The sequence below is a fragment of the Flavobacterium sp. CG_9.1 genome, assembly GCF_015751645.1.
In the GTDB taxonomy this organism is placed as follows: domain Bacteria; phylum Bacteroidota; class Bacteroidia; order Flavobacteriales; family Flavobacteriaceae; genus Flavobacterium; species Flavobacterium xanthum.
Window position 1 is genome coordinate 1 of sequence record NZ_JADOVC010000001.1, and the last position, 57,671, is coordinate 57,671.

Sequence of the window (57,671 nt, forward strand, 5' to 3'; positions counted from 1 at the left end):
AAAAAGGTAGTAGAAAAATTAAATAATAGACCTCGAAAAAGGCATCAATTTGATTCTCCAAATGAAGTATATTTACAATTATTAAACAATAATCAGGAATTCGCATTTATTAATTGAATCCACCTCGCCAAAAAATATATAATTAAATGTATTATCATTTATCGGGAAATTTTTCTTCAATGAATTATCATAAACACTACTGGTAATTTTCTTTTTACTAATCTTAAAAATATTTGCAATACTATCTATTTCATCATATGACATGCCTAATTTCCCATATGAAAAATTTTCAATGTTTATTGTTTCGAAATTATTTGTTTTGTTATGTTTCAAACTACAGGAAGTTAATATAAGCAATATTAAATAAAATATTTTTTTCATAATTAGAAATGTTTGTTTGTTTGTTTGTTTGTTTTCATATTTCTGGTTGGTTTGCTATTATTCTATAAAAATAGGAAATATTTTATAAGTTACAATACCCACTTTTAGTGATATTAATTAAAAATAAAAAAACCGTCCTGCTATTGCAACAAGACGGTTTGTCAATTATAATGTATAGGAATTTTACACCTTCATAATTTCGGCTTCTTTCACCACTAAAAGTTCATCTATTTTACGGATATAACTAATTTTGTATTACAGACAATTGAAATATAAAGTACAATCTTGAAATCGTCGAATTATTGAAATTAATATAATTTGTCAATATTAATCTCTAAATATCTGATTTTCCATTTTTATATGTTTCTGATAAGCTTTTTTAGCAATTGAATCTAATTCTCTACTCGCATAATAATGTAAACACGAGGCGGAAATAAAATTTTTTTCAGATATATCTTCGTCATCAGATTTAATAAAAGCAGGAGGTAAATTTTTTATTATTTTTATACCCAAAGTCCTAGCATTTTTTGCGTTTTTCAAATTGACTATAAATTCTGAAGAATTAAAAAGATCTTTTTTGCTCATTAATTTAAAAATACTATCATTTTTATAGCCTTCCTTAATACATTCATAAAACATTTCATCTTTAAAGATTTCAATCCAAAATGTTTTTTCATTACTATTACTACCTCGATATTTAAATCTTTCACGTTGATAAGGCTTGCATGAAACTATTAGAAAGCAAATTATAATTATAAAAAGTTTATTAGTCATAAATGTTAATTTAATATCCATATGTCAATATATTCAATTGGTACTATTTGTAGTTTTTCATCGTAAAAATGACATTTAAATGGACATATTTGGTCAAAAATTAAATCTGCATGACCGCTTGCCCATGAATCCTTTATTTCTAAAGGTGAGACCATTGAATAAATACCCTTCAAACCCTTTACTAAATTAGGGAAATTTTCTCCTCTATTTCCTCCTTGATTTTTCGTGAAGTTTCTATAATTTGGATTGTTTTTATCGGTTCCAAAAATTAATCTCATCCATTTATTTAATGCTTTAGCATTTACAAAATAATATTTGCCATCTTTACCTTTGAGAGTATTTGGAGTTTTTGGAATTATTATGTCACTATAATTTAATGCTCTAGATACTTTTAAGGCACATGACCCATTTGCAAGATGTGGATAATCAAGATATGCCTGATAAACTTCATCACCAACTAATGGATACAGATCTATTCCAAGCATATAATTTTTTCCATCTAAATTTTTCGGATATGCGTTTAAGAATTTTGATAATGTAGGTAAGTTTTGTTGCTGAAAAGTCAAATTAGGATCTTCCCAAAAAGCGGCATCATAGTCACCATCGATTCCTTCTGAGGTTCCCATAAACCAGTTTTCAATCTGTGCCCAACTTGCTGCAGGATTTTCAATCATAAAATTGACTATATTATTGATTAGTTCAATTTGTTTTAGGCTCGTAATACTTTCTAAAATACTTTTTTGAGTTGTGGGATCTAGATTTGACAAAAATTCACCATGATAAAGTAAAAATTGAAACACACTAAACTTAAAATTATTAATTTCGATAGGTTCATAACTATTGCCATTATATTGGTTGAATAGCGTTGGTATGTTATTAAAAGAATAAGTGAGTGCAAGTTGATTTTGAGTAGCTTAACCACCATTTGTACCAATCCAAAACTTTCTCGCCAATACTAAGATATTCAATCTCGAAATTCTGCATTAACTAAACGAAGCAGGTGCACCTTCATGAGTTTGTACCCATTTCCCATTTTTCTTTTTGTATATGATGATAGCTGAATTATAATATTGAGGAGGAAATACAGATCCATAAGAACAATAAAAAATAAGATACTCTTTATTTTGGTAATATATTGGATTTGAAAAATTAAAGAAATCATAATAATCAGTTCTATAAAAATATTTTATTTCATATGCTTTTGCGCCAAATTCTACTTCTTCAATATTTATATTTTTATTGATAAAATTCTCTGACACCCAAAAGCATTCACTTCCTATATAGGTGGCATCTTCTATTTCAGAAATGGTGTTTTTGCTATATTTTTTTCTTGCTTTTTCCCATTCTTCATCTTTATAGAATGTTTTATCCTGTTTATATTTTCCAGTTACGGAGTCCAAAGAATAAATATCATTAAATCTAAGAATTTGTAAGATCATGTCAGTATTGATTTTTTTATTCATAATAATAATTTTATTAGAGCGATTATTAATTTTCTTGTCTAAAAAATCATTAATCACTTCGATTTTATCACTAATAGAATCATTGAAAATTAAAACTGGTTTATTGTCCATTGCCCTATTATTCTTGGAACCACAACTTATTATAAAAATTAAAATTATACTGTACACTAATTGCTTTTTCATTTCTAATTGATTTAATTACATGGTTTTGCAATTGCATATTGTCCTTCAGAGTAAACTCCGTTTAATTCAGCACTAATTCTTACCAATATTCTATTGTCATTTATGCTTTCTTTAGGAAATTTTGCATTATATACATCAGTCCCTTGTAAACCGCTCCAAGCCATGTCTTCAAAAACTTGTTTGTCTGCCAGAGAAAAAGGAATTCCGTTATTTGCTTGATACGCCTCCAATGCAGATGCAATCGCACTAACATACTTATTAGCCATATCCTCGTGCTGGGCTATAACAGAGTTGCCTACACCAGCATTTAAAGCATATAAATCAAATAATTTAGGAAACCCGTTAAAAGGATCATTAGTTGGATAACTGTAACTATTGTAGTCGTCTACCACGCTTAACATATATGCATGAATCATTTCGTGCAACATACCAGTGGCTTTATATAGTTTTGTTGCAGTTGTAAAACTGTCATCTGTGACAGTTATTAAATAGTTATTTTTTGAAATTTTTGTCGTTTTGGCAAAATTGTTTGGCTTTGTAATCCCCATTTTCATTGTTACATTATATATGTTACTGGGCACAAATTTCTGCATTACTTTAGTAATGTCGGTGTTTGTTGCATTTTTAAGTTGTGTCATAATCCCCTTAGCGCATGGATCAAGGTTAGTGTCATCAATGTTATCTTTAATGGCTTGAGCGATTATTGCATCTGTAGCTGGAACACCAGTCAAACTATTATTCCCTTCAAAAGTATATAAAAAGCCATCCCATTTTAATACTTTTTAGCCAAAACGAGGATATTCAATTTCTGAAATTCGCGCACAAGCCTCAGGAACATTTTTTATCATTAAAGGAGGTAAAGAAATGAAAACAATGTCCCAATTGTTTCATGACGCATTCAATTTAATCGTGTAAATACACCATCCCTATTTGTAAAATCGAACAAATTATCAGTGGAAGTAACAAAAGGAAAAACAGGCACTTTATTTAAAGATCATTAACTAAATAATCTACTATTTGGTGTGGGCTCTTACCTGTTATAAAGAGAGGTTAAAAAAAGGTTTTTGTTTAGTTGAATACTCCATCATAATAATAATTTACTTGTTCCCATTTGTTATTTACTTTTCTCATTAATACGGTAAAATGATTTATGGATTTAAAACCAAGTTGTCCATTTCCTATCTCAAAACTGATGAAGGCATTATTTTCATCAATGATTAATGGTTTGGATAAGTATATGATAATACGACTTGAAAATTTACTGTATAGTCCTGTGTTTATGATAGTTTTTAACTCTTCATATTTAAGTAAATTCACTTTAAAGTATTTAAAATCAGATATTTTCCATTTGTACACGTCCTCTTTTTCTAATTTTATTTCCATTTTTTTTATTTGCAAAGTATCTAAAAGAAACCTATTTTCAAGGTCACCATTTTTGTTAATTCTATTCATAGATATCCACTCATCACGAGAATATTTGTATGTTTCAATAGATTTGCGTTTTTGTAATGCTTCTTCAATTACTACAATTTCAAAATCTTTATAATTTTTATATCGGTCTTTTTTTAATTCAAAATCTATAAGGTCATTAATGATGTTGCCTTCCATGTCAGTTAGTTTACTATCTGTAGAAATTGAAGCCACATCTTCTTTATTGAGTTTATCATATTTATTTACGGAACAAGAAAATGACGTCATAATAAAAAATAGTATCATTGAAATTTTTACTGGTCAAAAATCCATAAAGTAATTCTTTTTATTAGTTTGAAAAAAACAGTTAAAAGCGCTCACGTCAATGAGCGCTTACTGCTGAACACAAACAATATTACATTTTCTTTAATAAAACACTCTAAATACAGGCAGCGACTAAAATTATAGCAGTTTGTAACAAGGATTATCATCGCGACTCCACTGTCAGCGGGACGTTAGAGTTGACTTTCTATTCCACACTTCCATCCCAATAGCCAGCTCGAATTTCCCACTTTTTATTGACTTTTTTCATTAATGCTGTGTAATTACTAATTGTGGTAAAACCTAATCTGCTACTGCCGGATCTAAAACTTATTAAAGCACTATTGTTATCAATCATTAATGGTTTTGTAATATAAATAACAATCTTTTCTGGTAACTTTATATATTCACTGGATCTTATAATATTCATAAAACTTTCTTTCTTCATTATTTTAACTTTAAAGTTTTTTATATCAGAACTCTTCCAATGATATTGTTTTTTGTCAATATATTTATTTTTTAAATCTTTAATTTGTATTGTGTCAAGAATCCAACCAAGTCTTTCATTAATTTCGGCTGTTGACTGATAACCATCACTATGAAAATCTTTATAAGCATATTCATAAACCACTAAATTTTCAATGCCATTACCAGCTTCTTCAATTACGATAATTTCAAGATTACGATCATTTTCATATCTTTCAGACGCTAATTCTAAATTTAAGAAATCATTTACAATATTGCTTTCTTCTATCGTTAAAGTATCATCTATTGATTTTAATTGTTTCAATAACTGTAGTTCTTCGTATGCGGCAGTAGTTTTTTGGGATGTGCAAGAAATAAGGACTACAATTAATAATAAAAAAAATATTTTTTTCATAATTTATCTATTTAATCACAAGTGTTACCTATTGGTGTTTGTGCGTTTGGTGTTCCTGCACCTATCGTTGTCCCATTTTGTTCACATGCGACTCTATTGATTATCCTTTGTCTATTTGGATTTCCTACTGGATAAGTAGCATCAAATATAGGAGTTCTATTTAATCCTCCCCAAGCTAAATCACTATATATTTGTTGTGGGCTTTCGCCCGCTGCAACAGGAATACCAGTTTGAAATTCTTGTAAAGCTCTAGCAATAGCATCTACATAATAATTTGCCATTTCTAAATGATGTAAATTTTGGGACATACCCGGTGCTGGCGGATATTTTTTATCACAATAAGCTTGAAATAGCGAAGGGAAACTATTTAAATTGTACAGGTTTTGATTATTATTAGGATTTGATTTATAATCATCTACAATACTTAAAAAATAGGCATGTATTAATGAATTTGCGATAAACAACTTTGTTTTTCCTGCGTAATTAGTACTAATTTGTATCGTATAATTAAATCGAGATGTTGGAAATGTTGTTGCTGGATTTCCATTACTCGTTACTTCGGATTTTAGGGTCGTATTATAAATTGATTTGCTTGCATTAAGTTTAGCCAAAACTTGTGCGATATTGTAGTTAGTTGTGTTTTTTACTTTATCAAAAACTCCTTTTGCACATGGGTTTAGACCACTATCGTTAATGGAATTTACTATTGCTTTGGATATTAATAAATCTTTAGCGTCAAAATACGTTGCTGCAGGATTTTCAATCATAAAATTGACTATATTATTGATTAGTTCAATTTGTTTTAGGCTCGTAATACTTTCTAAAATACTTTTTTGAGTTGTGGGATCTAGATTTGACAAAAATTCACCATGAAAGAGCAAAAATTGAAATGCACTGAACTTAAAATTGTTAATTTCGGTGGGTTCATAACTATTACCATAATATTGGTTGAATAGTGTTGGCATGTTATTAAAAGCATAAGTGAGTGCAAGTTGATTTTGAATAGATAAACCTCCATTTGAACCAATCCAATAATTGGTATAGGCTAAAAGCCACTCTGTATTATCTATGACTCCCTTAATTTCATTACTCGAATTGCATAAAGTAGAAATGAATTGATTAATTTGTAGCATATTCTGTACAGCAGGATCATTTAAATCGCCACTTCCAAAATAATTCGGTGCATAAATATTTATGCCGGTACTTTCGCCAGCTCCACCACCACCAGAGGTTGACCCTGTAGTTTCTGAATAAGGATTACTAGGAGAGGTATTGTATTGATTCCATTGCGATGCTAGAGGGATAAAATCTGAAACTCCACCAGTTGAACAAGCACTTTCTATAACATTAAAAACTCTAATTGTAGCTCTAGTACCGTCACTGTTATAACAACGCGGTCTGTTATCAAGATTACCTTGACATAATTCAACTTCGCTATAACACCCTACTTGCAAACAACCACCGATAGTAGTTCTACCAGATTTAAACTGGTTGTCTATTTTTATGATTGATGTACTTTTTATTGAATTGATAAAATCATTACTATTGTTAATTTGGTTTACTTGCTTATTTAGATAATAGGTTATTAAATAGGTTTTGGGTTTTTCATTTTTTTTACATTCAACTATAATGTTTTGCTGAAAAGTTGCATTAGGAACCTGATAAATACGAAAAGAGAAAGTTTCATCATTATTTTTTCTTTTGATATATCGAATACTTTGTAAATCTATATCATAGTTAGCACCTATGTTTTTATCAGTACTCTTATTTGGATACACTACTTCTTTAAGCTTAGCAACCTCAATAAAAGCTTTATCATTTATCTTTTTTAAGTCTTGAAAAGTAATTTCTTCATAACTATAATCCCTTATTTTATTGTTTAATTCATTTTCTAAAAGCAACTCTTCCGTACTGCAAGAATGCAAAACACACAAAACTAATCCAATAAAAAGTACATAGACTATCCGCTTTAAATCAAGAGTTTGTTTGTTTGTTTGTTTGTTTGTTTGTTTTCATATTTTTTTTGGTTAATTAATATTTCATAAAAATAGGAAATATTTTATAAGTTTCAATACCCACTTTTAGTGATATTTCTAAAATACAAAAAAACCCGTCCAATTAGAATAAAGGGACGGGTTTAATATGAGTTGAAAGGGAATTACACCTTCATTATTTCGGCTTCTTTCACCACTAAAAGTTCATCTATTTTACGAATGAAAGCGTTGGTTAAGTTTTGAACCTCCTCTTCGGCAGTTTTACAAATATCCTCTGAAGTTCCGTCTTTCTCTAATTTTTTGATTTCGGTATTGGCATCTTTACGAGCATTTCGAATACCTACTTTAGCATCTTCGGCTTCTACTTTGGCTTGTTTGGCAAGATCGCGTCTTCTTTCCTCTGTCAATGCGGGAACGCTAATGATAATTACATCACCATTGTTCATTGGATTAAAACCAATGTTTGCAATCATAATTGCTTTTTCAATGACTTGCAGCATGTTTTTTTCAAAAGGCTGTAAAGTAATGGTTCTAGCATCTGGAACACTAATTTTTGAAACTTGAGATAGCGGTGTTGCAGATCCATAATAATCTACAAAAACACTTCCAAGCATGGCTGGAGATGCTTTTCCGGCACGAATATTCAAAAATTCTTTTTCTAAATGCGCAATAGAACCCGTCATAGATTCTTTAGTACTGTCTAATATAAATTCAATTTCTTCGGTCATAATTTCTTAATATTCAGTGTTCGGTATTCAGTGTTCAGTTTTACTGTATTGTGAACACTGAAAAGTTTATTTATACGTTTACTACAGTTCCTATGTTTTCTCCTGCACAAATTTTCAATAGATTCCCTACTTTGTTCATGTCGAAAACTACGATTGGTAATTTGTTTTCCTGGCTCAAGGTAAATGCAGTGGTGTCCATTACATTCAATCCTTTTTTAAGCACATCATCAAAGGTGATCGTATCAAATTTAATTGCAGCGGCATTTTTCTCTGGATCACAATCATACACTCCATCCACACGAGTTCCTTTTAGGATTACATTAGCATTGATTTCTATACCGCGTAAAACAGCAGCGGTATCCGTTGTAAAATAGGGATTTCCTGTACCTGCGCCAAAAATCACAATTCTTCCTTTTTCAAGATGACGATCTGCTCTTCTTTTGATATAAGGCTCTGCGATGGACTCCATTTTTAATGCGGTTTGCAAACGGGTTTTCATCCCTTTTTCTTCCAGTGCTCCTTGTAATGCCATTCCATTGATAACAGTGGCCAGCATTCCCATGTAATCGCCTTGCACACGATCCATTCCTGCACTAGCTCCGGCAACTCCTCTAAAAATATTTCCACCACCTATAACAATGGCAATTTCTACTCCTTTGTCATGAATTTGCTTGATTTCGTCAGCATATTCAGCCAATCTTTTTGGGTCAATTCCGTATTGCAAGTCGCCCATTAAAGCTTCGCCACTTAGTTTCAGAAGAATTCTTTTGTATTTCATGTGTGTGTTGAGTTGATTGGTGCAAATATAGAATATTCTTCTTTTCTAATATAATGTTGCTTAAATTTTATAAAGTAAGTTTTTCGTGTGATTTTTTTGCGGCTTCATAGCCAATGTTGAAAACGGCATTCATTTTTACTTTGCTAGTTTCAAAGGTGCTGTATAAACACAAATCTTTGGGCTCTATAACCCAATCACAAATATTAAATTTATGCCTATTTGAATTTGCCGAAAGAATATCAAAAGCTCGAGTAGTAACTGCCTTGATAGAATTGAGATCTTTAGCTTCAATTTTTTGAATTGGACTCACATAAACCCCTATTACCGTTTCACATTGTCCTTGTAAAATATCAGTAGGAAAATGATTTAGAATGCCACCATCACTGTAAATATTACCATCTATTTCATACGGGGATAAAATTCCAGGAAAGGCTGATGAAGCTAAAATTGCATCAACAATTTTTGTGCTTGGACTAAATATTTTTAGTTTCCCCCGAATCATATCCGTAGCCGTTATTTGAATAGGGATTTTTAAATCGCCTAAAACGGCATCTTTGAAAATACTGTGAAAATAACTTCGAAAGGATTCAGAATCAATTAGTCCTGCTTTTTTGAACGTTAAATGCTTCCAATGAAAAAGATAAATGGATTTGAAAAATTCTAAAATTTCTTCCGGACTTTGTCCCCAAGCATATAATGCACCAACAATGGATCCCGCACTCGTGCCTGCTATTTGCGAAGGCTTAATATTTTGTTCTTCTAAAAATTTTATAACTCCAGCGTGTGCTAAACCTTTAGAGCCCCCGCCAGAAAGCACCAATCCTATCGACTTTGTTTTTAAATCCATTGTAACTATTTGTTATAAAATTACTCTTTTTGACCAATTGAATGTGATATTTGTCATGATTAAAATTCAAATTTATGGTAACTTTGTTAAAAACAAAATATTCATTATGAAAATTCCAATAGCTAAAGCATTGTTTAATAGTCATTCCTATTTAGAATATAGAAAATTAATTGCCGATTTATTGCTTGAAAAAAAATCAACCGGAAACGAACAATCAGAGGATTTAACCCATTATAGTGAGTTGAATGAAACCCGAATGAACCGTTTAGACAAAACGATTAAAATAACAGACGAAACTACCTCTAAACTAAAGGCGCTAAACGGAGAATACATTTGGTTGATAATTTCTGAAGGTTGGTGCGGTGATGCTGCACAATTGCTTCCTATCATGAATAAGATGGCAGTGGAATCTGGTAAAATAGAATTGAGAATTGTGCTGCGAGATGAAAACGAAGAGTTAATGAATTTGTTTTTAACTAATAATAAAAAAGCAATTCCCATAGTAATATTTTTAGATAAAGAAACAGGAAGTGCTTTAGGGAAGTGGGGTCCAAGACCGCAAGCTGCAGTAGAATTGGTAGCGGATTATAAAAAAGAATTTGGAGTTATTGATGAAACATTAAAAACCAATTTGCAACTTTGGTACTTGCATGATAAAGGCATTACTACTCAAAAAGAGTTGGTGGGCGCAATGCTAGAATTAGATGCATAAAAGGAACGCTAAATTTATTTCCGAAGCTTACAACTAACACTATTTTATTTGAAGGAAGAATTAATACGATCCTTCAAACTCAAATCCATTAGACATTTTCTCGAATTTAAATTTTTATACAGCGAAAAATTTCGTAAATTGCTCTTTGCCAACCAAGTCTATTATTTGATTTACTTTTTTATGGATGTTTAACTATTGTATAACAATTAAAAAAACATCATTATGAAAAATTTATTGGAAAGAGTTTATGATTATTTATCGTACTTGCTATTTGGAGGTAAAGACGTAGCTAATTATTAACAAAAGACAGTAGCCGGTTAAACGAAAAAAGTATGGTTTAAAACTACTGTAATTTTTTAGAAAAAGCACATCGCAAGTTCAATTACAGGATTTGTCATGTGTTTTTGCTTTTTGATAAGGATTTTACTTTAAAAAGTGATTAGAGAAAGACCTAAACTAATGCTTCCATTCTCTTTTAGATTGCCAAAAGGAATCTTAAATTGATTTAGTTCAATAAATATAAGGAGGTCATCTGCAGTTTGTACACCCAAGTTTATTTTTTTATAACCTCCTGTTAAAGCGCCGCGACCCAGAGCAATTGCTTTTCCTGAACCCAATTGTAGCGCAAGTCTGGTATTGTCCCCTATTTTTGGACTTAATTTCACATTAATAAAAACAGGAACTATAACTAGTTTGTCGTACCATTTCCAATCTATTCCGGAGTGAATGCCTAAAGCAATCCACTGATTGTAATGCAATCCAAACCCTATTTTACTGCTCAGACCATCAGGAAGGAACCACGACTTATTTGTATTGCCATTGGGGTTTATTTCTTCGCGATCTGGGTTTCCTTTTAGAGGTACGGCTACGTCAAATTGTAGGTAAGTGCGATTATCATTTTGCGAATAAGCAAAACAGGTGATCAGGAAAACGTAAAGAATAGAAATTCTCAAATTATTAGGTGCTTTCCGTTAGACTAGCTTCAAATTGAACAACATCTACACCGTTGTTTACATCGTAGTCACCAATTTTAGTTCGGCGTAAAGCAGTTAAGTGAGAGCCGGAATGCATTGCTTTACCAAAATCATAAGCCAAAGAACGAATATAGGTTCCCTTGCTGCACACCACTCTAAAATCAATTATTGGAAGTGCTATCTTGGTAATTTCAAATTCGTGAATGGTTGTTTTTCTACTGGCAATTTCAATGATTTCTCCTGCCCGAGCATGCTCATACAAGCGAACTCCATCTTTTTTTATAGCAGAATAAATCGGCGGTTTTTGGTCTATTTCGCCTAAAAATTGTTTGACAGTTTCATGAATTAAAGCTTCATCAATATGTACTGTTGGGAAAGTTTGGTCGATTTCCGTTTCTAAATCATAGGAAGGCGTAGTTGCGCCAATATAAAATGTTCCGGTGTATTCTTTGGCTTGACCCTGAAGTTCAGTAATTCTTTTGGTAAATTTTCCGGTGCAAACTAATAATAATCCAGTAGCCAAAGGATCTAAAGTTCCGGCATGGCCAATCTTAAATTTCTTTGGAAGTCGCAGTTTATTGATTAGGGCATATTTCAATTTATTTACCGCCTGAAAGGAACTCCAATGTAAAGGTTTGTCAATGAGTAAAATTTGTCCGTTTTGGTAGTCTTCGGCTGTTTTCAAAGGGAATTATTTAAAATATGAAAAGTAAATCAACAAAAATATTCCTACTATTATGCGGTACCAACCCCAAGGTTTAAAACCGTATTTTTTAATGATTTCGATAAAAAATTTAATCGCTATAATGGCAACTATAAAAGCAACAACATTTCCTAATAAGAACAATTGTATGTTTTCATTTGATTTTAAAATCAATTCATACCCTTTCATCTGTGAGGTTTCGTACGTTTTCAAGAATACGGAATAACAGGTCACGGCCATCATGGTAGGAACCGCTAAAAAGAAAGAGAATTCTGCGGCTACATGACGCGTTAATCCTTGTTGCATTCCTCCAATAATGGAAGCAGCAGAACGACTTGTTCCTGGCATCATTGCCAAGCATTGCCAAAAACCAATAATTACTGCTTTCTTTACAGTGATGTCTTCTTCTTTGATAACCGTTTGGTTTTGAAACCGACTGTCGATAAAAAGTAAAATAATCCCACCCAGTATCAATACAATCGCAATAGGAATTGGATCACCAAGGATGGCTTCAATTTTATCATCAAATAACTTTCCTAAAACCAACGCTGGAATTACAGCAAATACAAGTTTAATATAAAAGTTGAATTTGGAGAAATCGAAAAATTTTTTCCAATACAAAGCCACAACAGCCAATATGGCTCCAAACTGAATAGAAACTTGAAATAGTTTTACAAAATCATCCTCTTGAATTCCAAAATAAGAACTCATAAAAACCATGTGAGCAGTTGAAGAAACAGGAAGATATTCCGTTAATCCTTCGATAATGGCAATTAAAAAAGCCTGTATTATATTCATTTATGCTTTTTTTGGATTTTTAAGAATCGCATAAATGGTAATTCCAAAACCAATTAAAACGGTAGTTGGCGCCAATCGAATTCTTCGGAAGTTAAAGATTTCCTCACTAAATACATTAGGATCGTCACTTCCGCCTCCCGACATTAGAATAAATCCTAAGGCAATTACTCCAATTCCAATCAGTAGAATTTTGTAATTTATTTTATCAAAAAGAAATTCGGGTTGCTGTTGGTTATTTTTCATTTATGCTGAATTTTAATACTTTTTTTTAAATCTGTAGTCTAAAATAGTTTGTCTACACTCTAAAATTAATAAAGGTCATCTGTTCTTAAATTCAAGAAACGTTGCGTTGCAAAGTAAGTACTTAACCACGTGATTAGTATCCCAATACCTAAAACCGTTAATAATACTAGTCCAATCATTGCTTTGTCTTCCAGTATACCAAGATTTGGAAAACTAGTTTCCACGTAAATTAAAACTCCTACAAGTGCTACAACAGCTAGCGCGGCTCCAATCATTCCTAATTTGATGCTGCGCATCACAAAAGGTTTTCTAATAAATGATTTTGTAGCTCCCACCATTTGCATGGTTTTAATAATAAATCGGTTAGAATGGATGGACAGGCGTAAGGAACTATTGATTAGTAAGACTGCTATAACAGCAAGAAATCCGCTGATGATTAGAATCCACATACTCACTTTTTTGATGTTGTCGTTCACTAAATTGACCAATTGTTTATCATAAACAATATCTGAAATCATCGTGTTTTGGCGCAGGCCAGCTTCTATTTTTGTAATGCTATCTTTAATAACATAATCTCCTTTTAAATGGATATCATAAGAATTCTGCAATGGGTTTTCACCTAGAAAGGTCATGAAATCTTCACCAATAATATCAGTATGTTCTTTAGCAGCAGCTTCTTTAGTGACGTATTTATATGATTTAACAAAAGGACTTGCTTTTAATTGACTACCAAAAGCTGTCACAATACTATCCTTGGCTTCATTTTTAAAAAAAACCGTCATGGCAATATTTTCTTTGAAATCGTTGGCTAATTTTTTAGAATTTATAATGAAAAGGCCTAATATTCCCAGTAAAAATAAAACTAAGAATACACTTAGTACTACTGAAAAATAAGAGGAAATTAAACGGCGTTTTTGAAAATTATCAAAGGAAGAACTCATAGTTTACTAAAATTATTGGGTAAAAATAATAAAGAATTTCTTTATTTAAAGTTAATAACGCTCAAAGTTTCAACTTTCGTACAATAAACGTAAATTTGGCACCTGAAAATAATCATTGCCAGAAAAAATGAAAGGAACTGACCTAGCCAGTTTCTCTGAAGCTTATACTATGAAATACAATCCAAACGAAATTGAAGCCAAGTGGCAAAAATATTGGTTAGAAAACCAAACATTTAAAGCCGAAAACAACTCAGAAAAACCTAAGTATTATGTGCTTGATATGTTTCCTTATCCATCTGGAGCGGGATTGCACGTTGGTCATCCGCTTGGATATATTGCTTCTGACGTGTATTCCCGTTATAAAAGACACCAAGGGTTCAATGTATTGCATCCTATGGGCTATGATAGTTTTGGATTGCCGGCAGAACAATACGCCATACAAACGGGTCAACGTCCCGAAGATACTACTTCAGTAAACATTGATGGTGGAGTTGATAAAGAAGGAAATATAATTGCTGGTTACAGAAAACAATTAGATAAAATAGGTTTCTCATTTGATTGGAGTAGAGAAGTACGAACTTCAAATCCAGATTATTACAAACATACACAATGGATTTTTATCCAATTATTTAATTCTTGGTACAATAAGAACAGTGATAAAGCGGAAGATATTGCTACTTTGATTGCCATTTTCGAAACAGAAGGAAATGCAAATGTCAACGCCGTTTGTGATGACAACATTCAACAATTTTCGTCAAATGAATGGAGCGCTTTCGCAAAAGAGACGCAGGAGAAATTTTTGCTGCAATACAGATTGACTTATTTAGCAGAGACTGAAGTAAACTGGTGCCCTGGTTTAGGTACGGTTTTAGCGAATGACGAAATCGTAAATGGCGTGTCAGAACGAGGCGGTTTTACAGTGGTACGTAAAAAAATGACGCAATGGAGCATGCGAATTTCGGCTTATGCAGAACGTTTGTTGCAAGGGTTGAATGACATAGATTGGAGCGAAAGTATTAAGGAAAGTCAGCGGAATTGGATTGGGAAGAGCGTTGGAGCGACTGTAGAATTCAACGTTCAGAATTCGGAAGCTAAAATTGCAGTTTTCACAACACGTCCCGATACCATTTTTGGAGTTACGTTCATGACGTTGGCTCCGGAACACGAATTAGTTTCACAAATTACGACTGCGGAACAAAAAGCGGAAGTGAATGCCTATATAGAAAAAACGTCAAAACGTTCCGAAAGAGAACGTATGGCCGATGTAAAAACCATTTCAGGTGCATTTACAGGAGCGTACGCTGAACATCCGTTTACGAAAGAACCAATTCCGGTTTGGATTGGCGATTATGTTCTAGCAGGTTACGGAACAGGCGCAGTTATGGCAGTACCTTGTGGTGACGAAAGAGATTATGCTTTTGCAAATTTCTTTAAAGGGCAACAAGGCATGCCTGAAATCAAAAACATTTTTGACCAAGACATTTCTGAAGTTGCTTATGGAGCTAAAGAAGGGTTTCAATTAGTGAATTCTGATTTTTTAAATGGATTAGATTACAAAAAAGGAACTCAAAAAGTAATTACAGCATTGGAAGAAATCAATCAAGGAAAGGGAAAAATCAATTACCGTTTGCGTGATGCCGTTTTCTCTCGCCAACGCTATTGGGGAGAACCGTTTCCAGTGTATTACGTGAAAGGGATGCCTCAAATGATAGCAGCGCAACATTTGCCAATCATTTTGCCTGAAGTAGAAAAGTATTTACCTACTGAAGACGGTTTGCCACCTTTAGGAAACGCCGCAGTTTGGGCTTGGAATACTAAAACGAATACCGTTGTTGGTACTGATTTGGTTGACCATGAAACGATTTTTCCTTTAGAACTCAACACGATGCCAGGATGGGCGGGAAGTTCATTTTATTGGATGCGTTATATGGATGCACACAATGAAACCGAATTTGCTAGTCAAGAGGCACTGAAATATTGGGAAAGTGTCGATTTATATATTGGAGGAAACGAACATGCAACGGGTCACTTGTTGTATTCTCGTTTTTGGAATAAATTCCTTAAAGATAAAGGCTTTGCGCCAACAGAAGAGCCATTCAAGAAACTGATTAATCAGGGAATGATTTTGGGGACGAGTGCGTTTGTTTATAGATTAAGTTCTTTTGGTGCGTCTGGAGGTCGGGATGACTACGGGAACGATACGGTTGGAGAAGTTTCTAAGCCAATTTTCGTTTCATTCAAATGTGTGAAAGAAATAATTAAAATTATTGATAGTTTAGGGATTGATAGCTCTCAAAGTATTGATTTGACTAGAAACGGAAGCTTTTTTAATTATAATAAAATTGAAGATAGTACATTAGACTTTTTAGGCTGCGAAATAATGAAAAATTTCACTGGTAGTACAGAGTCTATCTCTGTTAGAGTCGGTTCTTTTAATCCAATTCACGTTCATTTAAAGTTAATTAACGAATCTTCAAATGAATTGGACATTGAGAAATTCAAAGCGTGGAGAGAAGATTATAAAGACGCGGAATTCATTTGCGAAGAAAACGGAAAATACATCGTTGGTCGCGAAGTCGAAAAAATGTCGAAATCGAAATACAATGTAGTTACTCCAGATGCTATTTGTGACGAATATGGAGCAGATACGTTGCGTTTGTACGAAATGTTCTTAGGGCCATTGGAGCAAGCAAAGCCATGGAATACGGCAGGGATTTCGGGAGTTTTTGGTTTCTTGAAAAAATTGTGTCGTTTGTATTTTGATGAACATACAATGATTGTTACTAATGAAGCACCAACTAAAGAAAATTTAAAATCATTACACAAAACCATCAAAAAAGTAGCCGAAGATATTGAGGGATTCTCTTTCAATACATCAGTGTCGCAGTTTATGATTTGTGTAAATGAATTGTCTGCGCAAAACTGTCATTCTTGCGCGATTTTAGAACCTTTGGCGATTGTGATTTCACCTTATGCACCGCATATTGCTGAAGAATTATGGTCGTTGTTAGGATATGAAGGTTCAATTGCGACGGTTCCTTTTCCAGTTTTTGAAGCTAAGTATTTAGTTGAGAGCGAAAAGGAATATCCCGTTTCTTTCAATGGAAAAATGCGTTTTACAATGGTTTTACCTTTAGATTTAACCAAGGAGCAAATCGAGCAAATCGTTATGAAGGATGAGAGAACCATCAAACAATTAGAAGGAAGAATACCTAATAAGGTGATTATCGTTCCGGGAAAAATTATCAATTTAGTGGGGTAAATATCCAATATTGCAATAATCATATTAATCCAAATTCGATTTTTAGAATTTGGATTTTTTGATTCTAATAAATAAAAATCTGCGTAAATCAGTTTCATCTGCGTTATCCGTGTTCCATTTCACCAATGCCAAATTGACACAATAAAAAATTGGTTCAGATTTTGCTATTTCTTTCATAACTTTAAACATTACAATTAAAAAATAAAAATATGGGAATGGGTTATTTGATTCTTGCCGGAGCCATTATGCTTTTCAGCTGGTTAGTTAGTTCAAGACTAAAAAGTAAATTTGAACATTATTCTAAGTTACAATTACAAAACGGAATGTCAGGCGCTGAAATCGCTGAAAAAATGCTTGCTGATAACGGAATTCGGGACGTAAGAGTGATCTCTACTCCAGGACGTTTGACGGATCATTACAATCCGGCAGATAAAACGGTGAACTTGAGCGAAGCGGTTTATAACCAACGCAACGCTGCTGCTGCTGCTGTTGCAGCACACGAATGTGGTCATGCCGTACAACATGCGGTAGGTTACCAATGGCTTACAATGCGTTCTAAATTGGTGCCAGTAGTCAATGTGGCGTCAACGTACATGCAGTGGATTTTGCTTGGAGGAATCTTGATGATGAAAACGTTTCCACAATTATTATTGGTAGGAATTATCATTTTTGCGGCAACCACGCTGTTTTCTATTGTTACTTTACCAGTTGAATATGATGCGAGTAATCGCGCATTAGCTTGGTTAGAGAACAAAAGAATGCTGACGCAACAAGAACAAGCAGGAGCTAAAGATTCCCTAAAATGGGCTGCCAGAACCTATGTAGTGGCTGCTTTAGGTTCTATTGCCACGCTATTGTATTACGTTTCCATTTATATGGGCGGAAGTAGAAGAGATTAATACTTTTTGAAGGAAATATATAATCCGTCTTGTGAAAACAAGGCGGATTTTTTCTGTCAAAAAACCAAAAAAACTATAATTGAATCTGTCGGTCGATTTGTTGGTCTAAGGAAATGAAAGTTTCGGTCCGGGAAACGCCTTCTATCGCTTGGATTTTCGTATTAAGCAATTGCATTAAGTGTTCGTTATCTCTACAGATAATTTTTATTAGAATCGACCAGTTTCCAGTGGTATAATGGCATTCCAATACTTCAGGGATTTTCTTTAAATCTCTTACGGCCTCCGGATTTCGTGCGGCTTTGTCTAAATAAATCCCAACAAAAGCCATTGTATTGTATCCTAAAATTTTATTGTTTACCGTAAACTTAGAGCCCGAAATCACACCAGATTGTTCCAGTTTTCTCAAACGTTGATGAATTGCGGCTCCTGAAATGCCTATTTTATTGGCAATTTGAAGAATTGGTTTTCTGGCATCTTCCATCAGATCTCTCAAAATTTCTTTATCGATGCCGTCAATTTCTACGATTAGGGAATTGATTTTCATGTGTTATTATTTTAAACTAAAATATGAAATTTAGTTTGAATTGAAAATCAAATTTAAGTAAAAAACGATTAATGTAAAGAATAAGTTGTCTGATTTATTATTTGCGCAAAAAAAAGCCATTCGGATTGCGAATGGCTTTTGTATGGTAGTAACAAGTAGTTTTTTTATTTTCCTTTATTAACTTCGACAATGTACTTTTCTAAAGCCATAGTCATCGAAGGTGTTGCTGGAGTTGGGGCAAGAATGTCTACTCTTAAACCGTGATCCAACGCTTCTTTTTGTGTCGTACTTCCAAAAACGGCAATTCGAGTATTGTTTTGTTCGAAATCTGGAAAGTTCATAAACAATGATTTTATTCCGGTTGGGCTAAAGAAAGCCAAAACGTCATAATATACATCGGCTAAATCAGATAAATCACTCATTACGGTTCTGTAAAATACAGCTGGCGTCCAGTCTACTTTTAAAGCATTTAAGGTCATAGGCGCATCAGCATTTAATTGGTCTGAAGCAGGTAATAAGAATTTTTCGTCTTTGTATTTTTTTATTAGTGGAGATAAATCGGCAAAATCTTTTGGTCCAACATAGATTTTACGTTTTCGATACACTACGTATTTTTGAAGATAAAAAGCGATAGCTTCTGATTGACAGAAATATTTTAATCCTTCAGGAACTTTAAAGCGCATTTCATCCGCTACTCTAAAAAAGTGATCAACAGCATTTTTACTTGTTAAAATAATCGCTGTGTAATGGTTAAGATCAATTTTTTGAAGTCTAATCTCCTTGGCATTAACTCCTTCTACATGAATAAAAGGTCTGAAATCAATTTTTACTTTATGCTTTTGTTGAAGTTCAAAGTAAGGTGAATTTTCCACCTTAGGCTCAGGTTGTGACACCAAAATTGTTTTCACTTTCATATATGACGTTTTCTAAGCACTCCCTTTTGTAAACCAATAATACATAAAATAATAGGGAGCTATTTCGAGAGCGCAAAGATATAAAATAAAATAAAACAACTTACCGAATATTAAATTTTGATAATTTTTTATTGAAATCAAATAAGTCAAAACATTGATTACTAGTATTATGGCAATAATAACCAGAGGAATATTTCTTGAAAAGGAGTCGTAATAAAACAAAATAATATTAAAAGGCAGTATGAATAATCCAATATAGGTTCTGTAAGTCACCTTTTGTAGGTTAAACTGCTCCATAAATTCCTCAATATTAAAGGATGTAGCTATTATTTTTTCAATCAAATATTTAGATAAGATAAAGAAAACTAAGAACGTGAATATCTGAATGTAAAGCAGCCAATCTGTTTTTGAGGCGTAACCAAAATAACTCAACGATATTTGAATAAAAAACGCAAGGGAAATGACCTGAACGAAAAACAAACCAAGGGTAAAGCCACTTTTTAAATGGGCGCTGTCTCTATATACTTTGGTATATTTATTAGAAAAAAGCAGGTTGGCAAAATCACCAAATCGATTTTCGAAAACAGATTTAGTAATGGCAACAATAGCAAATGACAGAACAAATAGAACTGTTGCCCAGTCTTTGCTGTCCGTTATTCTGGGATGAAGTATAGTTTCGATCATAACACTGCAAAATTACTAATTTTTCTATCATTCTTTTTATTATAATTTTATTAAGGTTCAAATGGCATAAAAAGTTTACTTTTGCCGTGAAATTAGTCGAAATATGAATGATTGTATTGTTATAATTCCAACCTATAACGAAATTGAAAATATTGAAAGCATTATTCGATCGGTGCTTTCGCAAAAAAAATCTTTTCATGTTCTAATAATTGATGATAATTCGCCGGATCACACTGCTGATAAGGTTGTTTTACTTCAATCAGAATTTGAGGGTAGATTGTTTTTGGAAAAAAGAAACAAAAAATCAGGTTTAGGAACCGCTTATGTTCACGGATTCAGATGGGCCTTGAATCATAAGTATGAATATGTTTTTGAAATGGATGCTGATTTTTCCCATAATCCCAATGATTTAGAAAAATTGTACAGTGCATGTCATTTTGGAGATGCCGACTTAGCCATTGGTTCTCGTTATGTGACCGGTGTAAATGTCGTAAACTGGCCATTGAGTAGGGTCTTAATGTCCTATTTTGCCTCTGTTTATGTGCGAATGATTACGGGTATGAAAATTCATGATGCTACTGCTGGGTTTGTTTGTTACAAAAGAAAAGTTCTAGAAGATATAAATTTAGATAAAATTAAATTTGTGGGGTACGCTTTTCAAATAGAAATGAAATACAGAACGTACTGTAAAAAGTTTCAGATTGTTGAGGTTCCCATAATTTTTACCGACCGGACGAAAGGACAATCCAAAATGAGTAATTCAATAATAGTTGAAGCCGTTTTTGGAGTTATTGCACTTAGATTAAAAAGATTAGTCAACTCATTATAAGAAAAAGATACGATGAACAGGGTTTTAATTAAGAATGCCAAAATAGTAAATGAAGGAGTGATTTTTGAGGGCGACGTGTTAATTGAAAATGACTTAATTGTTGAAATTTCAGAAAGTATTAGTGCCAAGTCATCCGAATGTAAAATTATTGACGCCGAAGGGAATTATTTAATTCCAGGTGCGATTGATGACCAAGTGCATTTTAGAGAGCCAGGACTAACGCATAAAGGCGATATTGAATCTGAATCTAAGGCCGCAGTAGCAGGTGGAATTACCTCTTATATCGAACAGCCTAATACGGTTCCGAATGCGGTGACCCAAGAAATATTAGAACAAAAATACGAGTTGGCTGCTCAAAAATCGTATGCGAATTATTCGTTTATGATGGGTGCAACCAATGATAATTTAGAGGAAGTTTTAAAGACAAATCCAAAGAATGTTGCCGGAATCAAAATATTCTTAGGTTCTTCAACCGGAAATATGTTGGTGGATAATGAAGCTACTTTAGAGAAAATATTTTCCAGTACACCCATGCTAATTGCAGTACATTGCGAAGATGAAACTACAATAAAAAATAATTTAGAGAAATACAAAGCAGAGTTTGGAGAAGATGTTCCCATTACGGTGCATCACCTCATCCGAAGCGAAGAAGCCTGTTATATTTCATCATCCAAAGCCGTTGCACTTGCCAAGAAAACAGGTGCTCGTTTGCATGTATTTCATCTTTCGACGGCCAAAGAAATGGATTTGTTCTCGAACAAAATTCCATTGGAAGACAAAAAAATTACAGCTGAAGTTTGCATTCATCATTTGTGGTTTACCAATGATGATTATGCCACTAAAGGCAATTTGATTAAATGGAATCCGGCTGTAAAAACGGCCAATGATAGAAAAGTACTTTGGGAAGCCTTGTTGGATGATCGAATCGATGTGGTAGCTACAGATCATGCTCCACACACTTTAGAAGAAAAAAAACAATCTTATTTGAATGCGCCTTCTGGTGGGCCGCTAGTTCAACACGCTGTTGTAGCCATGTTTGAAGCGCATCATCAAGGAAAAATAAGTATTGAGAAAATTGTGGAAAAAATGTGCCATAATCCAGCTAAAATTTTCAAAATAGAAAAACGTGGCTTTATCAAAGAAGGCTACTATGCGGATTTGGTTATCGTTAATTCAGGTTTGCCTTGGAGTGTAAAAAAAGAAAATATTTTGGCTAAATGTGGTTGGTCTCCCTTTGAAGGATTCACGTTTAAATCCAGAATTACCCATACTTTTGTAAACGGACAATTGGTTTACAATGCTTTTAAAGTAAAAGATGTTCGCGCAGGGAAACGATTATTATTCGAGAGATAAATTTTATTAGATGAGAAAAATAACAACAGTGATAGTAATGCTGATTCTTCTGGTAAGTTGCAAGGAGGAAGTGATTCAAAAGCCGGATCAGCTTGTGGAGAAGGATGTTATGGTCAATGTTATGGTTGATTTATCTATTTTAGAAGCCATAAAATATCAAAATCCAGCTTCCTTAGATACCTTTAAAATAAATCCAAGAGACTTTATTTATAAAAAATATAAAATTGATAGTCTTCAGTTTGCAAAAAGTAATGTGTATTACGCATCGGATTATGAGGATTATAAGTTGATGTTTGAACAAATTGTACAACGGTTGGATGCCAAGAAAAAAAGCGCTGATTCGTTAGTAAATTTGGAAAAAAAGAAAAAGAATCCGACACTTTCAAAGAAGAAAAATCCAGCCTTACTTGCTAAAGATACTACGAAAGTAGACTAAGGAATTGTGTTGTTACAGCGTTGAAATCTCTTTTATATACTGATGAATGTCTATAAATTCCGTTTTCAAATGATCTTTTATCTTGTGGTTAGAATAGGTATTTTTAGAATAGGAAGCTGTTGCAGTAGCTCGAGATAATTTTCTTTTTTGTTGCAAAATATTCGAAAAAAACCAATCCAATCTCCACAGCACTTTCATTAAGAAAGGAGTTGCGTGAAGGGAAGGTCTTTTGACTCTAAAAGAATCAGCAATGCTATTGAATAAGTCCTGAAAGACCATGTTCTCCGAGATAAGGGTAAAGCGTTCGTTTTTAGTTTCGCTTTGCATCAATTGATGCGCCATGCGTACCACGTCAAAAACAGCAACAAAACCAGTTGAACCCCTTGTGTAAAATTTCAATCCTTTTTTTACCTTCGTAAAAAGTTGTCCACTACCTTGCTCTCTGAAGCCAGGGCCAAGAATTACTCCAGGATTTACTATGATCACCTCTAAACCTTCTTGTTGTCCACGCCAGATTTCCATTTCGGCACCATATTTAGAAATGGCATAATCACTGTGGTATTTCTCCGGATTCCATTCGGTTTCCTCAGTGATGAGTTTTTCATGGGGTAATAAATCGCCTAATGTGGCAATAGAACTCACAAAACAAAGTTTTTGGATTTGATAGTCGATACAAAAATTTACAATATTTGCCGTGCCCTCAATGTTTGTTTTTCGCAATACATCTTCGTCTTTTGGATCAAAAGAAATTAAAGCGGCGCAATGGTACACGATATCAATATCTTGAAAGGCGATTTCTAAGGAAGGAACAGCTGTAATGTCTGCTTGAATCCATTCGATTTGGTCGAATAGAAATTCCTTTTTATAAATAGAGAATAGTGATTTGGTTTTCTCTATAGAAGCATTGCTTCGATAAATAGCGCGTACTTTTTCGCCATGATCAATTAAATGAAGCAATAAATGTGCGCCTACTAAACCAGTTCCTCCTGTGACTAAAATCATGCTACGAAAATACGAATAATTTTTTTCGAATAACCTATTAAACAAATAACCGAATCCACAATAAATTTTATCTTTGTGCAAATTGATTAAAAAGATGAAGAATTTTATTGAAGAAGTAACTTGGAGAGGAATGCTCCACGATGTTATGCCCGGCACAGAAGAACATTTGATGGAACAAATGCGTGTGGCGTATGTGGGAATTGACCCAACTGCCGATTCATTGCATATTGGACATTTAGTGGGTGTGATGCTGTTGAAACATTTTCAGCTATCGGGTCATAAACCACTAGCGTTAGTGGGTGGTGCAACAGGAATGATTGGTGATCCATCTGGAAAATCGAATGAAAGAAATTTATTGGACGAAGCGACTTTACGTCACAATCAAGAAGCAATAAAAGGACAATTGGCTCGTTTCTTGGATTTTACCTCTAATTCGGCTAATGCAGCAGAATTAGTGAATAATTACGACTGGATGCAGCACTTTTCTTTTCTGGATTTCATTCGTGATGTAGGTAAACACATTACGGTAAATTATATGATGGCAAAAGATTCTGTGAAGAAACGTTTGTCTTCCGAAGCTGCCGAAGGAATGTCATTTACAGAGTTCACATATCAATTGGTTCAAGGATATGACTTTTTGCATTTGTACAGAGAAAAAAATTGTACGTTGCAAATGGGTGGAAGCGACCAATGGGGAAATATTACTACTGGAACCGAATTAGTGCGCAGAATTGCTAGCGGAAAAGCATATGCATTGACTTGTCCGTTGATTACAAAAGCGGATGGAACTAAATTTGGAAAATCTGAAGGTGGAAATATCTGGTTGGATTCTGCTAGAACTTCTCCGTATAAATTTTACCAATATTGGTTGAATACTTCAGATGTTGATGCCGAGAAATACATTAAAATTTTTACTTTTTTATCGAAAGAGGAAATCGAAGTATTAACTGAAAAGCATAGAGAAGCACCTCATTTGCGTTTGTTACAAAAACGTTTAGCCGAAGAAACTACGGTGATGGTACATTCAGCAGAAGATTTAGAAAATGCTATAAAGGCATCGAATATTTTGTTCGGGAATTCTACTTCGGATGATTTGAAACAATTGAACGAAGCTACTTTTTTAGATGTGTTTGATGGTGTTCCTCAAGCGGAAATCTCAAGAAATGAAATCGAAGCGGGAATCAATATCGTTGATGTTCTAAATGAAAAAACGGGTTTCTTAAAATCGAATGGTGAAGCAAGACGCGCTTTGGCAGCGAATTCTATTTCAGTAAATAAAGAAAAAGTTACTGAGGAATTTGTACTTTCTACCAAAGATTTAATCAACAATCAGTTTGTACTGTTGCAAAGCGGTAAGAAAAATTATTTTGTGATTCGGGTTAAATAATTTATAACTTTACTTGAAATAACAAAAGCTATGGAAACTCAATTTTTGACCGACGAAAACGGAAATAGAACGGCTGTTGTGTTGCCAATAAAAAAATACAATAAATTGATTGAAAAATTGGAAGATTTAGAAGATGTGCGTCTTTATGATGAAGCCAAAAGAGAGGATGACGGTTATCGTATTTCTATAGACGAAGCTTTTAAAATCATTGAAGAAAAGCGGAAATTAGCGAAGTAATGGCTTATACTATTGAATTTAGAAAAAAAGTTTTGAAAGCTTTAATCAAAATTAATGAGCCTCATTATTCTGCGATTAAAAAGCAAATCTATGATTTAGCAGAAAATCCACGACCACAAGGTTATAGAAAATTGAAAGGAAGAAAAGGATGTAGAATTCGTGTTGGAGATTACAGAATTATATATGAAATTTTTGATGAAATTTTACTAATTGATGTAATCGACTTAGGTCACAGAAAAGATATTTATGAATAAGTTTGCTCGTTGATTTAGTTAACCAAAAATAATCAGAAATTGGGTTTACATTACCATCAAGTTACACCCACGAATATCCGAATTATCAAAACGTCCCAATACCTCAAAAGAGTTGTTGGGATTTTTTTTGCCTAAGTCTTGCGTGGCAATAAAGGAGCAAGAATTAATGTTGGCCAAATCAATCACGTTGATTCCTCCTGTTTTTTCATCAGGAATGTAGGTTAAAGCATCTTCGGTGTCACGAATAAGGATTTGTATCCAAGAAGGGCATTCAAATACGCCATTTCCCAAGGAATACGCTTGCGAAAGCAGCTCGGTCATTCCATACTCAGAATGTATGGCTGAAACGCCAAATCCTTTACACAACTGCTCATGCAATTCTTCGCGAATCATTTCTTTGCGTCTGCCTTTCATGCCGCCCGTTTCCATAATAATAGTATGCTGTAATTGAAACTGGTGATTTTCAATCAGATCTAATAGCGCAAAAGTAACACCAATCAGAATGATATTTTGACCAGCTTGATCTAAAGCGATAAGCTTGGAAATTAGGTCGTCATGATTGTGCAAGTAAAAACCACTTTCGGGATGATTGGAGAGTTCAATTAAATCCTTGACCATATAAATTAATGAGGAACCTTCTCGTTCTAGATAGGATGGAAGCAAGGCCAGAATGGCATAGTCTTCAATATTTCCATAAAATTCAGAAAATCCTTTGCGGTAGCTTTCTTCATATAAAGTAACATCAGTAACCAAATGTTTGCTGGTAATCATTCCGGTTGTTCCGCTACTGGTAAAAGTTTCTTGTATAGGATTAGAATTTGACACCACTTCATGACTCTTAAAAAACTGAATTGGTAAAAAGGGTATTTGTTGTAGCGACTTCACTTTATGAGGATCTGTCTTTAAAAAATCACAAAATTCCTGATATACCTTATTGTTTTCGTATTGGTAGCGAAATACTTTTAAGGCAATTTTTTCAAACTGTTTTTGACTGGAGGTGGTAAATATATCGGAGGATGTAATCAACTATTTTTTTTTGTAAAAGTAATCAAAAAAAATCAGGGAAAACAAAAACAGAATTGCATAAACTTGAATCACGAGATTGATTCTGTAAGAGTAAAAATGCAAAAAGCCCCAATGGGAATGGAGCTTTTTGCATTTATTTTTTAAATTACCGTATAATTAATTTCCTAGTTGCTGAGGCTTCTCTTTCATTGATCTTGATGATGTAAACACCAGAAGAGAGATTAGAAACGTTTAATTCTCTTGAGCTTAGCGTGGTTTGAAGTACTTTTTTGCCTAAAACGTCAAAGATAATTATTTCTTTATCGAGATCGTTTTTTGTGGTAATGTAGACTTTACCATTACTCACGGGGTTCGGGTACAAGCTTAAACCTTCAATAGAAGCGGTTTCTTGCGTTCTTGGTTGTTGCTTATTTTCCTGAGCACTAACGCTAAGGGAAAATAAAAAAACCAATAAAGTAATTGTATAAAAGTAGTTTTTTGCCATCAGATTAGTTTGAATAGTAAATATACAAAATATATTTCAAAAAGCATACCAAAAAAAAACATCCTGATTTCTCAGGATGTTTAGTATCACATATTGTTCAAATTATAGTCCAACAGACCATCCTGCCGACCAAGAAGGAGCATTTACTCCATTTCCTGCTCCAGTTGCCGTACTTATTTCAGAGGCAATAACTAAGGAAGCATCTGCGCTAACTCCACTTGTAGCAGGTGCTACAGCTGTCTTTTTACCTTTAGTTTTAGTAGTTACATCTATAAAATTTATTCCAGTAATTTTAAGACCAGTACCTATTGCATTTAAACTTTCATCATTTTCTACATCAACACCTGTAGCCCAAGAGCTTAATACTACATTAGTAAAAATTCCTTTTGTTCCTCTTCTTAATTTTAAACCTTGATTTTCTGTGTAAATCAGTGATGAAGCTCCACTTCCAGGACCAACTAATGTAAGATTTGTAATTGTTGGGTTAGCAATGGGAGTATTAGCAAAACCTAATTCAAAATTATCTGCTTCAATTCCTCTATTTCCTTTTCCAAATGATATTTTTCCGTACCAGTTTGTGTTGGTACCAGACCAACCTTCAGTCCAGTCATACTGATCGTCTTCATTGCCAAAAGAAATTAAATTAGAAGTGTTAACTGTTCCTCCAAAAAATTCGAAACCATCATCTGCACCTTGGTATGTCTCAACATATTCGAAAGTTGTTCCAGAACCAACTCCAAATAATGAAGCTCCGTTAAATTCTTTTTCACTATTAAAAGCTGCACCAGCATATTCAATTCTTAAATATCTGATAGATCCAGAATTGTCATTGGCTACTGTACCACCATAAGCTAAATCTGCAACTTCAGATTGTGCAGTACTAGCTCCTCCACTTACGCGGTTGATAGGTGCTTTACCACATATTACTAAACCACCCCAGTCTCCTGCTTTTTTAGTAGTTAATCCACTTGTCATTACCACTGGTTTGCTAGCTGTTCCATTTACATTTAGTTTTCCTCCTTGAGCTACTGCAATATAAGATGCTGTTCCGCCTGTACCTTCTATAATTGTTCCTGCAGGAATAGTTAATGTAGCACCGCTATTCACTTGAATTTTTCCAGACAATTTATAGGTTGTTCCAGCGACTAATACAACTTCTCCCTCAGTAATTGTCCCTTGAAAATCAAGAGGATTAATTACAAACGTTGATGAAGGACTATCAGTACCGCTAGTGTCAGTTGTACAACTTGTTACTAGTGTTGCTGAAAGTGTTAAAATTCCTAAAACTTGTAAAATTGATTTTTTCATGATTGTAATATAATTTGTGTTTGTTTAGATTTGTCAAAGGTCAGTTAAGTTTGCTTTGCGGAAGTTAAGGAACTGTGACTGTTTGTTTAAATTAACTCGAGGTTATTGTTAACTTAACGTTTCCATTGTTAAGAGCTTTTTTAATAAAAAAAAAGAGCAGTTGTAGCTGCTCTTTTATATTAGAATTGATAGTTTAAGTTGATGCTAAATAATAGCCCCTTTTTATAGGATAAAACATTTACATCTCCTGTTCTGTTCTCTTGTACTCGATCTATGGTAGGGTCTAAAAGATTTTTTACTACAAAGTCAATTCCTAAATTTTTATTCAATTTAGATTTAGCGATAAAATCTAGTGAACCAAATGATTTATCAACTAGATTTCCCTTGTCATTTGTACCAATAGCATAAACTCTGTCTGAAAAGTAGGTGTAAGCCAAAGTGGTGTTTAGACTTCCTTCTTTATTGTTCCATTCGTTTAATAACGAGATATCTGCGTTCAATAATAAATCAGATGCACCTGTAAATTTACTTTGAGTATCAGTAAAAACCACATTATAATCCGTTTCTTTTATCACTTTTTCAGTACTTAAATCTTGATTGCTGTATAAATAAGAAGCGTTGATACCTGCGGACAATTTTTTAGCGTTATTTTGATCAAAATCAAAAAGTAATTTTCTGTATTCAATCTCTCCACCGGCAACATAACCAAAATCTCCAGTGTTAATAAATGAGATATCATTTGTGGACGAAGCAATAGTTACTTCATTCATAGGGTTAAGTATGTATTTACCAAAAGCAGTTACTGAAATTAATTCTTCGCTTTTTGGAAACATCTCCCATTTTAAGTCAAAATTATAATCATCAGACGCATATAAATTTGGATTTCCTACTTTAACCTCTGTAACATCCTCGTAAACAAATAATGCTCTTTCTTTAAATTGTGGCAACGTATAAGTTTTACTAAATCCAAAACGTAAATTTTGTTTTTCGTTTAGTTCATATTTCATTGTTACACTTGGTAAAAAAGCAATTTTTTCTAATTCATTAAAGCCACCATTTGGATCTAACTGAGTGTTCCAGTCTACTTTTTGAAAAATGTATTCCCCTCTTAATCCTAGAACGGTAGTTAACTTTTTAAATTTATATTCTGTATTCAAAAAACCACCATTTATAAATTGATCCCCATTATAGGTTTGTGGATCTAATGCATTTGGAACTTGAGGTCCACCGCGGAAGGTTGCGATTTCAAAATTACCATTGCTGAAATTTTGTTGGTTGTAAAATAAATCTAAATTATTTGGATCTACAAGTGTTCCACGGAATTCATTGGTTGCTCTAAAATTAAATTGCGACGCTTCAAAATTCCTCGTTTTAAATCTGCCATTGTAGCCAAAAGTTAATTTACCATTGTAGGTGTCGTCGTCTGACTTGTTGAATCTATAATCAAAAGAAATATTTGCAGCAGTTTCATTTTCTGTTAATTTTTGAAAATATCTGTGATTATCAGGAAAAGAAATACTCGATAAAACATAACCACTAGGTTCTTTTCTAAAAATGTTTTGAGTTCGGTCTGGCATATCGCCTTTGATCATGTTGTAAGATGCTCCCCAGTTTAATTTAGAACGTTCCCCCAATTTATGTTCTCCTAACAATTGATTAATGAACAAACTATTTTTTTCATACTTGTTACGTCGAATTAAACCATTACCATCGTTTGCAATATCTATGATAAATCCAGTGTATTCTTCCTTACTCTGAGAAGAATTGTTTATGAAGACCGTATTGAAGTTAATTTTATTATTGCTATTCATTTTATAACCAATATTAGCCATACTAGTAAAATTAGTATTGTAGCTAATTAGAGAGTAAGTATCAAAATTCTTGTTTACTATACCATCACCAGTTACATTTCCTTTTGCTGAACCATCAGATCTAGACGTAAAGTCGCTTCCAAAAGATACAGTAGCAAAAACATTAAGTTTACTTTCTGCTCCTAGGTCGTATGATTTTCCTCCAGAAATTCCAATAGAGCTTCCTAGTGGAGTTTTACTATCTAGTTGCAAAGACCCAAAATTATATTGCGTCAAAGGATTTGCTGGTATTGCAATTGCACTAAAACCAAAACTGCCAGGTCCTTTTTGTAATGAAAAGTTATCTTCACTGATTGCATTCGTATTTACTTTTGAACCAATGTCAACCTTAAGAAAGCCTTTTCCTTTGTAATCTTTAGATACAATGTCTACATTTCCTCCAGCAAAATCACCGTATAATTTACTATTATACACTTTGTCAATAGAAACATATTCCAAGATGTCTGTAGAGAAAATTTCTAAATTGATATTCTTCTTTTCTGGATCATTAGATGGAATTGGTAAACCATTCATGGTGGTAGAGTTGTAGCGATCTCCTAGACCTCTAACAAATATATTTCCAGAACCCTCCTGTTTAGTTATTCCAGTTGTTTTAGTTACTGCTGTTGCTACATCGCTTACTCCTTTACGGGAAAGCTCTTGGGCTCCAATAGTTTGTTTTATTTCGACCGCATTTTTTTGGTCTAATAATAATGCAGTTTCTTTTTGCCTGTTAACGGTAGATCGAACTACCACGTCTTCTAATTTATATCCAGCAGAACCCAGCGCTTTGCTTACCGTTATAGTTTCATTGGCAATCACTGTCACAGGAATCTCTACTGATTCATAACCTACAAAGCTAAGTTGTAATGTATAGCTTCCTGGTAACACTGTTAAAGTGTATTTACCATCAATATCAGTATTAGTTCCTATGCTAGTTCCTTTAAGGAGAACGTTAGCAAAAGGTAAGGACTGATTATTAGCATCTTTGTCTGTTAACGTTCCAGTAATCGTTCCTTTATTTTGTGAAAAAGAAACAGCTGTTAGTAATAACGTGAAAAATAGTAACTTGAATTTCATTTGGTTTTAATTTTTTTGCAAAGTAACGCCTGAAATGCGAAACGGAAGTTATTGATTTGTTATGGTTATGTTTTGTTATGGGTCTTCAAATCACTCCAATATTAAATTACGGTTAACAGCTTTTCAATACCTCATTTATGTTTACATTTACATTGCAAAATAAATTTTTGACGCTTTATGAAGAAAAAAAACACCAAGATTCTATTAGTTGACGATGAGCCGGATATTTTAGAAATTGTAGGGTACAACCTTTCTCAGGAAGGATATCAGATCATTACAGCGGCAAATGGTAAAGAAGCTATAGCCAAAGCCAAAAAGGAAATTCCAGACCTTATTATAATGGATGTCATGATGCCAGAAATGGATGGCATGGAGGCTTGTGAGAACATTCGTAAAATTCCAGAGCTCAGTAATGTACTTATCACTTTCTTGACGGCTAGAAGTGAAGATTATTCTCAAGTAGCTGGTTTTGATGCCGGTGCAGATGATTATATTACAAAACCAATCAAACCTAAATTATTAGTCAGCAAAGTAAAAGCTTTGTTGCGTCGTCTGAAAGAGAAAGAACAAAATAGCGAAACACTGAATGTAGGCGGTATCGAAATTAATCGCGAGGAATACAAAATTGTTAAGGACAATATCGAAATTGCATTGCCTAGAAAAGAATTTGAACTGTTCTATCTATTGGCTTCAAAACCAGGAAAAGTATTCAAACGAGATGAAATTTTAGATAAAGTTTGGGGTAACGAAGTCGTTGTTGGTGGAAGAACGATTGATGTACATATCAGAAAATTGAGAGAAAAAATTGGTGAAGAATTATTCAAGACAATAAAAGGAGTTGGATACAAGTTTGAAGTATAAATGACAATAAATTTTAAAAAAACATACCGCTTTGCCGTGAAGTCGGCACTATACATTACTCTTTTTTCTACAGGATTGGTTAGTTTTCTGACCTATTTGTTTTTCACCTTTTCGTATCGCTTTAGCTTGATTTTTGCATTCGCTATAGCAACATTCTCTTTTATCGTTATTCAATATCGGGTGGAACGGTTCATTTATAAAAAGGTAAAAAAAATATACGATGATGTTTCTTTACTAGAGTCTAGTACTTTTAGAAATCAACCGATAACAACCGATATGGCGACACTTACACGTGAAGTCAAAAAATTTGCCACCGATAAAAAACTGGAAATAGAAACCTTAAAAGTTAGGGAAGAATATAGACGAGAGTTTCTTGGGAACGTTTCTCACGAACTCAAAACACCTCTTTTTATGGTTCAAGGTTATTTGTCAACCTTACTTGATGGGGCGATGAACGATAAAACAATTCGTAAAAAATACTTAGAACGCGCTGAAAAAGGGGTGGAAAGACTCATCTACATTGTACAGGATTTAGATATGATTTCTAAACTTGAAATTGGAGAACTGAATTTAGAAATCGCCGAGTTTGATATTGTTAAACTAATTCAAAATGTTTTTGATTTGTTGGAAATGAAAGCTTCCAAAAAAGATATCCTATTGATGTTTGATATGAAATACAATAAGCCAGTGATCGTGGTCGGCGATCAAGAAAAAATCCAGCAAGCAGTCATGAATCTGATTGTAAATTCGATTAAATACGGAAAAGAAAAAGGATCAACTGAGGTAAGTATCGAAGATTTAACGGATCAAAAAGTGATCATTAGAGTAACCGATAACGGTGAAGGAATAGAGAAAAAAAATATTCCAAGACTTTTTGAACGTTTTTACCGCGTTGATAAAAGCGGCGCAAGAACAGAAGGTGGCTCTGGATTGGGGCTGTCCATCGTAAAGCACATTATTGAGGCACACGATGAAAAAATTTATATTGACAGCACCTTTGGCGTTGGATCTGAATTTTCTTTTACGCTTGAAAAAGCAAAAGACATCAAAAAAATAAACTAGCGTTACCTGTTTTGTATTTTGGAAAACCGTTTCAGACGAATCGGTTTTTTTGTTTTAAAACAGTTAGTTATTTTTCAAAAACTTGAAATAAAACAGGCCATTCAATAGTTGTATGCAATCGAGGCAATCCTTTATATTCTTGGATTTCTTGAATATCCTCCATTTTAAAATCATCTTGATTAGCATAAGGAACCAAGCCTTCTTTCTTTAATTTTTTGGCTAGATACTCTTGTTCGTATTGTCCAGGAGTGGGGATGAAAAAAGCTTTTTTTCTCAGCTGTACAAGATCCATTATAGTAGTGTAACCAGAGCGGCATAAAACCATTTCACTTTCGTTAAAAGCTTGTTCCAGTTCTGTTGAATTCATGAAGTTGTAATAAGCTACATTTTCTTTTACAACAATTTTCTGCTCCGATTCTATATTTCCTTCAATGAAAATTACTGTTCCTTTGAATTGGAGGATTTCTTTTTTTAGATATTTTTCCAATATACCCCGTTGTGGTTCCGGTCCTGAAAGAATAATCAATAAGTCGTATTTTTTTGCGATGAGTTTCTTTTGCAATCGGCTTAATGGACCTATGTATCTTATAGGGAGGTTTAAATGGTCAACATGACCTAATTCTCCACTTAAATTTTGCGAACCTGCAAGGTCTGGAACCCAGCATTCCGCGTATTTTTTTATAACATATTGATGTATTTTACTCGTTAACCACGTAGTGTTTCCTGTCATTACATTCAATTGGTGCGTTATGTAAACGGATGGCACTTTCTTGCTGAAAATGCCTAATCTATTGTCTGAAATAATGCCGTTAATGCCATATTTAGTAATCCAATTTTCAACTATTATTTTTTCTTTTCGAATGGCTTTAATGGTTTTCGAACCGTTTATAAATAACTTCCATTTAAAATTTTTGCCATTTTTAGCATATTCTATCTGGTAGGAGGGAAGTTCTAAGGCTAGTACGTTAGGAAATTCTTTTTTTAGTAATGCTAATGCAATTCCGTCAGATGCAATTATGGGCGTATAATTATTTTCTAACAACGCCTTAATGATAGGAATACATCGGGTAGCGTGACCTAATCCCCAATTTAATGGTGCAATTAGTATGGTTTTTTGGTTTGTTCTTAAATCCATTTGCGATTGATAGGGTTGCTGTTTTTTATTTTAAAGTTAGACAATGAACCCGTTTTATATATTGCTAAGGTATTATCAAACCATTAAGTTACGCTACTAAAAGTAAGCTCTAAGTTGAACGTTTCCGGTGTGAATGGCTTGGCTTGTTTCACTTTTTCGACCTTGGTAATTAAAATTTATATCTAAAAATTGTGTAATGTTTTTTTGTAAAAGCAATCTCCATGTCAAGTTTTGTCCCGTTTGTAATCCCTCTAGCATTTGAAATCCAACAGCAGAGAATTCATTTCCTTCAAATTTATTTTGGTAAAAAGAAACCTCCCCGTTCATTGTGAATTTTTTAGTTCCTGCATACGAAAAAGCAGTTCCAAAACGGTTTTGCAACAGTGTTTCTGACACGCCAATCTGATTTTCTTTTCTTTGCAGTTCATAAAAAAGATCCCAACTGGTACTTTTGGAAAACAAATAACTGATTTTTGGAGCCAATTGATAGCCGTTGATATCAAAGTTTTTCTCGGGGAAATTCTCCGATTGAATTGTGGTGTGAATGGTTTTAGCAAAAAAACCAAAAAGCCAGCTTTTTTGATACAAATGATTGTACTGCAATTGATGCGAATTGTTTGCGGCTTCTTGCGAACCGATGGATAATAAGTTTTTAGTTTTGTTTGCGAAGTAGGAATAAGTTGTCGAGTGTTTTTGCTTCCCTCGGTTGTAAAACAAACTGTTTCGTAAACTCGAGTTTAATCCCAACACGTTCTCCTCAGATCCACTAAAGGGATTTAATTCAAAATTAGCACCTTCATTTCTATTTTTTCTGTCGATTATAAAGGCTGTCTGATTATAAAGATAGGAGAGTAACTTTTTCAATCCTTTTTCGTTTTGCCATTGATTTGGATTTAAGGTTAGGGATTGTGAGAACTTATTTTGATGTGTTTTTATATAAATCCTATTGGGTAAAAATACGCGAATGAATTTTGCCTGATCGATAAACGGCGCAATTTCAAACTCCTGTAACTCCTGAATCCTATTGCCGTTATAATCATTCCAAGTATAAACGCCTTGTCCCGCGGAAACTTCCAGATACGTAAATTCTTGTTGCGGAATGCTTCCTGAATTCGTTTCATAAACCGTTGTGCTTTGTATTAATTGATTGAAAAAACGATCCGTGTACACTATTCTGGAGTTTAGTGTAGGTTCTTTTTTTCGTGTTGCATCTACAAAAGCCAAAACTCTATAATTGGCATAAATGGATAAATCACTTTTATTAGTTTGAATCAATTTGGATTTTAGCAATAGCGTATGTGAGGAATTTACACGCTGAATTAAGCCATTCTGTAAGCTGTCATTGGTCCTTCTAAGATAGCCCAATTCCAAAAAAACCTTGGTACTATCGCCACGTCCAGCGTACAGACCATACTCTGTGAATTTTTGGCTCAAGGCCGAAAATTGATTTGTTGTTTTATCTTTTTCTTGATTATTCTCTAATCGCAAAGTGGATCCAACCCAGTTTTTATCAAAATGAAATCGCAGTTGAGACTGGTTTCTTAAAAATTGGGATGCTAAAAGGCTAGCGTCACTTTTAAGATAGCTTCCTTGATTTTGAAAGGTCCAATTTTTCACTTGAAATAATCCATTTAAAACGTGCCTACTACTCGAAAAATTTTCAGAAAAATCTAGTTTTTCAAACTGATAGACAAGCAGTCCTTTGTCCGTAGATTTTGGTTTTGGATTTAAATCCAATTGCAATCCGGTAACGAGTAAACTTTGATTTCCAATGGCAGTTGTTCCTAAGTTCCAATCCCGATCAAATTCTATGTTGTAAATTCGTTCCACGGACCTAAATTCGCTCTGGATAAATTGATAATTAGCGAAAGCATCCATTTGCCATCTCTTAGAAAAAATGCGTTGCTTGGCATTTATTTTTCCGGCTAAGCCTTTATTATTTGCATCGTCAATACCCGAAAATAAATTTTTATCATTGTTGCTAATCCCAATTTCAAAGTCAACAGCTGTTTTTTCAGTAGGTTTATATTTTCCTAAAAACGTTGCTACTTGTACTTTCGTGGGTGTAATCAGTTGGATTATTGGTTCGTAATTTCCTTGAGGAATCCCGTTTATAGGAGCAATGAATTCATAAACTCGGGTTATTGTAGCTGCATTAGACAGGACGTAATTTCCATTATTTGAGCCTACAAGAGTAAAACGCACATTAAATAATTCCTGTTGTGGGTCATTTGAATATTCGAAAATTTCAGTAGCATTGCTTATTGTTTTTTGATAGAGCACTTTATTTTCAGAGTACGTGTCGGAATACGCAGAAGGCGCAGTCATTAAAGTAGAATTATCTCCGGCATTGACTAATATTTGGGCTTGTTCAGGAGAAAGGTTTTGTTGTAATGGTTGGTTTTTTAAATCGTTTTCTGAATACAAATAGCCACCAAAACTCCATTTTTTGTTTTCATGGGTAGCACCGGCATAGGTTACAAAACGCGTGTAATTCCTGTCGGAATATTGGTATTCGATAGCAATTCGCATTTCTGACGTGATCGTAAAAAGCGGTGTAAATACTATTTCGCCGGCATTGTAATCTATGGTGTAGTCATTGTTTTCACCTCTTTTTAATAAAATTCCGTTGACAAAAACCCGCTCTGAACCGGAAACGACTAAAACGTACAATTCGCCATTTTGTCCTTTTAATTTGTACGGACCTTGATTGCCTTCCTGTCCTACAATATTACTTTTGGCATATTGTCCGCGTACTAATGCTGCTGATGCAAACACATTCGTTTTATTTGCTGCGGTTCCAAAGTTGAAGTTTGTGGCTAAGCCTTGGACTTTTTTATTGAAATTTAGGAATTGCGTTTTATTATTTTCTAGAAAAATATCACCAGCACGTATGTTCCATTCGTCGCTGAATAATTCCATAAAAATATTGTCAAACTGATCTAATTTTTGAGAGTAGCCTCCGTCTTGCAGCGGAATATTGCTGTCTTGGATTGAGGCTCTCAAACTCACTTTTTCTGAAATTTTTCCTGTGATTTGCAAATCCAGATTAGAGTTCAAAACAGCATTTTGATTGTTTCCTACAGTCACACCTCGTGTAATACTCCCCGAAGTATTCAATCCGTCAAAAGGAATATTCTTTTTCGTGTTTTTGTTGTCTATAACATATAAATCGCCTAATCCAGCTTCATTACTCACCACTTTGCTGGGTTCGTATATTCGGTATTCTTTAGTCAATAACTCCGGAAATTTTAAATACTGTAAGGTGAGGGAATCCGAGTTGAAAATGCTGTTTTCTTTTAAAAGTAAAGTTCCTTTAGCAAAATTTACTATAAATAAAGTACTGTCAATGCGTTTGCCATTGGCGTCAAGCAATTTGAAAAAACTAGAATTAATACTTTCATTTTCAATGTGAATGGTGTCGCGTTTAGGAAAGATTTTTTTGGTTTTGTACAACGAATTGGCTTGCTGTGCGTGAAGCCCAGAAAAACAACTGATTAGAATCCAAAAAAGTAATTTTTTCAACATAAATACTATAACTCGAAAGTATCAAAAGTAGTATTTATAATTTGATAATCAGAATATGTATTTCTCTGAAAATTTGGATTTTAATGAAGTCATAAAATCCCTTTTTCGGGTCTTTTTTTGGACTTAAAAAAATAACGGACATCAAAATTTTATTTTGATGCCCGTTATTAAAAGTGGTACCGCATGTTTAAACCTCTTTGGTCACGACTTGCATGGTTTCCCGACTGACTTGCTTCAGCAAAACCACTTTGTCTTTCTCTACTGTTTGTGATGCTGAATCATTGAAATGCCTAATCGTGTATAACGTCACATTTTCATTGTATTCTACTTTGAATTTTTTAGATAAAATGGCATTTAGTGTTTTGAAATTGTCGAATTTATCCTCAACACAGACAGAGAAACTAATAGCTGAATTCTGGATTAAGTTTACCTTTAATTTAAATTGGTGAAACAAAGCAAAAATTTCGCTGATGTTTTCTTCCATGATAAAGGAGAAATCTATAGAAGATAGCGAAATCAAAAGTTGGTTCCTTTTGACAATAAAACAAGGTAAATAAGGTTCTAAATCAACGCCTTTAGATACACTAGTTCCTTTTAATAAAGGATTTATAAAGGACTTTACAAACAAAGGAATTTCCTTTTTTTGTAGCGGCTGTAACGTTTTTGGGTGAATAACAGTTGCGCCATAGAACGCTAATTCAATGGCTTCGCGGTACGAAATTTGATTTAATAGACTTGTATTTTCAAAATATCTTGGATCGGCATTCATTACTCCAGGAACATCTTTCCAGATGGTTACGCTTTCCGCATTCAAGCAATAGGCAAAAATTGCCGCAGTATAATCAGATCCTTCCCGACCTAAAGTAGTTGTAAAATTATTCTCGTCTGAACCCAAGAAACCTTGTGTAATATTCAGTATTTTACGTTTTACGTTTTTGGCAATATTCTTTTGTGTTAATTCCCAATCTACTTCGGCATCTCTGTAATTGGCATCCGTTTTTATAAAATTACGAACATCCAGCCATTGCGTTTTAATGCCCATGAAATTCATAAAGTGGCTTAGGATAGTCGTCGAAATTAACTCGCCATAACTAACAATTTGGTCGTAAACAAAATTATAATTTGGAGATTTATTATGGGCCAAGAAATATTCCAAATCAGCAAATTGGGTGTTTACTGCTGTAAAAACTTGATTTTTATCGTCTTCAAATAAATCCAACAAAATTTGATTGTGGTATTTTTTTACTTCCTGAACCGATGAATTTAACTCAGCCGATTTATCGAAATAATTTTTAATTACCAGTTCCAATGCATTCGTCGTTTTTCCCATAGCAGAAACCACGAGTAGGACTTCTTCATAACCTACTTTTTGAAGAACGTCATATACGTTTTTAATTCCTTCGGCATCTTTTACGGAAGCGCCACCAAATTTGAATACTCTCATACTAATAAAAATTCCATTATTTTGAACTCTCTAACCTAACTTTCAAGTAGGCTTAGAAATTTATTTTCTTATTTTATTTTCAACAAAATTGTTGATTCCTGCTTCATCCATTTGTACCACGTACCAATCCCGAAGAACCTTAGCTCCAGATTTCTCATAAAATTCAATTGCAGGAGTATTCCAGTCTAACACGTTCCATTCTACTCGCCGCACCTGATCCTTCTTGCCTTGTTTTATGATTTCAGAATATAGAGCATAGCCTAATCCGGTGCCGCGCATTGTTTCTTTAACTACTAAATCTTCTAAGTGTATTGTTTTTCCTTTCCAAGTTGAAAAGCGGTAGTAATACAATGCAATACCTACTATTTGCTTTGCTTCTGGATTAGCGCTCGAGTCATTTTCGATTTCTGCTACAAAAACATGAAAGAGTGGAACTGGGCCAAAACCATCGCGAATTAAATCGTCCACAGTTACAAGAACGGCATCTGGTTCTTTTTCAAATACAGCTAATTCTTGGATCAGACCCAAAACCGCCGCCATATCATTGGGAGTACCTTTTCTAATATTCATGTGTGGTATGTATTTGTAATGTTAAGAAATTCGCAGTTTTCAGCATGGTTCGTGGTCAACTTTATAAAGGTTGATTTCATAATATTTTATTTTATTGATTCGAAAATGCAATAAAACTACACTGATACATATTAAATTTATGTTTTATTCAGCAAATATACAATAGTGATAAACTAAGTTCATATTATTCAAATCATTTTCACAAAAAAAACGATATTTGTGACTTCAAATTAACTACATCGATTTCGTAATGGAAGAACGCAACAAAACACTAGGAGAATTTATAATTGAAAATCAAAATGCCTTTCAGTATTCGTCAGGCGAATTATCCCGAATCATTAACTCCATCCGTTTGGCTGCCAAAGTGGTGAACTACAAAGTAAATAAAGCGGGTCTGGTAGATATTGTTGGAGCAGCTGGGGAACAAAATATTCAAGGCGAAGATCAGCAAAAACTCGATGTTTACGCTAACGAAGTTTTTATCCAAACGTTAATCAACCGGGAAATAGTATGTGGCATTGCTTCTGAAGAAAATGATGATTTTATCACTGTAGAAGGAAGTGATAACAGTCATAATAACAAATACGTCGTGTTAATGGATCCACTTGATGGGTCATCTAACATTGATGTAAATGTTTCTGTCGGAACAATATTTTCAGTGTATAGGAGAATCACTCCAATAGGTACTCCGGTGACAATGGAAGATTTTTTACAACCGGGAATCAATCAAGTAGCTGCAGGATATGTGATTTACGGGACTTCAACGATGTTAGTTTACACCACAGGACATGGAGTCAATGGATTTACGCTGAATCCAGCTATTGGAACCTTTTATTTGTCGCATCCAAAAATGCATTTCCCAACAGACGGACATATTTATTCAATCAACGAGGGGAATTATGTTCATTTTCCACAAGGAGTTAAAGATTATATCAAATATTGTCAACTTGAAGAAGGGGACAGACCTTATACTTCTCGATACATTGGTAGTTTAGTTTCTGATTTTCATCGAAATATGATCAAAGGAGGGATTTATTTATATCCAACAAGTTCTAAAGCACCAAAGGGGAAATTAAGACTTTTGTATGAATGTAATCCGTTAGCCTTTATCGTGGAGCAAGCAGGTGGGAAAGCATCAGATGGATTTGATAGAATAATGGAAATTGAACCAACAGAACTGCATCAACGGGTACCTTTTTTCTGTGGAAGCTATAATATGGTAGAAAAAGCGGAAGAATTTATGCATAAAGCAAAACTAAGCAAATACTAAAAAGCAAAAAGCTTCCGCCATGGCGGAAGCTTTTTTTTATCACTTTTACTATTTATTCATGCTTTGCATTTCAAAAATAAAAGTATCTAAATCTACTTCTTTATCTACTAATTTAAGAGCTTTATCTACAATGTACTGTATGTTGTCAGCATTAAATCCTATACCTACACCAATTTTTCTAAGGAGTAACTCCTGTTTGTCACCTAAATGATGATCAACATGAACAATTCGTGCTAAATCATACAAACGCTCTATTCTTTGCTCGTACAAATAGGGAGGGTTGATTGGATATTTTAAAGGATTTTCAAGGATTTCCTCATATTCTGCTGGAGAAATTTCTAATCGAACTGCCAGTTTGTCTAAAAATGCTTTTTCCTCTGGAGAAAACTTCTCGTCAGTAAGTGCTACACGGACAATTGATGAAAAATGGCCTCTATTTCTTTGCTTAAATTCGCTATCAAATAAATCTGAAAATGACATAATTATTGGTTTTATATCCTACAAAGATAAATCTATTTTTAAATTATTGATTTTAATTTTTTTAATTTTTTTCTTTTGCTAAGTTCTCTTCAGAATTCTATTTATTTAAATATTCAAAGGATACTTTTTCAAAATTAATCGTAAGTTTACAACCCCTTTATCAACCTAATATTTTACCGATGTCAGAATTTTGGATTTACTTTCAAATAGGATTAAAACACGTTTTAGATATTCATGCTTATGATCATGTTTTATTTTTAATAGCGCTTGCAGTTCCATTCTCTTTCAAGGATTGGAAACGCGTGGTTCTTTTGGTAACCCTTTTTACTGTTGGTCATACAATGGCGTTGCTGCTCTCCGTTTTTGGCATAATTGCTATAAAAGTAAACGTTGTCGAGTTGTTAATTCCAATAACAATTTTAATAACAGCGCTATTTAATCTTTTTACGGCAGGAAAAACCAATAAAAAAGAAAGTATCAATCTAGTGTTTTTTATCACGCTTTTCTTTGGGATAATTCATGGTTTGGGGTTTTCAAATTACTTCAAATCAATTCTAGGAGGGAGCGCGACCTCTAAAGTGTTGCCTTTAGGCGAATTTGCTTTAGGGATTGAGGCGGCTCAGATTGTAGTCGTTTTTGTCGTTTTAATACTGTCGTATATCGTTCAAACCGTTTTTCGATTTTCGAAACGCGATTGGACTCTCGTCATGTCAGCGTTTATAATAGGAATAGTGATACCAATGATTGTGGAAAGTGAAATCTGGAAGAGATAGAAATGAACGAAAAAAAATTAAATAAATACGATAAAGCCTACCTCAGAATAGCTAAGGAATGGAGTCTTCTATCTTATTGTAAACGCAAACAAGTTGGCGCAATTATTGTGCGTGATCGTATGATTATTTCTGATGGTTATAACGGAACCCCTACTGGTTTTGAAAATTGTTGTGAGGATCAAGAAGGATTAACCCGTTGGGATGTTTTACACGCCGAGGCAAATGCAATATTAAAAGTAGCCCGTTCTACACAATCCTGTGAAGGAGCTACCTTATATATTACGCTTTCACCTTGCAAGGAATGTAGTAAATTGATTCACCAATCCGGAATAAGAAGAGTAGTGTATCATAACGGATATCGGGATGATTCCGGAATTCAGTTCTTGATAAAAGCGGGAGTTGAGGTAGAGCACATTCCAGTATTAGAAGAATAAAGAGAAAGTAAGTTCTATAAAGAGAGACATGGCTGTCTTTCATTAAAAATTAATTGGATCTTCAAATGAAATTTAAAGCTACATATTTACCCATTCTTGTTTTCTCCACATTTGCCTTGGGCATTGTATTAGGTGGAGTATTGAATTTTCCTAGTACAGCGGATTACCTAGTCAAAAACAATTCGAAAAGCAAGCTCAATAAACTCATTGATTTCATTGATAACGAATATGTTGATGATGTCAATACAGATTCTATTGTAAATCTAACGGTCGATAATATTCTGGCAAAACTTGATCCGCATTCCGTTTACATACCACCTAGTGAACAGCTGGAAGTGGCAGAGAGTATGAAAGGTAATTTTGTGGGTATTGGCGTGAATTTTTACATGTATAAAGATTCTGTTGCAGTAATAAAACCAGTAGCTGACGGACCTTCGGCAAAAGCAGGAATACAATCCGGAGATCGAATTTTGTATGCGGATAAAACTAAATTATTTGGTCGAAAATTGCCTACTGATAGCTTGTATGCTAAATTGAAAGGATCAGTAGGTTCTGATATTGAGCTTACTATTTACAGAAAATCAGAGCGTAAAAAATTGAAAGTAAGAATTAAAAGAGATGTTATTCCTATAAAGAGTGTCGATGTTGCTTTACTTTTAAATAAAACTACAGGATATATAAAGATCAATAGATTTGCCGAAACCACCTACAGCGAGTTTATGATAGGTTTAGGAAAACTCAAAGCACAGGGGGCGAAAACATTAGTTATTGATGTTAGGGATAATGGTGGAGGCTATATGGAAGAAGCTATAGCAATCGCTGATGAACTATTACCAAACCAACAACTCATTGTTTTTACCAAAAGCAAAAATGGGACTATTGACAAAACATTCGCAACTGCGAAAGGGAATTTTGAGAAAGGGAATGTCTTTATTTTAATCAACGAAAATAGTGCATCAGCTAGTGAAATTCTAGCGGGTGCGATTCAGGATAATGACAGGGGAACTATTGTAGGACGCCGTTCATTTGGAAAAGGATTGGTGCAGCGAGAAATGAATTTTGCGGATGGTTCCGCAGTCCGCTTGACCATTGCAAGATATTACACACCCACAGGTCGCTCGATTCAAAAACCATATTCTAAGGGAAATGAAGCTTATTTTAAAGAATCAGAAGCGCGTTTTGAAAATGGAGAATTATTTGAAAAAGACAGTATAAAAGTCTCAGATACAATAAAATTTAGGACAAAAAAAGGTAAATTAGTATATGGCGGAGGCGGTATTGTACCCGATGTTTTTGTTCCTCTTGAAGTAGAACATGGAAATGAAAGTACGGCCTATTTACTGCAATCTGGAATCGTGGGTAATTTTGTATTCGAGCAATTGGATAAAAATAGAGGTGCTTTTAAAGGCTTATCTTTTGATCAGTTTCAAACTCAAATGAAGGGTACTGATGTATATTTCAACGCGTTTCAGAAGTTTATTTTTGGCAATGGATTAGATTTGAATTTTGGAAAAAGCAAATCGTTGGTTAAACGCTATTTAACGGCTGAGTTTGCCCGACAATTATATGGTGAAAGCTATTATTATGAAATTGTTTTGACAGAAGACGCCATGGTAAAAAGAATTTTAAAGCAGAAATAAAATAGAATAGTTCTACTGATGAAAAGGATCTATTTTGGAATGACTGTAAATGAACGCTTGTACGTCGGAGGACTTTCTAATGATTTTGACACTTGTGTAAAAAAGAAAGATGTTGAAGGAATTAAAGCTATTTTAAAGAAAGTTGAACTGGATCAAGATACTATTGTTGAGATAATAAATAGTTTAGAACTGAACGATTAATTTTTCTATCGAATACTATCGTGAACATGCGTTTGCACACCGTTGTTCCACAACGTAAGAATGTCTGTTGCAACCGCTGCTCCACTGCCTGCTGCGATAGACAATTGGCTTCTCCAGCCTGCTAAAGTTCCAGTTACATAAATCCCTTCAGCGACTTTGTGATCTTTATTTTTCAACTGTATCCTTTGTTTTTCTGGAAGAGATTTTCCGTGAGGTTCAACATACTGCAACAAACCTTGTATAGAAAAAGTATTTGCGGCACCAACTCCAATTACGATCGTTCTAGTTTTATAAGTGGTTTTATTTGTGGTAATGCTAAATTCCGGAAATTCACCTTCAATTGCAAGGACTTTTTCATTAGGAATTTGTATCACGTGTGGATAGGATTCAGACAGCTGTTTAGTGCTTGTTTTCAGCAAATCAGATCCTAGTGTTCCAGCAGGAATTCCGTATGCGTTATTGAATAAAGCTTCTTGAAGAGAAGCTGTTTTTTGATGGGTAAAAACACCAATTTTTTTAGTAGCTACAAAAGGTTTGTTTTTTGCGGAACCCAAAACCAGGGCGCATGACATGCCTGAAACCCCGCCTCCAATAATTAAAACATCAAACACAATGATTACTTTTCATTGGTTTTTTCTTCGATTCTTTTGGATATTCTAAAGATCAACAAAATCATTACAGCGCAAAAAGAAGCTGCGATTCCAATAAAAGCAACAGCACTCTCTCCTTGAAATGGATTTCTAAAATCCAACAAAGTAACATTAAATAGGATTAGAGCAACTGCTAAAAACACCAAGATGTTAGTGAAAATTTTCATAATACGGTATCGTTTTTGTTTTTAAAGAAACAGATTGTTGGGTTTTTACACTGAAATAAAACTCCCTAAAATCTAATTGTTTTTAAAGTGTAACATTATGGGGTAAATTTAGGAAAATATATTTTAGACAAACAAACCTTTAACATTCGCAGCGAATAATTTAACAGCAATAGCCAGAAGTACTACACCAAAAGTCTTTCTTATGACTCCAAGTCCATTCTCTCCTAGCATTTTTTCGATTTTTGAGGATGATTTTAAAACAATGTAAACCAAAATAATATTCAAGATTATGGCAATCACAATATTAATTGTGTAAAATTGAGAACGCAAGGAAAGTAAAGTAGTCATGGTTCCAGCTCCTGCAATCAGTGGAAATGCCAAAGGCACAATGGAGGCTGAGCTTGCTTCTTCATCACGATAAATCCGTATTCCTAAAATCATTTCTAACGCCAGAAAAAACAACACAAAAGAACCTGCCACTGCAAAAGAGTTCACATCAATTCCAATTAATTTTAAAAGCTCCTCTCCGGCAAAAAGAAAAACAATCATGATGACCGCAGCAACAATAGCGGCTTTTTCAGATTCAATATGACCGTGTTTTGCCCTTAAATCAACAATAATTGGGATCGATCCCACGATGTCAATTACTGCAAAAAGCACCATTCCTACTGTGATTATTTCTCTAATATCTAATTCCATAATTTCTATTTCTCTTAAATGCAAAAGTATTGAATTTTGTTTGGTTAGAGGCTAGGTAAAATTTTAATTTATGGAAGGGGTATTTTTGCTGTAAAAAAAGCCTCCTTTTTCATGTCCTATTTTTTAATAAAAAACGTAACTATCTGAAAATCAATTTTTAAATTTGTGTTTATTTTAAAAAGGTAGTATTATGAAAAAGATAGTTGGGGTTTGTAGTATCGTATTTTTAGTGCTTTTTTGCGATGGAGTAGAAGCCCAAATTTTAAAAAAATTGCAAAGAAAAGTAGAAGACAAACTTGCACAGAAAGCAGCGGATAAAGTACAAGAAGAAGCGGAAAAATCCTTAGACACCATTTTGAATGCTGACGCCATGGTGATGGCTTATGGTAAAAATAAAGTGGAAGCCGCATTAGTTCCAAATTCCTATGCGTTCAGTTGGCAGTATTCCTTAGAAATTCAAAGTGGAAGTGAAAAAGCGATGATTGTAGATTATTTTTTGGAACCTAATGCGGAATATTTTGGTTTTAAAATGAGAGATTCTCAAGAAATGTTTGTGCTTATTGATAATAAAAACAAGTTGATCATTACCACTTTTAAGCAAGAAAGTAAAAAGGTTGCTATAGCAAGCAAAATACCTGATTATTCTGGCAAGATAGAGAAAGAGAATGAAAAGGAAAACGAAGCATTTTCATATAAAACACTTCCCAATAAAATAATCAGAGGTTATAATTGTAAGGGAATTCAAGCTACGAGTAAAGATTTCACCATGGTTTTTTACTATACCAATGAAGCCGAAGTGAGTTTTTCGGATTTGTTTAGCGCCCAGCAAAAGCAAAAAAATCCAGCTGTTTTGAAAAGTTATTTTAAACCAGGAGATAAACCTTTAATGATGACTACGAGCATGAAAGATTTAAAAAATCAAGGTCAAATTAGAACGATGACCTGCATTAGTTTAGATAAAAAAGCCAGTTCATTTGTTAAATCGGATTATACATTTCTGTAATTTGGTCTGTAATTTGTCTGGTTTTGTTTGCGAATTTATGATTTGCTGAAGTGCTTGTTTGGATTTCTTTGAATACCTTTGTCAAATGTTTCAACTAGGAAAAACCATCGTCTCAGAAGACTTACTCGAAAAAGATTTTGTTTGCAATTTAACCGCTTGTAAAGGTGCTTGCTGTGTAGACGGCGACGCCGGAGCGCCTTTAAGTCTGGAGGAAACTCAAATCCTCGAATCCATATATCCAATGATCAAACCGTTTTTACGAAAGCAAGGAATTGCTGCTATTGAAGCGCAGGGCACTTGGGTAAAAGGCACCGACGGAGAGCTTGAGACGCCTTTAATTGACAACAAAGATTGCGCCTATGTGATTTTTGATGGTAAAACCGCATTGTGTGGTATTGAGCAAGCGTACAATCAAGGTATTATTGATTGGAAAAAACCAGTTTCTTGTCATTTGTATCCCATTCGTGTAAAAGATTTTACCGAGTTTGCTGCCGTTAACTATGACAAATGGGATATTTGTGATCCAGCGTGTTCTTTAGGTCAAGAACTCGAAGTACCAGTATATAAATTTGTCAAAGAAGCCTTAGTTAGAAGGTTTGGTGAAGACTGGTATGCTGAGCTTGAAAAGGTAGCTGCAGACATGAAAAAATAATTTTCAAAAAAACTCTTTTTCTTTAGTATTGCATTTTAAAAATCCTATATTTTACGGTACTTCATAGGTGTTTTAATTTTTTAAATCGCTCATTTTGAGTGTTTTAAAATTTGTATGAAAACTATCCTGCTTTTTCTATTTGTTAAAAACTAAACAGGATTGTGAATAAGTTTGGCTTTTAATTTCGGCAATATTTCACAATCTTTGTAACTCACGAAATGATTAAAATTTCGTTAAAATTTCAAAAAATAAACTATCATATTATGACGCAAGTTGAACCAATTTTACAAGAAAATAAAAACCGTTTCGTAATTTTTCCAATTAAACATCATGATATATGGGAATGGTATAAGAAGATGGAAGCCAGTTTTTGGACTGCTGAAGAAATAGATTTGTCTCAGGATTTAAATGATTGGAATAACAAGCTTTCTGATGAAGAGCGTTATTTTGTGAAGCACATTCTTGCGTTTTTTGCTGCATCTGATGGAATCGTAAATGAAAATTTAGCGGAGAATTTCGTAAACGAAGTACAGTATGCCGAAGCAAAATTCTTTTATGGTTTTCAAATCATGATGGAAAACATTCATAGCGAAACGTATTCTCTATTAATTGACACTTATGTAAAAGATGAAGCAGAGAAAGATGAATTGTTCAATGCCTTAGAAGTTTTTCCGGCGATTAAGAAAAAAGCGGATTGGGCTTTGAAATGGATTGAATCGGATTCGTTTGCCGAAAGATTGATTGCATTTGCTGCGGTAGAAGGAATTTTCTTTTCAGGGGCATTTTGTTCTATTTATTGGTTGAAAAAACGGGGATTAATGCCAGGATTGACATTTTCGAACGAATTGATTTCGCGTGATGAAGGCGTTCACTGTGATTTTGCCGTGCATTTACACAACCATCACTTGGTGAATAAAGTACCGAAAGAAAGGATTAGAAGTATTATTGTAGATGCTTTGAATATCGAAAGAGAATTTATTACAGAATCACTTCCAGTGAGTTTGATTGGGATGAACGCGGTATTAATGACACAGTATTTAGAGTTTGTAGCGGATAGATTATTAGTGGAATTGGGTTGCGACAGAGAATACAATACTACAAACCCTTTTGATTTTATGGATATGATTTCGCTTCAAGGGAAAACAAACTTCTTTGAAAAGAAAGTAGCTGAATATCAAAAAGCGGGGGTGATGAATACAGATATCGAGGCTCAAAAAATAACTTTTGACGCTGATTTTTAATTAGTTTATCTGTAGTAAATTTTTTTTAGCCCCGATGGAAGGGAAAATCCTTTTTATTTTTTAGTCCCAGCGTAGCAGGACTATAAAATAAAAAGATTGGAATGACAGCGGGACTAGCTCCTAAAAAAGAAATTGAACTTTTTCCTCAAATCAACACTAAAAAATGAGTAAACAATGCAATAAATGAGATTGCTTTGTTCCTCGTAATGAATAACAAATAACAAATAACGAAAAACAGCGAAGGGATTTTCTGTTTTTAAAAACAAAAAAAGTATGTACGTAGTAAAAAGAGACGGTCACAAAGAGCCTGTAATGTTTGACAAAATCACGGATAGAATTAAAAAACTATGCTATGGTTTAAATGATTTAGTAGATGCTGTGAAAGTAGCAATGCGAGTAATTGAAGGACTTTATGATGGAGTTTCTACGTCAGAATTAGATAATTTAGCAGCCGAAACAGCAGCATCCATGACGATTGCGCATCCTGATTATGCACAATTGGCAGCGAGAATTGCGATTTCGAATTTGCATTCCAATACTAAAAAATCATTCTCAGAAACGATGAATGATATGTTCAACTATGTAAATCCGAGAAACGGGCAATACGCTCCATTGCTTTCAGAAGAAGTGCATAAAGTGATCATGGAAAATGCGGAGTTTTTAGATTCGCATGTAATATACAATAGAGATTTCAACTACGATTATTTTGGTTTTAAAACACTAGAGCGTTCTTATTTGCTAAAAATAAACGGTAAAATTGTAGAGCGTCCGCAACACATGTTGATGCGTGTTTCAGTTGGAATTCACTTAGACGATCTGAAGTCAGTGATTGAAACGTACGACTTGATGTCGAAAAAATTCTTTACACACGCTACTCCAACATTGTTTAACGCAGGTACGCCAAAACCGCAAATGTCTTCTTGTTTCCTTTTGGCGATGCAGGACGATAGTATTGATGGGATTTATGACACGTTGAAACAAACGGCCAAAATTTCGCAATCAGCAGGTGGAATTGGTTTGTCTATTCACAATGTACGTGCCACAGGATCTTACATTCGTGGTACCAACGGAACGTCGAACGGAATTGTTCCTATGTTGCGTGTTTTTAATGATACGGCAAGATACGTAGATCAAGGAGGAGGAAAACGTAAAGGAAGTTTTGCGATTTACATCGAAACTTGGCATGCGGATATTTTTGAATTTCTGGATTTAAAAAAGAATACCGGAAAAGAAGAGATGCGTGCTAGAGATTTATTCTTTGCGATGTGGACATCGGATTTATTTATGAAACGGGTACAGGAAGACAGTTATTGGACTTTGATGTGTCCAAATGAATGTCCTGGATTGTATGACGTTTATGGTGAAGAATTTGAAGCAATGTACGTTGATTACGAGAAACGCGGTAAAGGTAGAAAAACCATTAAAGCGCATGAATTGTGGGAAAAAATTCTAGAATCGCAAATTGAAACTGGAACACCTTACATGTTGTACAAAGATGCAGCAAACAGAAAATCAAATCAGAAAAATCTGGGAACCATTCGTTCATCGAATTTGTGTACGGAGATTATGGAGTTTACGTCTAAGGACGAAATTGCAGTTTGTAACTTGGCTTCCCTTTCCTTACCCATGTTTGTAGAAGACAAGAAATTCAACCACGAATTGTTGTACACCGTTACAAAACGTGTGACCAGAAACTTAAATAAAGTTATTGATAGAAATTATTATCCGGTAAAAGAAGGGGAAAATTCTAACAAACGACACAGACCAATAGGTCTAGGAGTGCAAGGATTAGCAGATGCCTTTATTATGTTGCGTTTGCCATTTACTAGTGATGAAGCTAAAAAACTGAACCAGGAAATTTTCGAAACGCTTTATTTTGCTGCGGTAACCGCTTCTATGGAAATGGCTAAAGAAGAAGGTCCGTACTCTAGTTTTCAAGGATCGCCAATGTCTCAAGGGGAATTCCAATACAATATGTGGGGAATGAAAGATGAGGAATTGTCAGGTCGTTGGGATTGGGCTTCGTTGAGAAAAGAAGTAATGGAACATGGCGTTCGTAACTCATTGTTAGTAGCTCCAATGCCAACTGCTTCAACATCTCAAATTTTGGGTAACAACGAAGCATTCGAACCCTATACTTCTAACATCTATACAAGAAGAGTACTTTCGGGAGAATTTATTGTCGTAAACAAGCATTTATTGCACGATTTAGTAGAACGTGGTTTGTGGAACGAAACTTTGAAACAAGAATTGATGCGAAATAACGGTTCTGTTCAGGACTTAAACATTCCGCAAGACTTGAAAGAATTGTATAAAACCGTTTGGGAAATGTCTATGAAAGACATTATCGATATGTCACGTCAAAGGGGTTATTTTGTAGATCAATCACAATCATTGAACTTATTCATGCAGAATGCCAATTATTCTAAATTGACATCAATGCATTTCTACGCTTGGCAATCTGGATTGAAAACAGGAATGTATTATTTAAGAACAAAAGCTGCGGTGGATGCCATTAAATTTACATTGAATAACGATAAAAAAGCAGAACCAATTGAAATTAAAGAGCAATCAATCGCTGTTCCTGCAGTAGCAGAAGCAGTAGAAATGACTTCTGATGAATACAAGGCCATGATTGAATTGTCTAAAAATGCCGATCCAGACGAATGCGAAATGTGTGGGTCTTAAATTGATACCAATCCAGAACGAAGCGATTTTATACTATTAAAAAACAGCCGTTTTCCTTTTTTATGAGGAGAATGGCTTTTTTTTAAGGAGCTGTTTCCTGCTATCCGTTGCAATCTTTTAATTTTTTAAGAAAAAAAGTAAAAGGATTTCCACTGCTATCAGGGCTAGGGAATTACGTTTATAAGTAGTATTATTATCTATTGAAATATTAATTCTCCGCTCGCGCAAGTGTCCCGCTTGTGCCCACAAATAAGCATAACCCGCAGGTCAATACAAAACTCAAAATAACTTTTTTATCTAAAAAAGTACTTTAAAACTACTACCCGTGTGAGAATTTCATAAATCAATCTTAAAATAGTGTAAATATAAAAGGCTCCGTAAAGGATATATTTGTAGTAGCAAAGGACATGATTATGAGAGTAATTGATTATACAAATAAATGGAGTGCGAATATCTTTCGATTATTTTATGCTACTTGTACCAATGATTTAGTGGTGAATTCTAAACAAGCAAGTGTTGTTAAGGATTTTTAATTTGCATTTTGCATCGAATTCAACCTAGTTTTTATGGCTGATAGTCATTGGATGAATGCAGCAGAAAAACATTGATCGTGATGTAAAAGCAAGCGGGACTACTATGAAGGCTCTTTTTAAAATTAATTGGTTGAAAATAGCATAGCTAGTATGGATTTTGGGAAAACTCAGATTAATTTCGATATGTTACATAAAACGAGACTATCGGAAAAGTAATCATTCGAGAAGTGACTCCAAAGTGCATTAGTGCTACTATTATTTTTAAAAGCAATCAAATTTTCACTTTTGGCTCTTTACAAATAGCAGCTATTCACCACGGTAAAGCAGTAAAAATTGACTATATTTGAGAAAGCAGTAAAACCAAAACTGTTATTTTCTAAACTAAAAACCTAAAAATGGAAACTAAAGAATTTACTATAACAGATGATTTATTAGCTTCTAAAGGCCAGCGCTTCTTAAATTTTATTATTGATCTATTGGTAGTTTATATGTTCACAGTTGGCATAGGAGCAGCTGTAAACATTATTGGAGAATTGACAGAAAATTATAGTCTAGCGGAATGGATTATTTCTTTAACGCTAATTGAAAACATATTGTTTATGCTCGTAGTACTATTTTTTTATTATTTAATTATGGAGCTGTATTTCTCTAGGACGTTTGGTAAATATTTTACCAAAACAATGGTAGTTAAGCATAATGGCAGTAAGCCAAACGTAAAAAGTATTGTCATACGAACGCTAGTGCGCATGGTTCTTATTGAAGCCTTTTCTTTTTTATCAGACAACGCAAGAGGATGGCATGATACTTTATCTGTTACTTATGTTGTAAATAAGCATGAATTTATATCAAAAATGAAGTTGTAATCATTATTATTTTCGAATTTCAATTGGAATAGCTGTCATTTTTGGCAGCTTTTTTTATTTCAACTGGCATCTTTTTCTTTATATTCGCTCATTAAAAATTCAGAAATTACAACTATCAAAGATGAACTGGGAACAACTTTTATCACTAAGACGACAAGGAGACAAAGGAAAGCGATTGCGTATCGAACAAGACGACACCCGTTTGGGCTTTGAAGTCGATTATGATCGCATTATATTCTCAGCGGCTTTTAGAAGTTTACAGGATAAAACGCAGGTTATTCCTTTGTCGAAAACGGACTTTGTGCATACCAGATTGACTCATAGTTTAGAGGTTTCGGTTGTAGGCCGTTCTTTAGGCCGATTAGTGGGAAAGAAAATCATCGAAAAATATCCGCATCTCAAAGAAGTTCACGGTTATCACATGAATGATTTTGGGGCTATCGTAGCAGCAGCCTCACTGGCGCACGATATCGGGAATCCTCCTTTTGGTCATTCGGGTGAAAAAGCCATAGGAGAATATTTTTCCATTGGGAGAGGACAACAATACAAAGACCAGCTTTCTGAGAAGGAATGGCAGGATTTAATAGATTTTGAAGGGAATGCCAATGGTTTCTCAGTGCTTACGGCTAGTCGTCCAGGAATTGAAGGGGGACTCCGAATCTCCTACGCGACCTTGGGAGCTTTTATGAAATATCCGAAAGAAAGTCTGCCCAAAAAACCAACGAAAAATATTGCTGATAAAAAATACGGCTTCTTTCAAACTGACACCTCTTTTTTTCAGGAAGTAGCTGCTGATATGGGTTTGATTCCAAATAAATCAGGAAACGATATTGGATTTGAAAGGCATCCTTTGGCTTACTTAGTTGAAGCAGCCGATGATATTTGCTACACAATTATAGATTTTGAAGATGGAATAAATCTTGGATTAGTCTCCGAAGATTTTGCATTGGAATATCTGATAAAGTTGGTAAAGGATAGTATTGATACGTCTAAATATAAAACATTAGAAACCAAAGAGGATAGAATTAGTTATCTGCGCGCTTTAGCAATAGGAAGTTTAATAAATGATGCCGTCAAAGTATTTGTTGAAAATGAGACGCTGATTTTAGATGGAAAATTCCCTTTTGCTATAATGGATAAAAGTAAATACAAGGCACAGATGGATGATATAATTAAGATTAGTGTCGATAATATTTACCAAAGCCGCGAAGTAATTGAAAAAGAAATTGTGGGTTATCAGATTATTCAAACGTTATTGGATAAATTTATTACCGCTTACAATAATAAATTCAATGGAAATGCTTCTAATTATGATGCATTAATTTTAAAACTATTACCAGAGAAACATCACCTAGAAAAAGAAAATTTATACGGTCGATTACTACATATCTGCCACTTTATTTCCTTGCTTACCGATGGTAATGCGTTGTTATTTTATAAAACAATAACGGCTGTAAAAAATTAACAATTGTGTGTTCATTATTAATTTGTTAATGTAGATTTAAAAAATTAGATTTGTTTTTGGATTTATTTATTGACCAATTAATAATTTTTTATGAAAAAAAACATACTTTTTTTACTTTTTTTAATACCATTTTATGCTTTTTCGCAATCTAATAGAGAAGTTATTCAGCAATATTTAACTACGCCGAGTGCGAAAAGCATCATTTCAAATCGTGATTTTAACGACTGGGTAATTCAGAGTGAAGGCGGAACTACAACTTCTGGAATCCAAAACTGTTATGTTATTCAGCGTTACCAAGGAATTGAAATTTTTAGGGCAGTTTCTAACTTTTCTTTAAAAAATACAAAAGTAATTGATGTTCAAAAAAGAATAGTTGATAATGTCTCCCAGAAAGTAAACGCAACAAATCCAACTTTACTTGCAACGGATGCTCTAGTGAAAGCCTATTTTCATTTAGGCATAACAACCAATACTACTTTTTCCGTTTTAGATAAATTAGGGTCACATAAGTTTAGGATAAGTAATGGTACTGGGACTGAGGAACCGGTAATTGGTACTTTAGTGTATCACCAAGCAAAAGACAATAAATTGGTCTTGGCATGGGATTTTACAATTCACACTCCAGTTCATGATCATTTGTGGAGTGTTAGAATCGATGCGTTAAATGGTAAAATGTTAGAAAAAAACGATTTAGTTGTTTCGTGCAGTTTCCATCAAGAGCAAGCCTTTTCGGTAACAAAAAAATCGCAAATAGAAAATTTAGGGGCAACTCCTAAACAAATTTATACTGGGCCTTCTTCTTTTGTGCCGGGAGGCGCTTATCGTGTTATTCCATTTAATTTTGAAAGTCCAAGCCATGGTCCTTTTCAATTAATTTCGAATCCTTCAGATGCTAAGGCATCTCCTTATGGCTGGCATGACATTAACGGTCAAGTTGGTCCGGATTATACGATAACCCGAGGTAATAATGTGTGGGCTAAAGATGATTTTAAAGCAGCTAATATTGATGATGGAGCGAGCCCAGATGGAGGTGTAGACTTAATGTTTGATTTTCCTTATGGAGGAACAAATATAGCCGCATCCACATATATTAATGCAGCTAATACCAATCTTTTTTACATGAATAATGTAATGCATGATGTCTGGTATCAGTATGGTTTTGATGAAGCTAGTGGTAATTTTCAAGAAAACAATTATGAGCGTGGTGGAAAGGCGGGAGATTATGTAAATGCCGAAGCTCAAGATGGTTCGGCAGCGGCACCTCCTAGTTTGAACAATGCAAATTTTTCTTCTCCTGTAGATGGTAATAGAGGTAGAATGCAAATGTTTTTATGGAATAGAGGTCCTGAAATTAGGCCTTTAATTATTAATTCACCATCAAGTTTGGCAGGAAATTATGTGGCAACTCAAAACTCTTTCAGTCCAGGACGTATTGATTTGCCTATCGCACCTCAATTTTTACAATCTGATTTGGTTTTATATTTAGACAGTTCTGGTGGCACCTCACAAGCATGCGTAACGCCTTCCAATAGAGCGGCTTTAAATGGTAAAATTGTTATACTTAGAAGAGGAAGCTGCAATTTTGTGGTCAAAGTAAAATCAGCGCAAAATGCTGGAGCGATTGCTGTTATTGTAGTGAATAATGAGGAGGGAAATATATCGATGTCAGGTGCCGATGCAGGAATTACGATACCCGCAATTAGCGTTAATAACACTATTGGGGAAGATATAATTAACCAAATGACGACAGCCCCTGTAAATGTAAAAATACAAACACAATCTACACCATTTGTTAATGCAGATGGAGATTTTGATAATGGTATAATTGCGCATGAGTACGGACATGGAATCTCGATTCGTTTGGCTGGTGGAAGTAATAATTCTAGTTGTTTGAATAATAAGGACCAAATGGGCGAAGGTTGGTCTGATTGGTTTGCATTAATGATGCAGTTGAAACCGGGAGATTTTGGTGGTGCAAAAAGAGGAATCGGTACGTTTGTTTCTTCTCAATCTCCGGATGGATTGGGAATTAGAAATTATGTGTACTCAACAGATAGAGCTAATAATCCGATGACTTACGCCTTTACTAATAATTTTCAATCATTCGACGCTAATGGTGTTGAGGAAACTTCTGTTCACGGAGTAGGATCTGTTTGGGCCACTATGCTATGGGATTTAACATGGGCTTACATCAATAAATATGGGTATGACAATAATAAATATAGTGGTACAGGAGGAAATAACAAACTGATGCGAATTGTTTTAGATGGTATTAAATTACAGCCTTGTAGTCCAACCTTTGTAGATGCCAGAAGTGCAATTTTAGCAGCTGATCAAGCCATAACAGGAGGAAAAGATTATTGTATGATTTGGGAAGTTTTTGCAGCTAGAGGTTTAGGTGCAAATGCATCAGCGGGTAGTACGGATGTGGGTAATGATCAAATTGAAGATTTTACGAGACCATCTGCTGGACCAAACTGTTCGTTAGCTGTTGTTGATGTTGATAATCCTAATGTCATGAGTGTTTTTCCAAATCCATCTAACGGAAATATTACAGTGCGAATTAACAACTATAGTGGTACGGTCGATATGAAAGTAGTTGACATTTTAGGAAGAGAAGTTTATTCTATCAC

General features: G+C 34.0%; 54 protein-coding genes (1 of these 54 running past the window's edge). 23 read left to right on the forward strand and 31 right to left on the reverse strand.

Features of this window, described 5'->3' with window-relative positions:
- Nucleotides 1–708: 708 nt before the first annotated feature.
- The 10 genes from IWX83_RS00010 to IWX83_RS00055 form a co-directional block, all read right to left on the reverse strand.
- Nucleotides 709–1,155 carry a hypothetical protein gene (locus IWX83_RS00010; protein WP_196826798.1) on the reverse strand — a complete coding sequence of 149 codons (447 nt, stop codon included), beginning with the start codon at nucleotides 1,153–1,155 and terminating at the stop codon, nucleotides 709–711.
- A gap of 5 nt (nucleotides 1,156–1,160) precedes the next feature.
- Nucleotides 1,161–1,829: a T6SS effector amidase Tae4 family protein gene (locus IWX83_RS00015; RefSeq protein WP_196826800.1), complete on the reverse strand. Its 669-nt coding sequence runs from the start codon at nucleotides 1,827–1,829 to the stop codon at nucleotides 1,161–1,163.
- 309 nt (nucleotides 1,830–2,138) lie between these two features.
- Nucleotides 2,139–2,801, reverse strand: a complete 663-nt coding sequence (locus IWX83_RS00020; protein WP_196826802.1) for a hypothetical protein — start codon at nucleotides 2,799–2,801, stop codon at nucleotides 2,139–2,141.
- An 11-nt stretch (nucleotides 2,802–2,812) separates the two neighbouring features.
- Entirely contained in the window at nucleotides 2,813–3,532 is a 720-nt protein-coding gene (locus tag IWX83_RS00025) for a hypothetical protein (protein ID WP_196826804.1), read from the reverse strand.
- A 337-nt stretch (nucleotides 3,533–3,869) separates the two neighbouring features.
- Nucleotides 3,870–4,517 (reverse strand): hypothetical protein, encoded by a 648-nt coding sequence (locus tag IWX83_RS00030; RefSeq protein WP_196826806.1) that lies wholly within the window; start codon nucleotides 4,515–4,517, stop codon nucleotides 3,870–3,872.
- Nucleotides 4,518–4,740: 223 nt separating this feature from the next.
- On the reverse strand, nucleotides 4,741–5,412 hold the full coding sequence (locus IWX83_RS00035; protein ID WP_196826808.1) for a hypothetical protein: 672 nt from the start codon (nucleotides 5,410–5,412) through the stop codon (nucleotides 4,741–4,743).
- 11 nt (nucleotides 5,413–5,423) lie between these two features.
- The gene (locus tag IWX83_RS00040; RefSeq protein ID WP_196826809.1) at nucleotides 5,424–7,337 is read right to left on the reverse strand and encodes a hypothetical protein; all 1,914 of its coding nucleotides are present in this window, start codon (nucleotides 7,335–7,337) and stop codon (nucleotides 5,424–5,426) included.
- Nucleotides 7,338–7,570: 233 nt separating this feature from the next.
- Nucleotides 7,571–8,134, reverse strand: coding sequence for a ribosome recycling factor (frr, locus tag IWX83_RS00045; RefSeq protein WP_196826811.1), 564 nt, complete (start codon nucleotides 8,132–8,134; stop codon nucleotides 7,571–7,573).
- Nucleotides 8,135–8,204: 70 nt separating this feature from the next.
- Nucleotides 8,205–8,912 carry a UMP kinase gene (gene pyrH, locus IWX83_RS00050; RefSeq protein ID WP_066075277.1) on the reverse strand — a complete coding sequence of 236 codons (708 nt, stop codon included), beginning with the start codon at nucleotides 8,910–8,912 and terminating at the stop codon, nucleotides 8,205–8,207.
- A 67-nt stretch (nucleotides 8,913–8,979) separates the two neighbouring features.
- Nucleotides 8,980–9,759 carry a patatin-like phospholipase family protein gene (locus tag IWX83_RS00055; RefSeq protein ID WP_196826814.1) on the reverse strand — a complete coding sequence of 260 codons (780 nt, stop codon included), beginning with the start codon at nucleotides 9,757–9,759 and terminating at the stop codon, nucleotides 8,980–8,982.
- A gap of 106 nt (nucleotides 9,760–9,865) precedes the next feature.
- On the opposite strand from IWX83_RS00055, the gene IWX83_RS00060 reads away from it, so the two are divergent.
- Nucleotides 9,866–10,471 carry a thioredoxin family protein gene (locus tag IWX83_RS00060; RefSeq protein WP_196826816.1) on the forward strand — a complete coding sequence of 202 codons (606 nt, stop codon included), beginning with the start codon at nucleotides 9,866–9,868 and terminating at the stop codon, nucleotides 10,469–10,471.
- Nucleotides 10,472–10,899: 428 nt separating this feature from the next.
- Here IWX83_RS00060 and IWX83_RS00065 read toward each other — a convergent pair whose 3' ends face one another.
- The 5 genes from IWX83_RS00065 to IWX83_RS00085 form a co-directional block, all read right to left on the reverse strand.
- Nucleotides 10,900–11,424 (reverse strand): hypothetical protein, encoded by a 525-nt coding sequence (locus IWX83_RS00065; protein WP_231379712.1) that lies wholly within the window; start codon nucleotides 11,422–11,424, stop codon nucleotides 10,900–10,902.
- 4 nt (nucleotides 11,425–11,428) lie between these two features.
- Nucleotides 11,429–12,130, reverse strand: a complete 702-nt coding sequence (gene truB, locus IWX83_RS00070) for a tRNA pseudouridine(55) synthase TruB (RefSeq protein ID WP_196826818.1) — start codon at nucleotides 12,128–12,130, stop codon at nucleotides 11,429–11,431.
- Between the two features lie 6 nt (nucleotides 12,131–12,136).
- Nucleotides 12,137–12,946 (reverse strand): undecaprenyl-diphosphate phosphatase, encoded by an 810-nt coding sequence (locus IWX83_RS00075; protein WP_196826820.1) that lies wholly within the window; start codon nucleotides 12,944–12,946, stop codon nucleotides 12,137–12,139.
- Entirely contained in the window at nucleotides 12,947–13,189 is a 243-nt protein-coding gene (locus tag IWX83_RS00080) for a DUF3098 domain-containing protein (protein WP_196826822.1), read from the reverse strand. It abuts the gene before it with no gap.
- Nucleotides 13,190–13,254: 65 nt separating this feature from the next.
- Complete coding sequence (locus IWX83_RS00085) at nucleotides 13,255–14,130, reverse strand: ABC transporter permease (RefSeq protein WP_196826824.1); 876 nt, start codon at nucleotides 14,128–14,130, stop codon at nucleotides 13,255–13,257.
- A gap of 169 nt (nucleotides 14,131–14,299) precedes the next feature.
- On the opposite strand from IWX83_RS00085, the gene IWX83_RS00090 reads away from it, so the two are divergent.
- Together IWX83_RS00090 and IWX83_RS00095 are read left to right on the forward strand one after the other, a co-directional pair.
- On the forward strand, nucleotides 14,300–17,392 hold the full coding sequence (locus IWX83_RS00090) for a leucine--tRNA ligase (RefSeq protein WP_196827065.1): 3,093 nt from the start codon (nucleotides 14,300–14,302) through the stop codon (nucleotides 17,390–17,392).
- 209 nt (nucleotides 17,393–17,601) lie between these two features.
- Complete coding sequence (locus tag IWX83_RS00095) at nucleotides 17,602–18,291, forward strand: zinc metallopeptidase (RefSeq protein WP_175547731.1); 690 nt, start codon at nucleotides 17,602–17,604, stop codon at nucleotides 18,289–18,291.
- A gap of 73 nt (nucleotides 18,292–18,364) precedes the next feature.
- On the opposite strand, the gene IWX83_RS00100 is transcribed toward IWX83_RS00095, so the two are convergent.
- The 3 genes from IWX83_RS00100 to IWX83_RS00110 all read right to left on the reverse strand — a co-directional run bounded on the left by IWX83_RS00100 (nucleotide 18,365) and on the right by IWX83_RS00110 (nucleotide 20,433).
- Nucleotides 18,365–18,835 (reverse strand): Lrp/AsnC ligand binding domain-containing protein, encoded by a 471-nt coding sequence (locus IWX83_RS00100; protein WP_073352582.1) that lies wholly within the window; start codon nucleotides 18,833–18,835, stop codon nucleotides 18,365–18,367.
- A gap of 164 nt (nucleotides 18,836–18,999) precedes the next feature.
- Nucleotides 19,000–19,749, reverse strand: coding sequence for a uroporphyrinogen-III synthase (locus tag IWX83_RS00105; RefSeq protein WP_073352580.1), 750 nt, complete (start codon nucleotides 19,747–19,749; stop codon nucleotides 19,000–19,002).
- A 12-nt stretch (nucleotides 19,750–19,761) separates the two neighbouring features.
- Nucleotides 19,762–20,433, reverse strand: coding sequence for a DUF4271 domain-containing protein (locus tag IWX83_RS00110; RefSeq protein WP_196826826.1), 672 nt, complete (start codon nucleotides 20,431–20,433; stop codon nucleotides 19,762–19,764).
- Nucleotides 20,434–20,536: 103 nt separating this feature from the next.
- On the opposite strand from IWX83_RS00110, the gene IWX83_RS00115 reads away from it, so the two are divergent.
- The 3 genes from IWX83_RS00115 to IWX83_RS00125 are packed head-to-tail and all read left to right on the forward strand — an operon-like array spanning nucleotide 20,537 to nucleotide 23,051.
- The gene (locus tag IWX83_RS00115) at nucleotides 20,537–21,262 is read left to right on the forward strand and encodes a polyprenol monophosphomannose synthase (protein WP_073352577.1); all 726 of its coding nucleotides are present in this window, start codon (nucleotides 20,537–20,539) and stop codon (nucleotides 21,260–21,262) included.
- Nucleotides 21,263–21,274: 12 nt separating this feature from the next.
- Complete coding sequence (locus tag IWX83_RS00120; protein WP_196826828.1) at nucleotides 21,275–22,615, forward strand: dihydroorotase; 1,341 nt, start codon at nucleotides 21,275–21,277, stop codon at nucleotides 22,613–22,615.
- Between the two features lie 10 nt (nucleotides 22,616–22,625).
- Nucleotides 22,626–23,051: a DUF4296 domain-containing protein gene (locus IWX83_RS00125; protein WP_196826829.1), complete on the forward strand. Its 426-nt coding sequence runs from the start codon at nucleotides 22,626–22,628 to the stop codon at nucleotides 23,049–23,051.
- 12 nt (nucleotides 23,052–23,063) lie between these two features.
- Here the strand turns inward: IWX83_RS00125 and IWX83_RS00130 are convergent, their stop codons facing one another.
- A complete protein-coding gene (locus IWX83_RS00130; RefSeq protein ID WP_196826831.1) occupies nucleotides 23,064–24,053 on the reverse strand; it encodes an NAD-dependent epimerase/dehydratase family protein in 990 nt (329 codons plus the stop codon).
- A 94-nt stretch (nucleotides 24,054–24,147) separates the two neighbouring features.
- Between IWX83_RS00130 and tyrS the strand changes: the two genes are divergently transcribed.
- The 3 genes from tyrS to IWX83_RS00145 are packed head-to-tail and all read left to right on the forward strand — an operon-like array spanning nucleotide 24,148 to nucleotide 25,931.
- A complete protein-coding gene (gene tyrS, locus IWX83_RS00135; RefSeq protein WP_196826833.1) occupies nucleotides 24,148–25,440 on the forward strand; it encodes a tyrosine--tRNA ligase in 1,293 nt (430 codons plus the stop codon).
- Between the two features lie 30 nt (nucleotides 25,441–25,470).
- Nucleotides 25,471–25,677 (forward strand): hypothetical protein, encoded by a 207-nt coding sequence (locus IWX83_RS00140; RefSeq protein ID WP_073352567.1) that lies wholly within the window; start codon nucleotides 25,471–25,473, stop codon nucleotides 25,675–25,677.
- Entirely contained in the window at nucleotides 25,677–25,931 is a 255-nt protein-coding gene (locus IWX83_RS00145; protein ID WP_073352564.1) for a type II toxin-antitoxin system RelE/ParE family toxin, read from the forward strand. The genes IWX83_RS00140 and IWX83_RS00145 overlap by 1 nt, the downstream gene beginning before the upstream one ends.
- Nucleotides 25,932–25,976: 45 nt before the next feature.
- Here IWX83_RS00145 and IWX83_RS00150 read toward each other — a convergent pair whose 3' ends face one another.
- The 4 genes from IWX83_RS00150 to IWX83_RS00165 form a co-directional block, all read right to left on the reverse strand.
- On the reverse strand, nucleotides 25,977–26,957 hold the full coding sequence (locus IWX83_RS00150) for an acyl transferase (RefSeq protein WP_196826835.1): 981 nt from the start codon (nucleotides 26,955–26,957) through the stop codon (nucleotides 25,977–25,979).
- A 145-nt stretch (nucleotides 26,958–27,102) separates the two neighbouring features.
- Nucleotides 27,103–27,441, reverse strand: a complete 339-nt coding sequence (locus tag IWX83_RS00155; protein WP_073352558.1) for a T9SS type A sorting domain-containing protein — start codon at nucleotides 27,439–27,441, stop codon at nucleotides 27,103–27,105.
- Nucleotides 27,442–27,543: 102 nt separating this feature from the next.
- Nucleotides 27,544–28,749, reverse strand: coding sequence for a hypothetical protein (locus IWX83_RS00160; protein ID WP_196826837.1), 1,206 nt, complete (start codon nucleotides 28,747–28,749; stop codon nucleotides 27,544–27,546).
- 179 nt (nucleotides 28,750–28,928) lie between these two features.
- Entirely contained in the window at nucleotides 28,929–31,679 is a 2,751-nt protein-coding gene (locus IWX83_RS00165; RefSeq protein WP_196826838.1) for a TonB-dependent receptor, read from the reverse strand.
- Nucleotides 31,680–31,856: 177 nt separating this feature from the next.
- Between IWX83_RS00165 and IWX83_RS00170 the strand changes: the two genes are divergently transcribed.
- The gene (locus tag IWX83_RS00170) at nucleotides 31,857–32,540 is read left to right on the forward strand and encodes a response regulator transcription factor (RefSeq protein ID WP_073352552.1); all 684 of its coding nucleotides are present in this window, start codon (nucleotides 31,857–31,859) and stop codon (nucleotides 32,538–32,540) included.
- Nucleotides 32,541–33,602, forward strand: coding sequence for a cell wall metabolism sensor histidine kinase WalK (locus IWX83_RS00175; protein ID WP_196826840.1), 1,062 nt, complete (start codon nucleotides 32,541–32,543; stop codon nucleotides 33,600–33,602).
- 67 nt (nucleotides 33,603–33,669) lie between these two features.
- Here the strand turns inward: IWX83_RS00175 and IWX83_RS00180 are convergent, their stop codons facing one another.
- From IWX83_RS00180 to IWX83_RS00195, 4 genes are all read right to left on the reverse strand, one after another.
- The gene (locus tag IWX83_RS00180; protein ID WP_196826842.1) at nucleotides 33,670–34,737 is read right to left on the reverse strand and encodes a glycosyltransferase; all 1,068 of its coding nucleotides are present in this window, start codon (nucleotides 34,735–34,737) and stop codon (nucleotides 33,670–33,672) included.
- A gap of 96 nt (nucleotides 34,738–34,833) precedes the next feature.
- On the reverse strand, nucleotides 34,834–38,265 hold the full coding sequence (locus tag IWX83_RS00185; protein WP_196826844.1) for a hypothetical protein: 3,432 nt from the start codon (nucleotides 38,263–38,265) through the stop codon (nucleotides 34,834–34,836).
- A gap of 187 nt (nucleotides 38,266–38,452) precedes the next feature.
- Nucleotides 38,453–39,709 carry an aspartate kinase gene (locus IWX83_RS00190; protein ID WP_196826846.1) on the reverse strand — a complete coding sequence of 419 codons (1,257 nt, stop codon included), beginning with the start codon at nucleotides 39,707–39,709 and terminating at the stop codon, nucleotides 38,453–38,455.
- A gap of 60 nt (nucleotides 39,710–39,769) precedes the next feature.
- Nucleotides 39,770–40,279, reverse strand: a complete 510-nt coding sequence (locus IWX83_RS00195) for a GNAT family N-acetyltransferase (RefSeq protein WP_073352543.1) — start codon at nucleotides 40,277–40,279, stop codon at nucleotides 39,770–39,772.
- A gap of 250 nt (nucleotides 40,280–40,529) precedes the next feature.
- On the opposite strand from IWX83_RS00195, the gene fbp reads away from it, so the two are divergent.
- Nucleotides 40,530–41,549: a class 1 fructose-bisphosphatase gene (fbp, locus tag IWX83_RS00200; RefSeq protein WP_073352540.1), complete on the forward strand. Its 1,020-nt coding sequence runs from the start codon at nucleotides 40,530–40,532 to the stop codon at nucleotides 41,547–41,549.
- Between the two features lie 48 nt (nucleotides 41,550–41,597).
- Here the strand turns inward: fbp and IWX83_RS00205 are convergent, their stop codons facing one another.
- Nucleotides 41,598–42,029: a TerB family tellurite resistance protein gene (locus IWX83_RS00205; RefSeq protein ID WP_073352539.1), complete on the reverse strand. Its 432-nt coding sequence runs from the start codon at nucleotides 42,027–42,029 to the stop codon at nucleotides 41,598–41,600.
- Between the two features lie 179 nt (nucleotides 42,030–42,208).
- Here IWX83_RS00205 and IWX83_RS00210 point away from each other — a divergent pair, with 179 nt between their 5' ends.
- The 4 genes from IWX83_RS00210 (at nucleotide 42,209) to IWX83_RS00225 (ending at nucleotide 45,077) form a co-directional block, all read left to right on the forward strand.
- Nucleotides 42,209–42,802, forward strand: coding sequence for a HupE/UreJ family protein (locus IWX83_RS00210; RefSeq protein WP_073352537.1), 594 nt, complete (start codon nucleotides 42,209–42,211; stop codon nucleotides 42,800–42,802).
- A 2-nt stretch (nucleotides 42,803–42,804) separates the two neighbouring features.
- Nucleotides 42,805–43,236: a dCMP deaminase family protein gene (locus tag IWX83_RS00215; RefSeq protein ID WP_066080703.1), complete on the forward strand. Its 432-nt coding sequence runs from the start codon at nucleotides 42,805–42,807 to the stop codon at nucleotides 43,234–43,236.
- Between the two features lie 65 nt (nucleotides 43,237–43,301).
- Complete coding sequence (locus IWX83_RS00220; protein ID WP_196826848.1) at nucleotides 43,302–44,876, forward strand: S41 family peptidase; 1,575 nt, start codon at nucleotides 43,302–43,304, stop codon at nucleotides 44,874–44,876.
- 18 nt (nucleotides 44,877–44,894) lie between these two features.
- The gene (locus IWX83_RS00225; RefSeq protein WP_073352532.1) at nucleotides 44,895–45,077 is read left to right on the forward strand and encodes a hypothetical protein; all 183 of its coding nucleotides are present in this window, start codon (nucleotides 44,895–44,897) and stop codon (nucleotides 45,075–45,077) included.
- 5 nt (nucleotides 45,078–45,082) lie between these two features.
- On the opposite strand, the gene IWX83_RS00230 is transcribed toward IWX83_RS00225, so the two are convergent.
- From IWX83_RS00230 to IWX83_RS00240, 3 genes are all read right to left on the reverse strand, one after another.
- Entirely contained in the window at nucleotides 45,083–45,688 is a 606-nt protein-coding gene (locus tag IWX83_RS00230) for an FAD-dependent oxidoreductase (protein WP_196826850.1), read from the reverse strand.
- Nucleotides 45,689–45,693: 5 nt separating this feature from the next.
- Nucleotides 45,694–45,894 (reverse strand): hypothetical protein, encoded by a 201-nt coding sequence (locus IWX83_RS00235; RefSeq protein WP_073352527.1) that lies wholly within the window; start codon nucleotides 45,892–45,894, stop codon nucleotides 45,694–45,696.
- Between the two features lie 123 nt (nucleotides 45,895–46,017).
- On the reverse strand, nucleotides 46,018–46,593 hold the full coding sequence (locus IWX83_RS00240; RefSeq protein ID WP_231379743.1) for a MarC family protein: 576 nt from the start codon (nucleotides 46,591–46,593) through the stop codon (nucleotides 46,018–46,020).
- A 190-nt stretch (nucleotides 46,594–46,783) separates the two neighbouring features.
- Between IWX83_RS00240 and IWX83_RS00245 the strand changes: the two genes are divergently transcribed.
- The 7 genes from IWX83_RS00245 to IWX83_RS00275 all read left to right on the forward strand — a co-directional run.
- A complete protein-coding gene (locus IWX83_RS00245; RefSeq protein ID WP_196826852.1) occupies nucleotides 46,784–47,596 on the forward strand; it encodes a hypothetical protein in 813 nt (270 codons plus the stop codon).
- 85 nt (nucleotides 47,597–47,681) lie between these two features.
- A complete protein-coding gene (locus IWX83_RS00250; protein WP_196826854.1) occupies nucleotides 47,682–48,248 on the forward strand; it encodes a DUF3109 family protein in 567 nt (188 codons plus the stop codon).
- 263 nt (nucleotides 48,249–48,511) lie between these two features.
- Nucleotides 48,512–49,489: a ribonucleotide-diphosphate reductase subunit beta gene (locus IWX83_RS00255; protein WP_066080813.1), complete on the forward strand. Its 978-nt coding sequence runs from the start codon at nucleotides 48,512–48,514 to the stop codon at nucleotides 49,487–49,489.
- A 273-nt stretch (nucleotides 49,490–49,762) separates the two neighbouring features.
- Nucleotides 49,763–52,177, forward strand: coding sequence for a ribonucleoside-diphosphate reductase subunit alpha (locus IWX83_RS00260; protein ID WP_196826856.1), 2,415 nt, complete (start codon nucleotides 49,763–49,765; stop codon nucleotides 52,175–52,177).
- Nucleotides 52,178–53,105: 928 nt separating this feature from the next.
- Nucleotides 53,106–53,573 carry an RDD family protein gene (locus IWX83_RS00265; RefSeq protein WP_196826858.1) on the forward strand — a complete coding sequence of 156 codons (468 nt, stop codon included), beginning with the start codon at nucleotides 53,106–53,108 and terminating at the stop codon, nucleotides 53,571–53,573.
- 121 nt (nucleotides 53,574–53,694) lie between these two features.
- A complete protein-coding gene (gene dgt, locus IWX83_RS00270) occupies nucleotides 53,695–55,038 on the forward strand; it encodes a dGTP triphosphohydrolase (protein ID WP_066080676.1) in 1,344 nt (447 codons plus the stop codon).
- A 90-nt stretch (nucleotides 55,039–55,128) separates the two neighbouring features.
- Nucleotides 55,129–57,671, forward strand: the 5' portion of a protein-coding gene (locus IWX83_RS00275; RefSeq protein ID WP_196826860.1) for a T9SS-dependent M36 family metallopeptidase. 118 nt of this gene lie beyond the right edge of the window; 2,543 of the gene's 2,661 nt are visible here — the first part of the coding sequence; it begins with the start codon at nucleotides 55,129–55,131; the stop codon falls past the right edge of the window.

What these genes read in the sequence shown, in the direction of transcription:
- IWX83_RS00190 (WP_196826846.1), bottom strand. Translation starts at nt 39,709, where the DNA reads ATGAGAGTATTCAAATTTGGTGGCGCTTCCGTAAAAGATGCCGAAGGA.
- IWX83_RS00105 (WP_073352580.1), bottom strand. Translation starts at nt 19,749, where the DNA reads ATGAAAGTGAAAACAATTTTGGTGTCACAACCTGAGCCTAAGGTGGAA.
- IWX83_RS00195 (WP_073352543.1), bottom strand. Translation starts at nt 40,279, where the DNA reads ATGAATATTAGAAAAGGTACTCCCAATGATATGGCGGCGGTTTTGGGT.
- IWX83_RS00165 (WP_196826838.1), bottom strand. Translation starts at nt 31,679, where the DNA reads ATGAAATTCAAGTTACTATTTTTCACGTTATTACTAACAGCTGTTTCT.
- IWX83_RS00015 (WP_196826800.1), bottom strand. Translation starts at nt 1,829, where the DNA reads ATGATTGAAAATCCTGCAGCAAGTTGGGCACAGATTGAAAACTGGTTT.
- IWX83_RS00055 (WP_196826814.1), bottom strand. Translation starts at nt 9,759, where the DNA reads ATGGATTTAAAAACAAAGTCGATAGGATTGGTGCTTTCTGGCGGGGGC.
- IWX83_RS00020 (WP_196826802.1), bottom strand. Translation starts at nt 2,801, where the DNA reads ATGAAAAAGCAATTAGTGTACAGTATAATTTTAATTTTTATAATAAGT.
- IWX83_RS00185 (WP_196826844.1), bottom strand. Translation starts at nt 38,265, where the DNA reads ATGTTGAAAAAATTACTTTTTTGGATTCTAATCAGTTGTTTTTCTGGG.
- IWX83_RS00205 (WP_073352539.1), bottom strand. Translation starts at nt 42,029, where the DNA reads ATGTCATTTTCAGATTTATTTGATAGCGAATTTAAGCAAAGAAATAGA.
- fbp (WP_073352540.1), top strand. Translation starts at nt 40,530, where the DNA reads ATGGAAGAACGCAACAAAACACTAGGAGAATTTATAATTGAAAATCAA.
- IWX83_RS00250 (WP_196826854.1), top strand. Translation starts at nt 47,682, where the DNA reads ATGTTTCAACTAGGAAAAACCATCGTCTCAGAAGACTTACTCGAAAAA.
- IWX83_RS00240 (WP_231379743.1), bottom strand. Translation starts at nt 46,593, where the DNA reads ATGGAATTAGATATTAGAGAAATAATCACAGTAGGAATGGTGCTTTTT.
- IWX83_RS00075 (WP_196826820.1), bottom strand. Translation starts at nt 12,946, where the DNA reads ATGAATATAATACAGGCTTTTTTAATTGCCATTATCGAAGGATTAACG.
- IWX83_RS00080 (WP_196826822.1), bottom strand. Translation starts at nt 13,189, where the DNA reads ATGAAAAATAACCAACAGCAACCCGAATTTCTTTTTGATAAAATAAAT.
- IWX83_RS00170 (WP_073352552.1), top strand. Translation starts at nt 31,857, where the DNA reads ATGAAGAAAAAAAACACCAAGATTCTATTAGTTGACGATGAGCCGGAT.
- IWX83_RS00265 (WP_196826858.1), top strand. Translation starts at nt 53,106, where the DNA reads ATGGAAACTAAAGAATTTACTATAACAGATGATTTATTAGCTTCTAAA.
- IWX83_RS00220 (WP_196826848.1), top strand. Translation starts at nt 43,302, where the DNA reads ATGAAATTTAAAGCTACATATTTACCCATTCTTGTTTTCTCCACATTT.
- IWX83_RS00245 (WP_196826852.1), top strand. Translation starts at nt 46,784, where the DNA reads ATGAAAAAGATAGTTGGGGTTTGTAGTATCGTATTTTTAGTGCTTTTT.
- dgt (WP_066080676.1), top strand. Translation starts at nt 53,695, where the DNA reads ATGAACTGGGAACAACTTTTATCACTAAGACGACAAGGAGACAAAGGA.
- frr (WP_196826811.1), bottom strand. Translation starts at nt 8,134, where the DNA reads ATGACCGAAGAAATTGAATTTATATTAGACAGTACTAAAGAATCTATG.
- IWX83_RS00030 (WP_196826806.1), bottom strand. Translation starts at nt 4,517, where the DNA reads ATGATACTATTTTTTATTATGACGTCATTTTCTTGTTCCGTAAATAAA.
- IWX83_RS00010 (WP_196826798.1), bottom strand. Translation starts at nt 1,155, where the DNA reads ATGACTAATAAACTTTTTATAATTATAATTTGCTTTCTAATAGTTTCA.
- tyrS (WP_196826833.1), top strand. Translation starts at nt 24,148, where the DNA reads ATGAAGAATTTTATTGAAGAAGTAACTTGGAGAGGAATGCTCCACGAT.
- IWX83_RS00085 (WP_196826824.1), bottom strand. Translation starts at nt 14,130, where the DNA reads ATGAGTTCTTCCTTTGATAATTTTCAAAAACGCCGTTTAATTTCCTCT.
- IWX83_RS00100 (WP_073352582.1), bottom strand. Translation starts at nt 18,835, where the DNA reads ATGAAAATCAATTCCCTAATCGTAGAAATTGACGGCATCGATAAAGAA.
- IWX83_RS00235 (WP_073352527.1), bottom strand. Translation starts at nt 45,894, where the DNA reads ATGAAAATTTTCACTAACATCTTGGTGTTTTTAGCAGTTGCTCTAATC.
- IWX83_RS00130 (WP_196826831.1), bottom strand. Translation starts at nt 24,053, where the DNA reads ATGATTTTAGTCACAGGAGGAACTGGTTTAGTAGGCGCACATTTATTG.
- IWX83_RS00255 (WP_066080813.1), top strand. Translation starts at nt 48,512, where the DNA reads ATGACGCAAGTTGAACCAATTTTACAAGAAAATAAAAACCGTTTCGTA.
- IWX83_RS00120 (WP_196826828.1), top strand. Translation starts at nt 21,275, where the DNA reads ATGAACAGGGTTTTAATTAAGAATGCCAAAATAGTAAATGAAGGAGTG.
- IWX83_RS00160 (WP_196826837.1), bottom strand. Translation starts at nt 28,749, where the DNA reads ATGAAAAAATCAATTTTACAAGTTTTAGGAATTTTAACACTTTCAGCA.
- IWX83_RS00115 (WP_073352577.1), top strand. Translation starts at nt 20,537, where the DNA reads ATGAATGATTGTATTGTTATAATTCCAACCTATAACGAAATTGAAAAT.
- IWX83_RS00155 (WP_073352558.1), bottom strand. Translation starts at nt 27,441, where the DNA reads ATGGCAAAAAACTACTTTTATACAATTACTTTATTGGTTTTTTTATTT.
- IWX83_RS00125 (WP_196826829.1), top strand. Translation starts at nt 22,626, where the DNA reads ATGAGAAAAATAACAACAGTGATAGTAATGCTGATTCTTCTGGTAAGT.
- IWX83_RS00215 (WP_066080703.1), top strand. Translation starts at nt 42,805, where the DNA reads ATGAACGAAAAAAAATTAAATAAATACGATAAAGCCTACCTCAGAATA.
- IWX83_RS00090 (WP_196827065.1), top strand. Translation starts at nt 14,300, where the DNA reads ATGAAATACAATCCAAACGAAATTGAAGCCAAGTGGCAAAAATATTGG.
- IWX83_RS00210 (WP_073352537.1), top strand. Translation starts at nt 42,209, where the DNA reads ATGTCAGAATTTTGGATTTACTTTCAAATAGGATTAAAACACGTTTTA.
- IWX83_RS00145 (WP_073352564.1), top strand. Translation starts at nt 25,677, where the DNA reads ATGGCTTATACTATTGAATTTAGAAAAAAAGTTTTGAAAGCTTTAATC.
- IWX83_RS00110 (WP_196826826.1), bottom strand. Translation starts at nt 20,433, where the DNA reads ATGATCGAAACTATACTTCATCCCAGAATAACGGACAGCAAAGACTGG.
- IWX83_RS00175 (WP_196826840.1), top strand. Translation starts at nt 32,541, where the DNA reads ATGACAATAAATTTTAAAAAAACATACCGCTTTGCCGTGAAGTCGGCA.
- IWX83_RS00060 (WP_196826816.1), top strand. Translation starts at nt 9,866, where the DNA reads ATGAAAATTCCAATAGCTAAAGCATTGTTTAATAGTCATTCCTATTTA.
- IWX83_RS00140 (WP_073352567.1), top strand. Translation starts at nt 25,471, where the DNA reads ATGGAAACTCAATTTTTGACCGACGAAAACGGAAATAGAACGGCTGTT.
- IWX83_RS00260 (WP_196826856.1), top strand. Translation starts at nt 49,763, where the DNA reads ATGTACGTAGTAAAAAGAGACGGTCACAAAGAGCCTGTAATGTTTGAC.
- IWX83_RS00035 (WP_196826808.1), bottom strand. Translation starts at nt 5,412, where the DNA reads ATGAAAAAAATATTTTTTTTATTATTAATTGTAGTCCTTATTTCTTGC.
- IWX83_RS00180 (WP_196826842.1), bottom strand. Translation starts at nt 34,737, where the DNA reads ATGGATTTAAGAACAAACCAAAAAACCATACTAATTGCACCATTAAAT.
- IWX83_RS00095 (WP_175547731.1), top strand. Translation starts at nt 17,602, where the DNA reads ATGGGAATGGGTTATTTGATTCTTGCCGGAGCCATTATGCTTTTCAGC.
- pyrH (WP_066075277.1), bottom strand. Translation starts at nt 8,912, where the DNA reads ATGAAATACAAAAGAATTCTTCTGAAACTAAGTGGCGAAGCTTTAATG.
- IWX83_RS00225 (WP_073352532.1), top strand. Translation starts at nt 44,895, where the DNA reads ATGAAAAGGATCTATTTTGGAATGACTGTAAATGAACGCTTGTACGTC.